Origin of the sequence: Bradyrhizobium sp. (assembly GCF_049798375.1) — a bacterium.
Lineage (GTDB): Bacteria > Pseudomonadota > Alphaproteobacteria > Rhizobiales > Xanthobacteraceae > Bradyrhizobium.
Genome location: NZ_JBARGP010000366.1, coordinates 1 through 43,287 on the forward strand (window position 1 = coordinate 1; position 43,287 = coordinate 43,287).

Annotated in this window: 42 protein-coding genes and 1 tRNA gene; 21 read left to right on the forward strand and 22 right to left on the reverse strand. The window is 64.4% G+C overall.

The features are described from left to right. From WA702_RS15560 to WA702_RS15570, 3 genes are all read right to left on the reverse strand, one after another. Positions 1–700, reverse strand: a 700-nt coding sequence (locus WA702_RS15560; RefSeq protein ID WP_425111424.1) for a biotin carboxylase N-terminal domain-containing protein, incomplete at its 3' end; no start/stop codon positions are given. A 175-nt stretch (positions 701–875) separates the two neighbouring features. Beyond that, positions 876–1,082 carry a hypothetical protein gene (locus WA702_RS15565; protein WP_425111425.1) on the reverse strand — a complete coding sequence of 69 codons (207 nt, stop codon included), beginning with the start codon at positions 1,080–1,082 and terminating at the stop codon, positions 876–878. Between the two features lie 59 nt (positions 1,083–1,141). Beyond that, entirely contained in the window at positions 1,142–2,206 is a 1,065-nt protein-coding gene (locus tag WA702_RS15570) for a zinc-binding metallopeptidase family protein (protein ID WP_425111426.1), read from the reverse strand. Positions 2,207–2,475: 269 nt separating this feature from the next. Between WA702_RS15570 and WA702_RS15575 the strand changes: the two genes are divergently transcribed. Next, the gene (locus WA702_RS15575; protein WP_425111427.1) at positions 2,476–4,941 is read left to right on the forward strand and encodes a PAS domain S-box protein; all 2,466 of its coding nucleotides are present in this window, start codon (positions 2,476–2,478) and stop codon (positions 4,939–4,941) included. Between the two features lie 126 nt (positions 4,942–5,067). Beyond that, positions 5,068–6,321: an arsenic transporter gene (locus WA702_RS15580; protein WP_425111461.1), complete on the forward strand. Its 1,254-nt coding sequence runs from the start codon at positions 5,068–5,070 to the stop codon at positions 6,319–6,321. Positions 6,322–6,333: 12 nt separating this feature from the next. Here WA702_RS15580 and WA702_RS15585 read toward each other — a convergent pair whose 3' ends face one another. Beyond that, on the reverse strand, positions 6,334–6,825 hold the full coding sequence (locus WA702_RS15585) for a ferritin-like domain-containing protein (RefSeq protein ID WP_425111428.1): 492 nt from the start codon (positions 6,823–6,825) through the stop codon (positions 6,334–6,336). 204 nt (positions 6,826–7,029) lie between these two features. Here WA702_RS15585 and WA702_RS15590 point away from each other — a divergent pair, with 204 nt between their 5' ends. Then, on the forward strand, positions 7,030–8,883 hold the full coding sequence (locus WA702_RS15590; RefSeq protein WP_425111429.1) for an alkaline phosphatase family protein: 1,854 nt from the start codon (positions 7,030–7,032) through the stop codon (positions 8,881–8,883). Positions 8,884–8,926: 43 nt separating this feature from the next. Here the strand turns inward: WA702_RS15590 and WA702_RS15595 are convergent, their stop codons facing one another. Beyond that, positions 8,927–9,499: a hypothetical protein gene (locus WA702_RS15595; RefSeq protein ID WP_425111430.1), complete on the reverse strand. Its 573-nt coding sequence runs from the start codon at positions 9,497–9,499 to the stop codon at positions 8,927–8,929. A 366-nt stretch (positions 9,500–9,865) separates the two neighbouring features. Between WA702_RS15595 and WA702_RS15600 the strand changes: the two genes are divergently transcribed. Next, positions 9,866–10,525 carry a peroxiredoxin gene (locus WA702_RS15600; protein ID WP_425111431.1) on the forward strand — a complete coding sequence of 220 codons (660 nt, stop codon included), beginning with the start codon at positions 9,866–9,868 and terminating at the stop codon, positions 10,523–10,525. Between the two features lie 266 nt (positions 10,526–10,791). Here the strand turns inward: WA702_RS15600 and WA702_RS15605 are convergent, their stop codons facing one another. After that, on the reverse strand, positions 10,792–12,771 hold the full coding sequence (locus WA702_RS15605; protein ID WP_425111432.1) for a DEAD/DEAH box helicase: 1,980 nt from the start codon (positions 12,769–12,771) through the stop codon (positions 10,792–10,794). Between the two features lie 178 nt (positions 12,772–12,949). Here WA702_RS15605 and WA702_RS15610 point away from each other — a divergent pair, with 178 nt between their 5' ends. Continuing rightward, positions 12,950–13,123: a hypothetical protein gene (locus WA702_RS15610; RefSeq protein WP_425111433.1), complete on the forward strand. Its 174-nt coding sequence runs from the start codon at positions 12,950–12,952 to the stop codon at positions 13,121–13,123. 54 nt (positions 13,124–13,177) lie between these two features. Here WA702_RS15610 and WA702_RS15615 read toward each other — a convergent pair whose 3' ends face one another. Further along, complete coding sequence (locus WA702_RS15615) at positions 13,178–13,357, reverse strand: hypothetical protein (RefSeq protein WP_425111434.1); 180 nt, start codon at positions 13,355–13,357, stop codon at positions 13,178–13,180. Positions 13,358–13,490: 133 nt separating this feature from the next. Between WA702_RS15615 and WA702_RS15620 the strand changes: the two genes are divergently transcribed. The 3 genes from WA702_RS15620 (at position 13,491) to WA702_RS15630 (ending at position 14,649) form a co-directional block, all read left to right on the forward strand. Beyond that, a complete protein-coding gene (locus WA702_RS15620) occupies positions 13,491–13,634 on the forward strand; it encodes a hypothetical protein (RefSeq protein ID WP_425111435.1) in 144 nt (47 codons plus the stop codon). A gap of 121 nt (positions 13,635–13,755) precedes the next feature. Next, positions 13,756–14,013 carry a hypothetical protein gene (locus tag WA702_RS15625; RefSeq protein ID WP_425111436.1) on the forward strand — a complete coding sequence of 86 codons (258 nt, stop codon included), beginning with the start codon at positions 13,756–13,758 and terminating at the stop codon, positions 14,011–14,013. Positions 14,014–14,232: 219 nt separating this feature from the next. Then, positions 14,233–14,649, forward strand: a complete 417-nt coding sequence (locus WA702_RS15630) for a hypothetical protein (RefSeq protein WP_425111437.1) — start codon at positions 14,233–14,235, stop codon at positions 14,647–14,649. A gap of 164 nt (positions 14,650–14,813) precedes the next feature. Here WA702_RS15630 and WA702_RS15635 read toward each other — a convergent pair whose 3' ends face one another. Further along, complete coding sequence (locus tag WA702_RS15635) at positions 14,814–15,458, reverse strand: response regulator transcription factor (protein ID WP_425111438.1); 645 nt, start codon at positions 15,456–15,458, stop codon at positions 14,814–14,816. A 126-nt stretch (positions 15,459–15,584) separates the two neighbouring features. Between WA702_RS15635 and WA702_RS15640 the strand changes: the two genes are divergently transcribed. Next, positions 15,585–16,874, forward strand: coding sequence for a histidine kinase (locus WA702_RS15640; RefSeq protein WP_425111462.1), 1,290 nt, complete (start codon positions 15,585–15,587; stop codon positions 16,872–16,874). Here WA702_RS15640 and WA702_RS15645 read toward each other — a convergent pair. Together WA702_RS15645 and WA702_RS15650 are read right to left on the reverse strand one after the other, a co-directional pair. Beyond that, positions 16,866–17,225, reverse strand: coding sequence for a nuclear transport factor 2 family protein (locus tag WA702_RS15645; RefSeq protein WP_425111439.1), 360 nt, complete (start codon positions 17,223–17,225; stop codon positions 16,866–16,868). The genes WA702_RS15640 and WA702_RS15645 overlap by 9 nt on opposite strands. 151 nt (positions 17,226–17,376) lie before the next feature. Beyond that, positions 17,377–18,081, reverse strand: a complete 705-nt coding sequence (locus WA702_RS15650) for an HAD hydrolase-like protein (RefSeq protein ID WP_425111440.1) — start codon at positions 18,079–18,081, stop codon at positions 17,377–17,379. A 162-nt stretch (positions 18,082–18,243) separates the two neighbouring features. On the opposite strand from WA702_RS15650, the gene WA702_RS15655 reads away from it, so the two are divergent. Then, complete coding sequence (locus WA702_RS15655; RefSeq protein ID WP_425111441.1) at positions 18,244–18,618, forward strand: YciI family protein; 375 nt, start codon at positions 18,244–18,246, stop codon at positions 18,616–18,618. A gap of 111 nt (positions 18,619–18,729) precedes the next feature. Next, entirely contained in the window at positions 18,730–18,939 is a 210-nt protein-coding gene (locus tag WA702_RS15660; RefSeq protein ID WP_425111442.1) for a hypothetical protein, read from the forward strand. A gap of 56 nt (positions 18,940–18,995) precedes the next feature. Here the strand turns inward: WA702_RS15660 and fabA are convergent, their stop codons facing one another. Next, the gene (fabA, locus tag WA702_RS15665) at positions 18,996–19,526 is read right to left on the reverse strand and encodes a bifunctional 3-hydroxydecanoyl-ACP dehydratase/trans-2-decenoyl-ACP isomerase (RefSeq protein ID WP_425111443.1); all 531 of its coding nucleotides are present in this window, start codon (positions 19,524–19,526) and stop codon (positions 18,996–18,998) included. A 1,151-nt stretch (positions 19,527–20,677) separates the two neighbouring features. On the opposite strand from fabA, the gene WA702_RS15670 reads away from it, so the two are divergent. Beyond that, a complete protein-coding gene (locus tag WA702_RS15670) occupies positions 20,678–22,762 on the forward strand; it encodes a hydantoinase/oxoprolinase family protein (RefSeq protein WP_425111444.1) in 2,085 nt (694 codons plus the stop codon). A 2-nt stretch (positions 22,763–22,764) separates the two neighbouring features. Further along, the gene (locus WA702_RS15675; RefSeq protein ID WP_425111463.1) at positions 22,765–24,423 is read left to right on the forward strand and encodes a hydantoinase B/oxoprolinase family protein; all 1,659 of its coding nucleotides are present in this window, start codon (positions 22,765–22,767) and stop codon (positions 24,421–24,423) included. A 35-nt stretch (positions 24,424–24,458) separates the two neighbouring features. Here the strand turns inward: WA702_RS15675 and WA702_RS15680 are convergent, their stop codons facing one another. Then, positions 24,459–26,195, reverse strand: coding sequence for a Cache 3/Cache 2 fusion domain-containing protein (locus WA702_RS15680; protein ID WP_425111445.1), 1,737 nt, complete (start codon positions 26,193–26,195; stop codon positions 24,459–24,461). A 95-nt stretch (positions 26,196–26,290) separates the two neighbouring features. Here WA702_RS15680 and WA702_RS15685 point away from each other — a divergent pair, with 95 nt between their 5' ends. The 3 genes from WA702_RS15685 to WA702_RS15695 all read left to right on the forward strand — a co-directional run bounded on the left by WA702_RS15685 (position 26,291) and on the right by WA702_RS15695 (position 30,620). Beyond that, positions 26,291–27,733 carry a cryptochrome/photolyase family protein gene (locus WA702_RS15685; RefSeq protein ID WP_425111446.1) on the forward strand — a complete coding sequence of 481 codons (1,443 nt, stop codon included), beginning with the start codon at positions 26,291–26,293 and terminating at the stop codon, positions 27,731–27,733. 76 nt (positions 27,734–27,809) lie between these two features. Then, positions 27,810–28,118: a histone gene (locus tag WA702_RS15690; protein ID WP_425111447.1), complete on the forward strand. Its 309-nt coding sequence runs from the start codon at positions 27,810–27,812 to the stop codon at positions 28,116–28,118. A gap of 249 nt (positions 28,119–28,367) precedes the next feature. Next, the gene (locus WA702_RS15695; protein ID WP_425111464.1) at positions 28,368–30,620 is read left to right on the forward strand and encodes a cation:proton antiporter; all 2,253 of its coding nucleotides are present in this window, start codon (positions 28,368–28,370) and stop codon (positions 30,618–30,620) included. 12 nt (positions 30,621–30,632) lie between these two features. On the opposite strand, the gene WA702_RS15700 is transcribed toward WA702_RS15695, so the two are convergent. Next, positions 30,633–31,076 (reverse strand): hypothetical protein, encoded by a 444-nt coding sequence (locus WA702_RS15700; protein ID WP_425111465.1) that lies wholly within the window; start codon positions 31,074–31,076, stop codon positions 30,633–30,635. 227 nt (positions 31,077–31,303) lie between these two features. On the opposite strand from WA702_RS15700, the gene WA702_RS15705 reads away from it, so the two are divergent. The 4 genes from WA702_RS15705 (at position 31,304) to WA702_RS15720 (ending at position 33,231) form a co-directional block, all read left to right on the forward strand. Next, a complete protein-coding gene (locus tag WA702_RS15705) occupies positions 31,304–31,573 on the forward strand; it encodes a hypothetical protein (protein ID WP_425111448.1) in 270 nt (89 codons plus the stop codon). 140 nt (positions 31,574–31,713) lie between these two features. After that, positions 31,714–31,790 (forward strand) — tRNA-Arg (locus WA702_RS15710). A gap of 796 nt (positions 31,791–32,586) precedes the next feature. After that, positions 32,587–32,781 (forward strand): hypothetical protein, encoded by a 195-nt coding sequence (locus tag WA702_RS15715; RefSeq protein ID WP_425111449.1) that lies wholly within the window; start codon positions 32,587–32,589, stop codon positions 32,779–32,781. A 246-nt stretch (positions 32,782–33,027) separates the two neighbouring features. Further along, positions 33,028–33,231: a hypothetical protein gene (locus WA702_RS15720; RefSeq protein WP_425111450.1), complete on the forward strand. Its 204-nt coding sequence runs from the start codon at positions 33,028–33,030 to the stop codon at positions 33,229–33,231. A gap of 418 nt (positions 33,232–33,649) precedes the next feature. Here WA702_RS15720 and WA702_RS15725 read toward each other — a convergent pair whose 3' ends face one another. Next, positions 33,650–34,192: a hypothetical protein gene (locus WA702_RS15725; RefSeq protein WP_425111451.1), complete on the reverse strand. Its 543-nt coding sequence runs from the start codon at positions 34,190–34,192 to the stop codon at positions 33,650–33,652. Between the two features lie 162 nt (positions 34,193–34,354). Further along, complete coding sequence (locus WA702_RS15730; protein ID WP_425111452.1) at positions 34,355–34,990, reverse strand: hypothetical protein; 636 nt, start codon at positions 34,988–34,990, stop codon at positions 34,355–34,357. Positions 34,991–35,311: 321 nt separating this feature from the next. Between WA702_RS15730 and WA702_RS15735 the strand changes: the two genes are divergently transcribed. After that, positions 35,312–35,695, forward strand: coding sequence for a VOC family protein (locus tag WA702_RS15735; protein WP_425111453.1), 384 nt, complete (start codon positions 35,312–35,314; stop codon positions 35,693–35,695). A gap of 17 nt (positions 35,696–35,712) precedes the next feature. On the opposite strand, the gene WA702_RS15740 is transcribed toward WA702_RS15735, so the two are convergent. The 7 genes from WA702_RS15740 to WA702_RS15770 all read right to left on the reverse strand — a co-directional run. Beyond that, the gene (locus WA702_RS15740; RefSeq protein ID WP_425111454.1) at positions 35,713–38,394 is read right to left on the reverse strand and encodes a PAS domain S-box protein; all 2,682 of its coding nucleotides are present in this window, start codon (positions 38,392–38,394) and stop codon (positions 35,713–35,715) included. A gap of 115 nt (positions 38,395–38,509) precedes the next feature. Then, positions 38,510–39,310 (reverse strand): NUDIX hydrolase, encoded by an 801-nt coding sequence (locus tag WA702_RS15745; RefSeq protein WP_425111455.1) that lies wholly within the window; start codon positions 39,308–39,310, stop codon positions 38,510–38,512. Between the two features lie 3 nt (positions 39,311–39,313). Further along, positions 39,314–40,270 carry a dihydrodipicolinate synthase family protein gene (locus WA702_RS15750; protein WP_425111456.1) on the reverse strand — a complete coding sequence of 319 codons (957 nt, stop codon included), beginning with the start codon at positions 40,268–40,270 and terminating at the stop codon, positions 39,314–39,316. A 130-nt stretch (positions 40,271–40,400) separates the two neighbouring features. Then, positions 40,401–41,279: an SDR family oxidoreductase gene (locus tag WA702_RS15755; protein ID WP_425111457.1), complete on the reverse strand. Its 879-nt coding sequence runs from the start codon at positions 41,277–41,279 to the stop codon at positions 40,401–40,403. A 192-nt stretch (positions 41,280–41,471) separates the two neighbouring features. Further along, positions 41,472–42,332 carry a MaoC/PaaZ C-terminal domain-containing protein gene (locus WA702_RS15760; RefSeq protein WP_425111458.1) on the reverse strand — a complete coding sequence of 287 codons (861 nt, stop codon included), beginning with the start codon at positions 42,330–42,332 and terminating at the stop codon, positions 41,472–41,474. Between the two features lie 341 nt (positions 42,333–42,673). Then, on the reverse strand, positions 42,674–43,063 hold the full coding sequence (locus tag WA702_RS15765; protein WP_425111459.1) for a Zn-ribbon domain-containing OB-fold protein: 390 nt from the start codon (positions 43,061–43,063) through the stop codon (positions 42,674–42,676). Beyond that, a partial coding sequence (locus tag WA702_RS15770; RefSeq protein WP_425111460.1) for a thiolase C-terminal domain-containing protein occupies positions 43,063–43,287 on the reverse strand: 225 nt, incomplete at its 5' end. The genes WA702_RS15765 and WA702_RS15770, both read right to left, overlap by 1 nt.

Here is a 43,287-nt window from a genome sequence, read left to right on the forward strand (position 1 = left end):
GGCGCTGGATCGAGCATTCGCGCTCGCCGAGATAGACCACGTTGCCATGCTTGTCGCCGAGCACCTGGATCTCGATGTGCCGGGGATCGACGATGAATTTCTCGATGAAGACGCGGTCGTCGCCGAATGAGGATTTCGCCTCGGCCTTGGCGAGCGTGTAGCCTTCGGCGACCTCGTTTTTGGAGTGGGCGATGCGCATGCCCTTGCCGCCGCCGCCCGCGGAGGCCTTGATCATCACGGGATAGCCGATCTCGTCCGCAATGCGCACCGCGTGCGTCTCGTCCTCGATCACGCCGAGGAAGCCGGGTACGGTCGAGACGTTGGCTTTCGCCGCGGCCTTCTTGGATTCGATCTTGTCGCCCATCGCGGCGATGGCGCCGGGATTGGGACCGATGAACACAATGCCGGCGGCCTCGAGCGCGCGCGGAAACGCCTCGCGCTCGGACAGGAAGCCGTAGCCGGGATGCACCGCCTCGGCCCCCGTTTGACGGCAGGCCTCGACGATCTTGTCGATCAACAGATAGCTCTCGGCAGCGGCCGGCGGCCCGATCGGCACGGCCTCATCGGCCATTTCGACATGCAGCGCGTCGCGGTCGGCTTCGGAATAGACCGCGACGGTCTCGATGCCCATGCGGCGCGCGGTCTTGATCACCCGGCAGGCGATCTCGCCACGATTTGCGATCAGAATTTTCTTGAACATGTTGTCAGGCGATACCTTTGGGAGGGCTCCCGCTGCGCCGGCCGCTTTAGGCAGGCCGCGCATAACATGCTCGTCCTATAGCAAAATCAGCCGGAGGCAACCTCATCGACATCAGGGGCCGGCATGGCTCAATGCATGCCACGGCGGCGGCGCCCTCGCGAGGACCGGATGCTCGTCAGCCGGAATAAGCGTGGAAGCGCCCGCGGGCATAGGCGTGGGAGACCGCCTTCATCAGCTCGGCGACCTCGTTCTCCAGGTAATCATTGGCGACGATCAGCGCGCGGATCGCTGCTCGCAGGTCGCCGTCACAGGCCGCAATGGCCTCGTCGACCGCCGCGTCCAGTCCATGGTCGTCAACAATCGGCTGAGTATGAGGCGGCATGGGTTCGCTCCGGTCGCATCGTTCTTGTTCTCTTTTTGTTCTAAAGAGTCAAGGCCGCGTCACCCCGCCCTCGCCGCCCCCTGCAGCAGATTGTGGATGAAGCCGAGCTTGCCGATCACCGCCGGGGTCAGGATGAAGGGATAGAGGTCGCGCACGCCCATGGCGCGGGCGACGCTGTTCATGGCGAAGGTGAAGGGCAGCCACGCCTGCATGATCCTGTCGAAGTCGCCGACGATATAGGGATCGAAGCTGAGGCGCGCCGTGAGCCCGCCGATCTGGTCGGCGGGCGGCCGCACCTCCATGCCGAACTCGGACGCCATCTCGAGCGTGTCGACGATGTGCAGGTAATGCGACCAGGTCTCGGCGAAATCCTCCCAGGGATGCATGGTCGCGTAGGCCGAGACGAAATTCTGCTGCCACTCCGCCGGAGGTCCCTGGTCATAGTGACGCTTCAAAGCCTCCGCATAACTTATTGTGTCGTCACCGAACACGGCACGACAGGCCTCAAGCCGGCCGGCGTCGCGCACCAGCACGTCCCAGAAATAATGTCCGACCTCATGGCGGAAATGCCCCAACAGGGTGCGGTAGGGTTCACCCATTTCCAGCCGCCGCCGCTCGCGCTCGATGTCGTCGGCCTCGGCGAGCGCGATCGTGATCAGCCCGTTATCATGGCCGGTCATGACCTTGGTCTGGCCGTTCGGATCGTCGGCGAGGAAATTGAAGGTCAGCCCATGATCAGGGTCTTCACTCCTCGTCTTCAGCGGCAGCTTCCAGCGGATCAGGGAATAGAACAGCCGGTGCTTGGCGATCTCGAGATCACGCCAGCCGGCGAGTTGAGCTGGATCGGACAGGTTCGGCACGGTGCCGTTATGGCGGCAAGCGCGGCAATAGCCGCTGGTCTGGCCGAGATCGAGCAGCCAGTTGCAGGCATCGTGCCCGGCATTGGCGCAGAAGAAGCGCCCTTCGCCGATATCGGCGAGCGCACGGACGCCATTGTCGGCCGGCTCCAGTGCCGAGAGCGTCTGGCGCTCGGGCAGGAACGCGAGCTGATGACCGCACCGGCCGCAAACGCGGTTCTCGAAATACAGGATGTTGTTGCAGGCCTGACAGACGAACAGCTTCAAGACCTTACCCCGCTACATTCGGATCATCGTTCAGGGCCTGATGACGCCGCGGGACCCGCGTCGTTCCGAGGGCAGCGGAACTTTTACTCAAATGCTATGTTCTCCTTTGCCACGGTTCTGCTTGAAGTGTGGCGAAATCTGCCGGTTATCTTGCATCACGCCCTGCTCCACGCTGTCAGATCCGGTCCATCGTTCGAGGCTTTCGCCTTGCGCGAGGCTATGCGTTTGTCCTGGCTTGAACTGTTTTGGCTTAAACGCCACAGGTGCCCATGAGTCGTTCGGACCTTCCCGATCGCCCGACCGCCGAGACGGCGGCTGCGGCCGAGTTGCGCCTGCATCTCGAAGAGGTGGCGCGCGACCGCGACCAGGCCTATCGCGCGCTGCAGGAGCGCGAGGCTGAGCTGGCGCGCATTCAGCGGATCGGCCGGGTCGGCGGCATGGAGGTCGATCTCCGCGAGGGCTTCCACAACCGCCGCTCGCCCGAATACCTCATGATCCACGGCCTGCCGCCGGAAGCCGTCCATGAGACGCACCAGGAATGGCTGCAGCGCATTCATCCCGAGGACCGCGCGCAGGCCGAGCGGCATTTCGTCGACGCGATCAAAAGCAGGGACGACGACTACACCGCGGAATACCGCATCATTCGTCCGAGCGACGGAGAAATGCGCTGGATCCGTGTGGTCGCCCGGATCGATCGCGACACCGATGGCCGCGCGCTGCGACTGGTCGGCGCCCATATCGATGTCACCGCGCAGATGCTGGCGCAGGAGACGCTACGCGAAAGCGAGCAGCGTTTCCGCCTGATCGCCGATAGCGCGCCGGTGCCGATCTGGGTGACCAGGCTCGACCGCACCCGTTCCTTCGCCAACCAGGCCTATCTCGACTTCCTCGGCCTGCCGTTCGAGGAGGCGGTCGTGTTCGATTGGCGTAGCGTGCTGCATCCTGATGACATGCAGCGCATCGCGGCGGAATCGATTGCCGGCGAAGCCTCGCTGAAGCCGTTCGTGCTGGAGGCTCGCTACCGTCGCGCCGATGGGGACTGGCGCTGGCTGCGATCGGAATCGCAGCCGCGCTGGGATGCGACCGGCCGCCATGTCGGCTTCATCGGCGTGGCGCACGACGTCACGGCTGCCAAACAGGCCGAGATCGAGCTTCGGCGGGTTAACGAGACGCTGGAGCAGCGGATTCGGGAACGCACCGCGCAGCTCCAGTTCAACGAAGCGCGGATGCGCGCGATCTTCGAGACCAGCAACCAGTATCAGTGCATTCTCGATCTCGAAGGACGGGTGCTCCACGCCAACAAGATCGCACTCGCCGGCATCCGCGGCGGCGCCGCGAAGGTGATCGGCAAGCCGTTCTGGGACACCGCCTGGTTCCGGGGCACCGAGGGCATGCCGGATCAGATCCGGACGGCCTTCACCTCCGTGTTGCTGGGCGCGACATTCCGGGCCGAAATGCGCCTGCAGCTGCCGATCGGAGAACGCCATTTCGAGTTTGCAATGCGTCCGCTGCGCGACCAGCATGGCGCGACCACCGGCGCCATCACCGAAGCCGTCGACATCACCGAGCGCATCCAGGGCGAGGAGGTGTTGCGCCAGGCGCAGAAGATGGAGGCGGTCGGCCAGCTGACCGGCGGCGTCGCCCATGACTTCAACAACCTGCTCACCATCATCCGCTCCGCCACCGATTTCCTGCGCCGCCGCGACCTCCCCGAGGAACGCCGCCGCCGCTATGTCGATGCGATTTCCGAGACGGTCGAGCGCGCCTCCAAGCTGACGGCGCAACTATTGGCCTTCGCCCGCCGCCAGCCGCTGACTCCGCAAGTGTTCGATGTCGGCGAGCAGGTCGAGAACGTCGCGCAGCTGATCGGTCCGCTGGTCGGCGGCCGCATCCAGATCGATGTGGCGGTGGAAAATCCCGGCGTGTTCACCTTGGCCGACATCGCCCAGTTCCAGACCGCGGTCATCAATCTCGCCGTCAACGCCCGTGACGCCATGAATGGCGAAGGACGCCTGATCATTGGCGTGCGCAAGGTCGAGACCATCCCGGCCGTGCGCGGCCAGCTGGCGCGGCCCGGTGCTTTCATCGCGGTCTCGGTCACCGATACCGGGACCGGCATCGCGCCCGAGCATCTCACCGCGATCTTCGAGCCGTTCTTCACCACCAAGGAGGTCGGCAAGGGCACCGGCCTCGGCCTCAGCCAGGCCTTCGGCTTCGCCAAGCAATCCGAAGGCGATATCGCGGTGTCCAGCCAGATCGGCCAGGGCGCCACCTTCACGATCTATCTGCCGGAGGCGGACAGCCCCACGCCGGAAGCCGATGCCGCCATTGTGCGCCATGAGCCGGCGACGATCGGCCGCGGCTATCGCGTGCTGGTGGTCGAGGACAATGACGAGGTCGGCCGTTTCTCCACCGAGTTGTTGGAGGATCTCGGCTATGTCGTGCGGCGCGTCGCCAACGCCGCCGATGCACTGACCATTCTCGCCGAGGACGAATTCGCCGTCGATCTCGTGTTTTCCGACGTGATCATGCCCGGCATCAACGGCCTCGAGCTCGCCGGCCTGATCCGCGACCGCTATCCCGGGCTGCCGGTGGTGCTGACCTCAGGCTACAGCCACGTGCTGGCGGAGAACGCCCATCACGGCTTCGAGCTGATCAAAAAACCCTATTCAGTGGAATCGCTCTCGCGCATCCTGCGCAAAGCGATGGCGGAGAAGGTGCCGCTGCCGCGGTGAAGGATTGCTTCGCTTTGCCCACCCTACAAACTGCCGCTACAGAAGCAGTTGTTACCCGGCAGACAACGCCGTCACCTTCGGCTATGCCGGCGCCATGATCCCGCAAATCCCATCTCTCTTGTGACTATGCCCCCACACGATACGCTGCTCGCTCTCGCCATCATCATCGTGGCCACCGCCGGCGTGATCGTCAGGCCGTTTCGGCTATCCGAGGCGATCTGGGCGATCGCTGGCGCCATCGCGCTGGTCGCCCTCGGCCTGCTGCCGCCGGGCGATGCGCTCGTCGGCATCCGCAAGGGCGTCGACGTCTATCTGTTCCTGATCGGCATGATGCTGATCGCCGAACTCGCCCGTCGTGGCGGCTTGTTCGACTACCTCGCGGCTTACGCCGTCGATCACGCCAAGGGCTCGCCGCAGCGGCTATTCCTGCTGGTCTATGCGGTCGGCACCTTGGTCACGGTGCTGCTGTCCAACGACGCCACCGCGATCGTGCTGACGCCGGCGGTCTATGCCGCCACCCGTGCCGCCGGCGCCACGCCGCTGCCTTATCTCTTCATTTGCGCCTTCATTGCCAATGCCGCGAGCTTCGTGCTGCCGATCTCCAATCCGGCCAACCTCGTGGTGTTCGGCGAGCGGATGCCGCAGCTCACCGACTGGCTGCGCCAGTTCACCCTGCCCTCGATCGCTGCGATCGTGCTGACCTGTGCCGTATTGTGGCTGACGCAGCGCCGCGCATTGAACGAGGAGCGGCTGCGCAACGACGCGGAAACGCCGCATCTCACCCGCGAAGGCCGCTTCGCCGCGTTCGGCATCGTCGCGATCGCGCTGGTGCTGTTGACGGCATCCGCACTCGACATCCAACTCGGTCTACCGACCTTCATCTGCGGCACGGTCACCGCCGCGGCCATCCTGTTGATCGGCCGCCAGTCGCCATGGCCGATCCTGAATGGCATTTCGTGGGGTGTGTTGCCGCTGGTGGCCGGCCTGTTCGTGATGGTCGAGGCGCTGTCGCATATCGGCACCATCGCCGAACTCAGCGCGCTGCTGCACCAAGCGGTCGCGCAATCACCGACCTTCGCGGCCTGGGCGGCCGGCCTCTCCACGGCGATTACCGACAACATCGCCAACAATCTGCCGGTTGGCCTGTTGGCTGGATCGGTCGCGGCCAGCGATCATTTGCCGCAGCCGGTGGTGCGCGCGATCCTGATCGGCGTCGACCTCGGCCCCAACATCTCGGTCACCGGCTCGCTCGCGACCATCCTGTGGCTGACGGCACTGCGGCGCGAGAAAATCGAAGTCACCGCCTGGCAATTCCTGAAGCTGGGACTCATCGTGACGCCGCCAGCGCTGGTTGCAGCGCTGGCGGCGGCGATCTGGTAAAGGCGGAGCCGCTTAAGCCGCGGCCTCGTAATTGACTTCGCTCTCGGCGACCTTGCTCAGGAGTTCGTCGGTCTTCTTCTCTTCATTCAAGGTCTGGTCGAGCAGCTTGATCGCCTGCTTCAAACCCAGCTTGGTGGCCCAGGATTTCAGCGTGCCGTAACGCGAGATCTCGTAGTGCTCGACGGCCTGCGCGGCGGCCAAGAGACCGGCGTCCAGCGCCTGAGTGCCCTTGTATTCGGACATGATCTCCTTGCCTTCGTCGAGGATGCCCTCGATCGCGTCGCACTTCTTGCCGCGCGCGGGCTTACCGATCAGCTCGAACACCTGCTCCAGCCGCTCGATCTGGCCTTCGGTCTCGTCCTGATGCTTCTCGAACGCGGCGGACAGCTTCTGCGACTGCGCAGCCTTGGCCATCTTGGGCAGCGCCTTCAGGATCTGCTTCTCGGCATAATAGATGTCCTTGAGCGTATCGAGGAATAGTTCGTTGAGATCTTTTTCAGCCATGTCCTGCTCCGTGTTGTGATGAGGCGACAACAAGGAAATGTAAGGCTGGTTCCTTTCAACTGGGCAGTCGGGAAGAGATCGTCAGCCCTCCCGGTTGACCCGGCGGAGCAAGGTCTTGCACCCCTTGTAACATTTCTGTCATGCAGCAAAACTAAAGGGATCGAAGGCTGCCCGCCGATCGATTTTTTCTTCAGGAGCTTTTCCATGCACCGCTCGCTGCTCGTGCTGTGCGCCGGACTGACCGTGTGGTCGGCCGGCCCGGCGTTCGCTGATAATGCGACCCCGCACAACCTCATCCTGTTCGTGCCGGACGGCCTGCGCGGCCTCAAGGTCACGCCGGAGACCGCGCCCGCCATGGCCGCGATCCGCGACAAGGGCACCAATTTCAAGAACTCGCATTCGCTGTTTCCGACCTTCACCATGGCCAATGGCTCGGCGTTGTCGACCGGCCATTATCTCGGCGATAGCGGCACCTTCTCCAACACGATCTGGACCGCTTACACATCGGTGCCGGCCGGTGACACCGTGGTGCCGTTCCTCGAGAACGACGCCGTGCTCGGCGATGTCGACGAGCATTTCGGCGGCAATTATCTCGACGAGGACACCATCCTGAAGCTGGCCCGCGCCAAGGGCTATTCGACTGCGGCGATCGGCAAGCTCGGTCCGACCTATCTGTTCGACCACACCGACTGCCCCTGCAAGCCGGGCGGCACCCATTCGGTCGTAATCGACGATGCCACAGGCTCGAAGGTCGGCATTCCCCTGTCCGACGAGGTCAAGGACGCGCTCACCAAGGTCGATTTGCCGCTGGCGACGCCCGCGCGCGGCGACAACGGCAAGGCCGGCGACGCCAAGACGCCTGGCACCACTTCGGCCAACACCGTCCAGCAGGGTTATTTCGCCGACGTCGCCACTAAGGTGGTGCTGCCGATGTTCAAGGCCCGCAACAAGCCGTTCGTGCTGGTGTTCTGGTCGCGCGATCCCGACGGCAGCCAGCATAACCAGGGCGACAGCCTCAACGCCGTGACGCCCGGCATCAACGGCCCGACCTCGATGGCCGGCATCAAGAATGCCGACGACAATCTGGCCGCGCTGCGCAAGGCGCTCGACGATCTCGGCCTCGCCGCCTCCACCAACATCATCGTCTCGTCCGACCACGGCTTCTCGACGATTTCCAAGGAAAGCAAGACCAGCCCCTCGGCCAAGGTCTCCTACGCCGACACGCCGAAGGACTTCCTGCCGATGGGCTTCCTGGCGCTCGACCTCGCCAAGGCGCTCGACCTGCCGCTATCAGACCCGAACGACAAGAACGCGGCGGTGAAGGACGGCGCCCATCCCAAGGCCGGCAACGGCGTGCTCGGCAAGGACCCGGCCAAGCCCGACCTCGTCGTCGCCTCCAACGGCGGCTCGGACCTGATCTACCTGCCGAACAAGGACAAGAAGCTTGCCGCGCGCACCGTCAAGGCGCTGCTCGCGCAGGACTACGTCTCCGGCCTGTTCGTCGACGATGCGCTGGGCGACATTCCCGGCAGCTTGCCGCTGTCGCAGATCAACCTGAAGGGCAAGGCGGCGACGCCGACGCCGTCGATCGTCGTGAACTTCCGCTCTTACGTGGAAGGTTGCGACATCCCGACCAACTGCTCGGTCGAAATCGCCGACACCGTGTTGCGCCAGGGCCAGGGCATGCACGGCTCGTTCGGCCGCGGCGACACCATGAACTTCACCGCCGCCATCGGTCCGGACTTCAAGGCCGGTTACGCCGACGCCCTGCCCGTCAGCAATGCCGATGTCGGCGCCACCGCGGCCAAGCTGCTGGACCTCAAGGCCAAACCGAACGGCAAGCTGCTCGGCCGCGTCATGACCGAGGCAATGCCGAACGGCGAAACGCCCAAGGCGATGTCGGAGACGATCAGATCTGATGCCGCGGAAGGCGGCCTACGCACCGTGCTGAAACTGCAGCGCGTCGGCTCGCAGCGCTATTTCGACGCCGCCGGCTTCCCGGGCCGCACCGTCGGTCTCGAGCAGGACAGCGAGAAAAAGAAAACGGCGGGGAGGTAATCCCCGCCGTTCGACCTCACGGCACGCGATATCGGGGGTGTGCCTACATCCCGATATCGATCATATAAGGCAGCTGCGACAGCGGCAGCGCGGTGACGCCGACCAGGGTCGCGACCATCGCCATCAGCGCGCGGTTGGACGGACGCTTGCCGCGCATCTGGCTCACCACCCATTCCAGGACATCGGTCTTGACGCCATTTGCATTGGCCGGCGCCCAACTCTCGATCGTGGTCTCCGCGGCGAGCGCAACGCTGCGCGGCGGCACCGGCAGGCCGGAAGCGGAAGCGGCATGATGGGCCACGGCCTTGGCCAGGAGATCGTCGAAGCGGCCGGCGTCGCTGCGCTCGGTTGCGGCTTCGTTGATCTCGAACAGGGTTTCGGCCTCGGCACGGCTGATCGGCTGATGGTTGACCGCGGCGGCGGTCAGGATGCGCGCACACCACGCCGCGTCGTCGGCATCGAGCACGCGGGAGAAATGGACGCGCCCGCCGGTGGTCGGGCCCTCGCCGGTGATCACGCCATCGCGGACGATCGCGAGGATCGAGGCCGCGGTTTCACAACAGGACGGTTCCAGGACGTCGGTGGATCCGACGGCCTTCTGTACAGAGGCAGACATTGTTCGCTTCTCAGTTGCTGGGTTGTCCCACCATGTCGGCTGGGACGTGAACGAGCGGTTAACGCTTCAAAACCGTGACTGCTCGCATGTGAGACGGTTGCGGATATGTCGCAGTGACGTCCGTCACGGTTCGCAAGCATCGCCCTGCGAGAGCAGCGTGGTGGGATGCAGACGTGGCGAAATCGGGGCGGGCCGCAGTCTTACGGATATTTCGCCGCAGGCCGGCGTATCAAAAGAACTTGCCGGTAAATTTGATTTGCGGGAAATCTTGTTCTCTTTTACGAGCGCCCGTTCCTTTTTTGGAGGCCAGTTCCTATAGTGGCAGGGAAGAATTTATCCATAACCAGAAAGATATGAGGTGATCAGATGGCACTGCAGATTGGCGCCGTGGCCCCGGACTTCGAGGCGGATACCACCGAAGGCAAGATCAAGTTCCACGACTGGCTCGGCGACAGCTGGGGTCTGCTGTTCTCGCATCCGAAGGACTTTACGCCGGTCTGCACCACCGAGCTCGGCGCGCTGGCCCGGTTGAAACCGGAGTTCGACAAGCGGGGCGTCAAGCTGATGGGCCTCTCCGTCGACCCTGTGGACAAGCATGCCAAGTGGTCGGAGGACATCCGGGAAACCCAGGGCGCCGCGCCGAACTACCCGATGATCGGCGACACCGACTACAACGTCTCCAAGCTCTACGACATGCTGCCGGCTGCGGTCTCAGGCGACCCGTCCAAACGCACCGCGGCTGACAACCAGACCGTCCGCAACGTCTTCGTCATTGGACCGGACAAGAAGATCAAGCTGGTGCTGGTCTACCCGATGTCCACGGGCCGCAACTTCCAGGAGATACTGCGCGCGATCGACTCGCTGCAGCTCACTTCCAAGCACAATGTCTCGACCCCCTCCGACTGGAAGCCGGGCGAGGACGTGATCATTTCCGGCTCGGTGTCCGACGAGCAGGCCAAGAGCATCTATCCGCAGGGCTGGAAGTCGCCGAAGCCGTACATCCGGATCGTCGCGCAGCCGAAATAATCGGAGGTCGAGTGGCATTTCGAATTGCGTTCGAAATGCCGTTCCGGGCGCCTGCCTTCCCATATCATTCCGGGGCGCTCGCAACAGCGAGCGAACCCGGAAATCCAGAGATTGCCACGCGAGGTTCCGGCTTCAGCCCCCGGCCCAAAACAGCTCCGCTGTTTTGTCGCGCTGGCTGCCTTAAGGGTGACGCTCAACGGACTACGTCCGAGGCGACGCACCACCCTTCGGTCCGCCGCCAATCGCTCGCAATTGTCTGACGAAGTTCACCCGCGAGGTTTTTTCCGCAGCGTCCGTCCGTTTTCGGCTTTTCCGCCCTTCCCGCGCGGTGCGTCGAACGCCTGTTTGTGTCCGGCGGGAGCGGCTTTGTCCCGATGCTTCTTCTTGCCGAACGCCGGCTCGCCGCCGAACTTCGGCTTGTCTTCGCGGAACGGCTTGCTGCGTTGCCTGGGTGCGGCCTCGTCACGCGGCTTGCCGCGCGGATGTGCGCGATGGCGCGCCCCGTGATCGGCCTCTCCGGTGTCGCGCCTCGGTGCGTGCGATCGCTTGTCGGAAGCCACCTGCCCCGACTGCGCGTCCCCCAGCGGTTCGATCCGGATATTGTCTTCCTTGTCGGGACGCCGGATGTTGGCGGCGAAGGACGCGACGACCCGTTCGGCGATTTCGAACTCGGTCGTCGTCTCGGAAATCTTGATGGCGCCGATGTCATGCTTGTCGATGCCACCGCGACGGCAGATCATCGGCAGCAGCCAGCGCGCTTCCGCATTCTTCTTGCGGCCGATCGCGGCCCGGAACCAGACGCTGGGCTCCCCCATGCCGTGACGGGGCGATGGTTTTCCCGTCTTCAATCGGGGACCGGGCGGTGATCGATCGTCATCCCGCGATGCCCTTGGAATCTCGCGACCACGATCGTTGCGAGAGCGGCCGCGATCCTCGTTGGCGTCGAGGATGTCCTCGGGCGCGGGAAGCCGCGCGCGATAAAGCCGCGCCAGCGCCGCCGCGATCTCTTCCGGCGACCGCTCGGCAAGCAACGCCTGCGCCAGCGCCGTATCCTCCGCCGTTGTCTCCTCGGTGAAGACGGCATCGTGCAGCATGCGCTCGTGATCGAGCCTGCGGATCTCGTCCGCCTGTGGCGCCGTGCCCCAGACCGCGTCGATGCCGGCGAGGTTCAACAGCGTTTCCGCGCGCCGGCGGCGTGCGGGTGGCACCAGGAGGACGCTGACGCCCTTGCGGCCCGCGCGACCGGTGCGGCCCGAGCGATGCTGCATCACCTCCGGATCATTCGGCAGGTCCGCATGGACGACGAGATCGAGATTGGCGAGGTCGATGCCGCGCGCCGCCACGTCTGTCGCCACACAGACGCGAGAGCGGCCGTCGCGCAGCGCCTGCAGCGCGTTGGTCCGCTCGTTCTGCGTCAATTCGCCCGACAGCGCCACCACCGAAAACCCGCGCTCCAGCAGCGCCGCCTGCAAATGCCTGACAGCCTCGCGCGTATTGCAGAACACGATCGCGCTCGGCGACTCGTAGAACCGCAAGGTGTTGACGACCGCGTGTTCGACATCAGCGGGGGCAATCCGGATGGCACGGTACTCGATATCGGCATGCCCGCCTTCATCGCCGGCGACCTCGATCCGGAACGCCCGTTGCTGGTACTGCTTGGCCAGTGCCACGATGCCGCGCGGGAATGTCGCCGAGAACAACAAGGTGCGACGCGTCTCCGGCGTGGTCTTGAGGATGAATTCCATATCCTCCCGGAAACCGAGATTGAGCATTTCGTCGGCTTCATCGAGCACGACGGCCTTCAGCTCCGAGATGTCGAGACGGCCGCGCCGCAGATGGTCGCAGAGCCGGCCGGGCGTCCCGACGACGATGTGGGCGCCGGCCTCGAGCTCGCGCTGTTCGCGGCGCGGATCCATGCCGCCGACGCAGGAGACGACACGCCCGCCGGCATACCCATAAAGCCATGCGAGTTCGCGATGAACCTGCAACGCAAGCTCGCGCGTCGGTGCGACGATCAAGGCCAGCGGTGCGGCGGCCGGCTCAAATCGCTCGGCTTCGCCCAAGAGGTCTTTTGCAATCGCCAGCCCGTAAGCAACGGTCTTGCCCGAGCCGGTCTGGGCCGAGACCAGAATGTCGCGGTCGACGGCGTCCTCGGCAAGGACGGCGTTCTGAACCGGGGTCGGCTGCTCGTAGCCGCGCTCTGCCAAAGCTCGGGCGAGCGGCGAACTTGTGATCGGAAATGGCACGAAATGGAACCTTTGATGATGGGGGCTCGGCGGCCCGCATACGGGGCGGCGGCCTGTTGCGGTCGCTTTACGCTACGTCAGTCCAAATCACCATGCCCGGGGACCGAACTGTCCATCTGCGTTAACGCCGCGCCGTCTTGACCGACCCCCGGCACCGGCCCTAGCCTGAAGCTCGCGGTTGCAAGCCGTGCCGGGACGAGAGCGTCGCCTGCGTCCGTACGCTGCACTGCTGGAGCACGGCCTGCCGCGCGCCATTCCCGATGGCGATGATCCCGCCTGGGTTGTTGTCGACGGGCGCAGAAAGCTGTTTTCGGACGAGGTCCGCGAGGTCCTGCTCGCCGGCGCGGCTTGATGTCGTCGGACATCGATCAGCATCGCAGCAGATGTCCCGCCAGCCGGGCCTCCCCTAGCTCTTGCCGGCCGTTTGTTCGATGGCCTTGCGGACCTCGGCAGCGAGCACGCTGTAATGCTCCGACAGCTTCGCGAACAGCTCGCGCTTGTCCTTATCGGTGGTCAGATCGGCAATCAATGCGCATTCGGAAGCCTCCGTCAGGAGCTTCTCCAGTTGCTGCACCATGTCCTGCATTGGCATTCCGCATTGAGGCAGCATCGCACCGCCGCGACCATTGAAGCCGATCTGTTACCACTTTTTCCCAAAATATGAAACCCGGCGGCGTCACCCACGTTCTATGGTCGTGATTGCCAAAGCGGTGGGCCCGATGCGTGCGCTGGATCAGGTGCTGAACTTGTTGCTGACGGCCGTGTTCTCGCTCAGCATGCTCCTGGCGGCGCATCTGTTCATGCAGCACCGCACTGCACGCGAACTGCCGACCGTGATCTGGTATCGATCCGGTCCGACCTGATCGACGCAAGGGCGCGGCGGGGAGCGCCTCCAGCGCTTTCCGATTTTTCCCGCCATTGCAGGAACCAGCATCGCGCGTTTCTGTTGGCAGGGCGGGCAATGATCGTTGAAGGAGAAACCGAATGGCAATTCTGGGCAAAGCCAGCCTCGCCGCCGCACTCGGAGCCGCAGCGTTGGCCATGTCGCCGACCGGTGCATCGGCCGCGATCGTCTGTTCCGGCGACGTGTGCTGGCACACGCATGAAACCTATACCTACCCGCCCGAGGCCAAGGTGATCGTGCACGAGGACAATTGGAAGTGGGGTCCATCCGAGCACTTCACCTTCCGCGAACATGAAGGCCGCGGCTATTGGCATGGCGACAAGTGGTCGACGTGGTAAGCAGCTGACGACCAGTCCCCGAACAACGCCGTGGGCGGCCATGCGGCCAGACCCACGGCGTTTTCGATTTCAGGACTTCAGCGCTTGTAGCAAAGAACCGCTGGGAACGATTGCCACTTTTTCCCGTTATAGACTGCGCGCATGTCTCGTCTGTCGGCGTGCGTTCGGGGACGGAATGGAATGCCAATATTTCGATATTTCCTGCTGGTAGGTGGCACGTTGCTTGGATTGCTTGTTCTGGCGGATTGGTATTTCCCGAATGCGCCGCGCGAAGCGTCCGCCGGTGATATCGACCGCTCCGTCATCCGCATTCACAGCAGCCAGCGGTGGCCCGCGCCGGTCAACATCGACACCAACGTCGTCATGCAGCAGGCCGCGCCTCCCGCCCGCATCGAACAGAGCGCCCAGGTGACCCCAGCGGGCAAGCCGGCCAGCGCCGCCTATGCCTATCTTCCACCGCCCGAGTCCAAGCCAACTGAGTCAAAGCCAACTGAGTCCATGCCAACCGAAGCGAAGCCGCTCGACAAGCCACAACGCCGCGCAAGCCGCATCGCCCGACTGTCGAAGCGAACCACGCACCGGCGGATCGTCGCATGGCAGCCGCTGTGGCAGCCGGATTGGCAATCCACCTGGTAGCTCGCGGGGCCGTAATTCGTAGTGCCGCCCGCGCAACAGGCCGGCACCAATGGTCACCGGAGACGTCTCGTTCGCAGAACTCATTGCCCCCGCGAAGGAGACATGTCCGGAGAGAGGAACTGGCCGCGTCAGCCAGCGCGGCCAGTTCCGGTTCTCTCACAGTATCAGCCGAGCTCCATCTCGACCGCGATGCGGACCAGGTCGGAATGGTTCTTGGCGCCGAGCTTCTGCTTCAGCAGCGAGGTGGTGTTGGCGACGGTCTTGTAGGAAATGCCGAGCGCGTCCGCGACCTCCACGATCTTGTCGCCGCGACCGAGCAGGCGCAGGATTTCCAGCTCCCGGGCGCTCATCTGCGTCGACGGATTGGCCTTGATCGCGGCCGCCGAGAACGTCACGGCCTGGGCAAGCTCGGGCGAAATGAATTTTTCGCCTGATGCCACCTTGCGGACCGCCTTCACGAACAGCTTCGGATCGTCGCCTTTCGAGATATAGCCCTGAGCACCCATCTCGGTGGCGCGCACCACAAAAGCCGGATCGTCGTTCATGCTGAACATGATGATCTTCGCTGTGGGATCATCCTTGCGGATCCGCCGCATCAATTCGAAGCCTGAGACGTCGGGAAGCTTGATATCGATGACGGTCACATCGGGCCGCTTCTGCAGGTAGGCCCGCTGGCCGGACTTGGCGTCGGAGGCCTCCTCGATCTTCACGGTGGGATCCGAGGCGAACAGCGACCGGCAACCCGAGACGACGACGGGATGGTCGTCGACGATCAGTACCCGGATGGTAGATTTCGGCGTATCCTGCACGGCTTCCCTCAATTTAAACGACCATAAGGCCTGCGGGAAAACTTGGAAGAGCAAATGATGTTTCCGCGAATTGGAATCGTCCCAATATGGGCGCGGCTCTCGCTACAGGCGAGGCTGTCCTTGCCGATGGTCGCGATGGTGCTCGCCTCGCTCGTCCTTGGCGGCATTGCCCTGGAGATCGTCTCCCCGGACCAGTTCGAATATGAGAACGCGCCGGGGGCCCGTTCCGCAAAAACGGTGGCTGCGGCCCTCAATGCAGCGCTTGCGGCGTCAGCCAACCCGCAGGCCACGCTCGACGCGTTCTCCGACGGGCTCGGCAAGACCGAGAGCATCGCCTTTCGTCAGCCCGCGTCCGACCGGCCCCTGGTTCGCATCGCCGATAGCCGCGTGCCGCACTGGTTCATCGCCTTGCTCAACATCCCCGACATCGGGACCGCCTACCCGGTGGCCATCGCCGGCCATCACGTCGGCGATGTCATCTTCACGCCCGACCTGTCGGCGGATATCTTCGAGAAGTGGATCGGCTTCCTGGCGATCACCTTGTCCGGCTCGGGACTGATGCTGATGGCGGCGCTGAGCGCGCATTTCACCACGGGCTCGGCGATTCGTCCGCTCGAGCAGCTTCAGCACGGCCTTGCACGGCTGCGCGCCGGCGAGTACGACAGCGCCATCCCCTGCAAAGGCCCGCCGGAGATCAGGAAAAGCTGCGAGGCGGCCAACCAGCTCTCACTGACGCTCAAGCAGCTCAGCCGGGACAACCGGACCCTGCTCCGCCGGCTCGTCTCGGTGCAGGATGACGAACGCCGGGAGCTCGCGCGTGAGCTGCACGACGAACTCGGTCCGCTGCTATTTGCGATTCGCGCCAATGCGACCGTCCTGTCCGAAGCGACGCCTGATGACGCCGAGCTACGCGCGCCGGCCCACGGTATCCTGCAGGCGGCCGAACGGCTGCAGCAGGCTCACCGCCGGATCCTGGAAGGGCTCACCCCGCTTTATGTCCAGGACCTGGGGCTGGCCCAGAGCATCGACACGCTGCTGCAAAATGTCCGCGCGCAGGCGCCGCAGCTCACACTTGTGGCCGGGATCGATCCGCGGCTGAACGACATCGACGGGGTGCTGTCGCAGACCATCTACCGGGTGATCCAGGAAAGCGTGACCAACGTGCTGCGGCACGCGCGGGCCACCAGGATCGATGTGGATGCGACCGTGAGGGAGGACGAGGTCGTGCTCGAGATATCGGACAACGGCGTCGGATTTCTGCCCCAGACACCCTTCGGACGAGGGCTGACCGGGATGCGTGAGCGGGTTCGCGCGCTCGACGGCATCCTCGCATTGTCACGAGAGAATGGCCGGACCTTGGTCCGCTGCCGCCTGCCGCCGGCGCATGCCGGTGCGGAAGAGGTTCAATCAACGTGAAGCTGGTTCGCAACGTGACGCTGGTTCGCAGCGCATCCGGGCAATTTTGCCGACCGTGTTGAACGCGAACACCACCTTGACCGGCTTGCCATCGTGGTTGAGGTACTCCAGCATCACGCCGTCAGTGACCGGCGTGATCTCCTCGAGCGCAAAGGCCGCGGGCGAAAACCCTTTGAGCCGTGACCGCCAGTAGGTCATGAGTTCCGAGCGGCCGGCGATATCGATCGCTTCACAGCCGCAGGTGATCCCGGCATCATCGGCAAAGCAATCCAGCACCAATTCCAAATTTTGATCCCGGCAGGCGTCGAGCCAATCCACGACGACCGCCATGTTGTCGAAATCCTCGGGCACTTGCGACCTCGTTCGGTTCCCTCATCGTGCCCTCCCTCCAGGACGAGGCGCTGGTAAGCCCGCGGTCCTTAACGACCCATGAATACGAGGTTGCACAGGCTTCACCGAGATGTCGGTTTGGTACTGGTGCTGCGACCGCAGGGAACCCGAGCTATTCCGGCACTGCTCCAAAGCGGCCGCCCTTCGGACAGCCTCCTGTCAACATCGACAAAACCGTTCGCGCGAGATCCGCGCTCGATGTCACCAGTCCATCTGCGCCGGCTGTTTCAAGTTCGTCCCGGCTGCCATAGCCCCAGAGCACACCGAGCCCGCGCATTTCGACCGCATGGGCACCGGCGATGTCATGGCGGCGATCTCCCACCATGAGACTGTGCGCGACATCGATCGTTTGCACAGAGACGATATGCGCGAGCAGCTCGGGCTTGTGGTCCAGTTCGCCGCCCGGCACCGAACCATGGATGTCGTCGAAATACGCAGCTAATTCCAGATGCTCCAGGATGCGGCGCGCGAAGACTTCACGCTTGGACGTCGCCAGATAGATCCGCAATCCCGCTTGCCGCATCGCGTGAAGCGCGTCGCCAATACCGGGATAAGGCTCGCTGCCGAACAGGCCGCTTTCGCCGTAATGCTGCCGATAGGCCAGCACGGCTTTATCGACGCGGTCGTCTCCGTGTGCCTGCAGCAAGGCACGCAGCATGTCTCCGAGCGGCGGCCCGATGAAGCGCGCGATGTCGAGCGTTTCGCTGGGCTCGTGGCCCAGAGCACGCAATGTCGCGAACGCGCTCGCGGCGATGCCGGGCTGCGAATCGATCAACGTTCCGTCGAGGTCGAGAAGTACGGAGCGAACGGGAGACATGTTCGAAACCTAGCGGTCGGCCGGCAGATCCGTCAACGCTGACCGATGACACTCAGCATCCGATGTCATGGGCGGCGAAAAATCTTCAGGCAATGTCGGGCCGACCAATTGCCGTTCGTCGTTCCCATGTGATGAGGCCGGTCGAGGCAGGGAGATCGAACCATGCGTGTGATGGTGCTGGTGAAGGCAACAGACGATAGCGAAAAAGGTGATTTCCCTGAGCCCTGGACCACCGAGATGATGGTGGCGATGGGCCGCTTCAACGATGAGCTGCGGCGTGCCGGCATCCTGGTCATGGCCGACGGCCTCAAGCCCTCCTCGCACGGCAAACGCGTCGCGTTCGAGGGGGCCGCCCGCACGGTCGTCGACGGGCCTTTCGCCGCGACGAGCGAGCTGGCCGCCGGCTTCTGGCTCTGGGACGTCAAGGACATGGACGAGGCGGTCGCCTGGGTGAAGCGATGTCCCAATCCGATGCCGGGGCCGAGCGAGATCGAAATCCGCCCGCTGTATGAGATGGCCGATTTGCAGCGCGGCTAAGAGGATCCCCGGCGATACAATGATGTCGGCAGCCGATCCGAATTCGGGAAAAAACGGAAACTTCCGTCGCACCGATGCGTTGGCGTCCGGCAAGTGTTCGGGAGCTGGACAATGGTCGACGACGGGTCGGTACGAACAGCGGTGGATGCGGCCTGGTCCGTCTATCGCGCGCGGCATCGCGACGTCGATGCCGCGGACGCGCGCCGCTGCCTCCTCGAACGTCATCTACAAAGGCGACGGGAAGCGCGCGAACACGGCGCCGAGGAGCTCACGGGTTTCGGCATCGGCTATCTCGAGCTGCTGCCCCATGACGAATGGTGAAAGTCATGAGCGAGCGCGCTTGCCGCGCAGCCCTTTTCAATTGATCGAGCCAGAGCTCAAGCCGCCGGTGCGATCAGACTGACCTTCATGTCCCTCGCAACATAGACACAGGTGTCGTCGGCAAACACGCGGCCGTCGGCGATTCCGAGTACGAGCTTGCCCCGCCTCACCTGGCGCATATCGACCTCATAGCGCACGCGCGTCACCTCGGGCGTGATATGGCCTCTGAACTTCACGTCTCCGACGCCGGTCGCGCGGCCCTTGCCCGGTGAGCCGGACCAGCCGAGCCAATAGCCGACCATCTGCCATAAGGCGTCCAAGCCCAGGCATCCCGGCATCACCGGATCGCCAATGAAGCGACACTTGAAAAACCAGAGGTTCGGATCGATGTCCAATTCGGCAATCACATGGCCCTTGCCGTATTCGCCGCCCACCATGCTGATCTCTGTGATGCGGTCCATCATCAGCATCGGCGGCGCCGGCAATTGCGCATTGCCCGGGCCGAAATAACCGCCTTCGCTCGACCTGAGCAGCTCTTCCTTTGTGTATGACGATTGCGGCGTGTGAAAATCGTGCGGGCTGGACAAGACAGAGACCTCCGGTGATGACGATCGGCAGGGTCGGCGTCAGGTGACAGGGCCATCGGATATTCCATGCCTGCGATACGGATGTAATTTGGTCATCCCTCCATTCAATGCGATTGGCGATTATCCCGCACGACGGGGTATGTGCTTGACGACAGATCGCGTTTCGTCCACGGCGCCTACCCGACACGGCGGCAAAATGGCCCGCGCCGAAAAATTCATTTCGCAAGCGAGATCAACGCGATTGCAGCCACCGGGCGGTTTTGTCGGAAAAATTCACTTTCGTTTTTGCAGAAATCATGTTTTACTCGCGCCGTCCTGCCCCATGCAGAGGGACGTACGCGCGTCGTCACGAACGTCGGGTGCGGGATGCGGTGGGCGTGTCGGGTTGCAGCGCAGTTTCTTCGCGCCGACGAACATCCCGACGCGCACGGTGAAATCGTGTGGTCCTGGTCTCCCGGTGCTGAGATCAAGTCGGCGACAACGCTTACGCGTTGCGCACGCGATGATGTTTCGCATCACGCGGACGACGGGGGCAATCAAGCCGGTCCCCGAGGAGAGCGCGTATAAGCCGTCAAACATCGCGCAGGGAATGCCGGATGATCCGGCACCACCTGTGGTACCTGCCGCCAGCTTTCTTTCTTGCTGGCGGGCCATGGGTGAGGCCTTCACCCGGCATTCCCTGCGCCCTCTTGTTTTGGAGGGTGATCACGATCAATCGCTCGGACGCGACACGCGCCGCGAGGATGCTGAGACATGTTCTGTGAGGAGACATGCTCTGTGAGATGCGCGCGGTGCTTCTGCACTTTCCGCCGTCATCGCCCGCCACCCGGTCCGGCCTCCGGCCGGCCGGATGACAGGCTCCGGCGGGCGATCCAGTACGCCGCAGCCCCTCGATTCAATTATTGCCGTCTCTGGGATACTCGATCGCCCGGTCGAGCCGGGCGATGACAGCGGAGTATGTAGCTGCTGGGTCATTCCGGAATAGCGCGGCGAAAGAGCCGCGGCAAAGCATCGCGAAGCGCTCTTGGTCGCAATCTCAGGTGCAAGCCACGCCTCTGGCACATGGACTGTCATCGCCAGCGCGGCTGGCGCGGCGGCACGGGAGTTGCTCAAACTGGCTCCGCTTGCGGAAGCTTTCTGGAGACGTTGGAATGCTTGATAAGGCCGAAGTACGGCTTGCCGTCGACATCGGAGGCACGTTCACCGATATCGTGCTGGACGTGGGCGAGCGGCGCAGGACACGCAAGGTGCTGACGACACCGACGCGGCCCGAGCAGGCGGTGCTCGACGGTGTCAGGCTGATTCTATCAGATGCGCAGGCGCATATCTGCGATATCGACGTTTTCATCCACGGCACCACGCTTGCGACCAACGCCATCATCGAGCGTCGGGGCGCGAAGACCGCGCTGATCGCCACCGCGGGCTTCCGCGATGTCCTCGATATCGGAACCGAGAGCCGCTACGATCAGTACGATCTATCGATCGATAAGCCGAAGCCGCTGGTGCCGCGCAGCTTACGCTTCACCGTGCCGGAGCGCATCGACTCGCATGGCGCTGTGAGGCTGCCGCTGGATGAGGCCGCGGTGCGGGCGCTGGCGCCGCGACTGCGCGCGGCCGATGTGCAGGCCGTCGCCTTCGCCTTCCTGCATTCCTACGCCAATCCCGAGCATGAGCGGCGCGCCGGCGCAATCCTGCAAGCGGAAATGCCGGAGCTGTCGATCACGCTGTCCTCGGCGGTATGCCCTGAGATCCGCGAATATGAGCGCACCTCGACCGCGGTCGCCAATGCCTATGTGCAGCCGCTGATGGACAGCTATCTCGCCCGCATGGAGCAGGCGCTGCAGGCCGAGCAATTCCGCGGCGCCATCTATCTCGTGACTTCGGGCGGCGGCGTCACCTCGATCGCGACGGCGCGGCATTTCCCGGTGCGCCTGGTCGAATCCGGCCCCGCCGGCGGCGCCATCTTTGCGGCGCAGATCGCCGCGCGGCTCGGCGAGGCGAAGGTGCTCTCCTTCGACATGGGCGGCACCACCGCAAAAATCTGCCTGATCGAAAATTATGAGCCCGAGACTTCGCGCGTATTCGAGGTCGACCGCGCCGCGCGCTTCCTGAAAGGAAGCGGCCTGCCGGTGCGCATTCCCGTGATCGAGATGGTCGAGATCGGCGCCGGCGGCGGCTCGATCGCGCATATCGATGCGCTCAAGCGCGTCACCGTCGGCCCGGAGAGCGCCTCCTCCGAGCCCGGCCCAGCCTGCTATGGCCGCGGCGGCCAGCGTCCCGCCGTGACCGATGCCGACGTCGCGCTCGGCTTGATCGATCCCACCGCCTTTGCCGGCGGGACCATCACGCTCGATCCTGAGCTGTCGAAACAGGCCCTGCTCCGCGACATCGGCGCGCCGCTGGGCCTGTCGGCCGAGACCGCGGCCTATGCCGTACATGAGGTCGTCTGCGAGAACATGGCGAGCGCCGCCCGCGTCCATGCGGTCGAGCGCGGCGCCGTGGTCGGCCAGCACACCTTGATCGCCTTCGGGGGTGCAGCGCCGTTGCACGCTGCCCGTGTTGCCGAGAAGATCGGCGTTAACAAGGTGATCGTGCCCTCAAATGCCGGCGTCGGCTCGGCGGTCGGCTTCCTCGCCGCGCCCATCGCCTATGAGCTGGTGCGCAGCCGTCACGTCCGGCTCGACGATTTCGACACGGCTGCCGTCTCTGACCTCTTGCAGGAGATGGCCACGGAGGCCCGTGCGCTGGTCGAACCTGGTGCTGCCGGCGCGCCAGTGCGCGAGCGCCGCGCCGCGTTCATGCGCTATGTTGGCCAGGGCCACGAAATCAATGTCCAGCTGCCCAGTCGCCCGCTGACAGAGGCAGATCTGCCGGCGCTGCGCCAGTCGTTCGAGACCGACTATTCCGCTTTGTTCGAGCGACCGATTCCGGGCGCTTCGATCGAGGTGCTGAGCTGGTCGGTGCTGGTGACCACCGACGCCCGCAAGCCTCCTCAGGTCGTACAGGTCGCGCGGCAGCCGGCCACAAAGGCCGCAGGCAGCAGAAAGTTCTTTGACGGGCGCGCCGGCAAAGTGATCGAGATTCCCCTGTTCCGCCGCGAGGAGATGGCGCCGGGCGCGGTCATCACCGGCCCCGCCGTGATCGCGGAGGACGAGACCTCGACCTTCGTCTCCAACAGCTTCGATGCCTATATCGACGGTGCCGGCAGCATCGTCATGGAACGGAAGGCGGCATGACCATGTCCGACAACAACGGCGCGAGCCTGATCGACCTGCAGATCATGTGGCACCGGCTGATCGCCGTGGTCGAGGAGCAGGCACAGGTGCTGCTGCGCACCGCGTTCAGCCCGATCGTGCGCGAATGCGGCGACCTCTCCGCCGGCGTGTTCGACCTCAAGGGACGGATGCTGGCGCAGGCGGTGACCGGCACGCCTGGCCATGTCAACTCGATGGCGGAATCGGTGAAGCACTTCATCACCCATTTCCCGCTTCAGACCATGAAGCCGGGCGACGCCTACATCACCAACGATCCCTGGATGGGCACCGGCCATCTCAACGACTTCGTCGTCACCACGCCCTGCTTCAAGGACGGCAAGATCGTCGCGCTGTTCTCCTGCACCAGCCATCTGATGGACATCGGCGGCATCGGCTTCGGACCCGACGGCACCGACGTTTTCATGGAAGGCCTGTACATTCCGATGCTCAAGCTGATCGACCAGGGCGTCGTCAACGAGACCTTGATGGCTGTCATCCGCGCCAACACGCGGCTGCCTGTTGACACCGAGGGCGACACCTATTCGCTGGCCGGTTGCAATGATGTCGGCTGTCAGCGGCTGGTCGAGATGATGGCCGAATTCGGCATCGACACGCTGGACACGCTCGGCGACTACGTCTGCGACCGCTCTCGCGAGGCGGTGCTGGCGGAGATCGCTGAACTCCCCAAGGGCACCTGGTACAACGAGATGACCGTCGACGGCTATGACGCCCCAGTGACCTTGCGCGCGGCGCTGACGATTTCGCACACCGGCATCCATGTCGATTTCGACGGCACCTCGCCCGCCTCGAAATTCGGCATCAACGTGCCCCTGTCCTACACCACCGCCTACACTGTGTTCGGGCTCGGCTGCGTGGTCGCTTCGCAGATCCCCAACAATGCCGGCTCGCTGGCGCCGCTCACGGTGTCGGCGCCATCGGGCGCGATCCTCAATGCGCCGAAGCCGGCACCGGTGGCGTCGCGCCATATCGTCGGTCAGATGCTGCCGGACGTCGTGTTCGGCTGTCTGCGTCAGATCATCCCCGATCGGGTGCCGGCCGAAGGCACCTCGTGTCTGTGGAATCTCATCGTCCGCGGCCAGACCCGCTCGGGCACCGGCGGCAATTACGGGTTCTCGATGGCGGTGACCTCAAATGGCGGTACCGGCGCCCGCTTCGCCAAGGACGGCCTGTCCGCCACCGCCTATCCCTCCGGCGTCCGCGGCACGCCGGTCGAGATCGCCGAGACGCAGACGCCGCTGATCTTCTGGCGCAAGGAGCTGCGTCCCGATTCCGGCGGCGCCGGCCGCACCCGCGGCGGCCTCGGCCAGATCATCGAGGTGGCGAGTGGCGTCGATGCGCCGTTCGATATTCTGGCAGCGTTCGACCGCATCGACCATCCGCCGCGTGGCCGCGACGGCGGCCATAATGGCGAGGCCGGCTATGTCGGCCTGAAGTCGGGCAAGAAGCTGCGTGGCAAGGGCTTTCAGATCATCCCGCCAGATGATCGCCTTGTGGTGATGACACCCGGCGGCGCCGGCATCGGAGATCCAAGAGAACGCGCGCCGGAGGCTCTGCGCGACGATCTCGAGAGCGGCCTCGTGTCGGCGGACAATGCCGTCGCGATCTACGGCTCCGCGCGCTGACCGCCCCGGCCGGCCATTCGAGAACGACAGGCGGCTTACGCCGCCCGCATGCCGTCGAGGAATTTGTCGACCTCGGCCTTGAGTCGCAGGCTTTCTCCCGACAGCGACTGTGCCGAGGCAAACATCTTGTTCGAGCTCTCGCCGGTCTCGTCGGCCCCGCGGGCAGCGCTGCGGACAGTGTTGACGACCTCGGCCGTGCCGCTTGCCGCCGAGCGGACGCTCTGGGTGATATTCTGCGTTGCCGCGCGCTGCTGCTCGACCGCGGCCGAGATCGAGGTCGCAATGCCGTTGATGCGCTCGATGGTGTGGCCGATCGCCTTGATGGCGTCGACCGATTCCTGGGTCACGGTCTGCATGTTGGCGATCTGACTGGAGATCTCCTCGGTCGCCTTGGCCGTCTGGCCGGCCAAGGTCTTGACCTCCTGGGCGACCACGGCGAAGCCGCGGCCGGCATCGCCAGCGCGAGCCGCCTCGATGGTCGCATTCAGCGCCAGCAAATTGGTCTGCTCGGCAATCGAGGTAATCAGCTTGACGACGTCGCCAATCCGGGCGCCGGCTTCCGACAGTTCCTTGATGCGCTGGTCGGTGGCGCTGGCCTGCTTGACCGCCTCGGCCGCGATCTCGTTGGACTCGCGCACCCTGCGGCCGATCTCGGCGATCGACCCGGACAGTTCGTCCGAGGCCGCGGCCGCGGTGCGGACATGTTCGGAGGCAGCTTCCGACGCGCCGGCCGACTGGCCGGACAAGTCCGCCGTGGCGCGCGCGGTTTGCGTCAGTTGGCGCGCCTCGCGCTCGAACTCACCCGACGAGCTCAGCACGTGATCGATGATGCCGCCAACGGAATCCTGGAAGCCGTCGACGAAGCGCCGCAGTTCTGCCTTGCGCTGCTCGGCGGCGGCCTCGATCGATGCCACCTGCTCCTCGCGCATGCGCCGGCGCTCGCTGGAGGCGCTGCGGAACACGGCCAACGAGCGGGCGATCTCGCCTATCTCGTCGCCGCGATCATCACAATCGATCGCGACATCGCTACGCCCTTCCGCAATGGCGGTCAGCGCATGCGTCACTGCCGCCAGCGGCTTGGTGACACGCCGTACCACCACGAGCGTGAGGCAGAGAACCAGCAACGCTGCGAAGCCTGCAGCCATGATCATGGTCCGCATCGCCTGCGTCAGCATCGCATCGAGCTGCGCCATCGGGATGCCGACATAAAGGATACCGATCACCTTGCCCGCGGGATTGGTGACCGGGAAATAGGTGGTCATGAACGACTTGCCGAACAGGTTCACCGGTCCCGTATAAGCCTGGCCATGGCGCAGGAGCGCCTGCCCGGGATGATCGGCGGCGAGATGCGTGCCGACCGCGCGCTCGCCATTCTCCTTCTTGACGTTGGTCGAGCGGCGCACGAACTGGTCGCCCGCGTCGTCATAGGCGAACAGGGTCGCGTTGCCGCCGACATAGCCGACGGCGCGATCGACGATGCCGTGATCCTTGAGCTCGGGGAATTTTGCAATCTCGACCTGGCGGACGATATTGTCCTGCAGGGTCACCTTGGCGTCCGGAAACACCTCCGTGAAGGTCAGCGCCAAAGTGCGCAGATTGTCCTCGATGTCGCGCTTGGCGCGTGCGTTGAAGTCCGAGGACAGCGACCAATAGGCCGCGCCGACCACGAGCGCCGTGTTGAGAGCGATGACGAAGGCGGCGCCAAGCAGCGCCTTGGTCCCGAGCTTGAGCTTGACGGACAAGAGTTTCGACCTATCAAAATGCCAATCCATCCCAAATTCCGTGATCCGGTTTTCATCCCGATTAATTTGCGTCACCGTGAAACTACGGTGAAAACCACCGGACCGGCAGAACGGTACCTGCAAGCATGACCGCTTTGCCCATTATCGTCTGGTTCCGCGAGAGCCTGCGACTGTCAGATCACCCGGCGCTGGCCGCCGCCGCGGAGCGCGGCGCCCCCGTGATCTGCCTCTACGTATTCGACGAGCACAGTCCGGGCCTGCGTCCGCTCGGCGGCGCCACGCGCTGGTGGTTGGCGCAATCGCTTCGGTCCTTGCAAACGAGGCTGCGCGAAATCGGAAACGACCTGGTGCTCCGGTGCGGCGCGGCCGCGACCGTCGTGCCGGCGGTGGCGCGCGAGAGCAATGCGAGCGCCGTGTTCTGGAACGACGTCGCCCAGGCGCCGCAACGCGATGTGGCAAAGGACGTCGACGAGGCGCTCGCGATGCTCGGGATCGAATCTAACAGCTTTGCCGACGATTTGCTGGTCGATCCATTGCGCCTGCGCGGCAAGGATGGCCGCGGCCCGCGGGTGTTCACGCCGTTCTGGAAACGCCTGGTCGCTTTGGGCGATCCGCCACAAACGCTGCCGGCGCCAAAGTCGCTCACGCCCGTCGCCGGCATCTCCGGTCTCAGCGTGGAGCAGCTCGAACTCGAGCCGACGGCGCCGGACTGGGCCGGCGGCCTGCGCGAGACCTGGCAGGTCGGCGAGCGCGCGGCGCAAGCGCGCCTGGCCTCCTTCCTCGAAACCACCGTGCAGACCTATGTCGCCGACCGCGACCGTCCCGACCAGGACGGCACGTCGCGCCTCTCGCCGCACTTGCGCTTCGGCGAGATCAGCCCGCGGCAGGTCTGGCACGCCGCCCGCTTTGCCGCCGCGGCGCGGCCGGTGACGGCTGGCGGCATCGACAAATTCATGAGCGAACTCGGCTGGCGCGAGTTCAGCCGGCATCTGCTCCACGACCGGCCTGATCTCGCGACCCGCAACCTGCAGGCCACCTTCGACGCCTTCCCCTGGCGGCACGACGATGCGGGCTTACGGGCCTGGCAGCGCGGCCGAACCGGCTATCCGATCGTCGATGCCGGCATGCGCGAGCTCTGGCACACCGGCACCATGCACAACCGGGTCCGGATGGTGGTGGCGTCCTTCTTGGTGAAGCATCTCCTGATCGACTGGCGCCATGGCGAGCGTTGGTTCTGGGACACGCTGGTCGATGCCGATGCTGCCAGCAATCCGGCGAGCTGGCAGTGGGTCGCGGGCTCCGGCGCCGATGCAGCGCCCTATTTCCGCGTCTTCAACCCTGTGTTGCAAGGCGAGAAATTCGATCCGGACGGCGCCTATGTCCGGCGTTGGGTGGGCGAGCTTGCGGCGCTGCCGGCGCCCCTGATCCAGCGTCCCTGGAGCGCCACGCCGGTTGAGTTGGCGAGCGCCGGCGTCACGCTCGACGGCAACTATCCGGCCCCGATCGTCGACCACAAGATGGCCCGCGAACGCGCGCTGGCCGCCTACGCACGCGCACGCAAGGGATGAGTAGTTTGTTGTTCGCTTTGACAGCTCGAAGAATCCAGCTATCGTTACCGTTGTTATCAACAGATCGGGGGATCCGATGGACGACACGCCACTCATCGACCAGGCGACGGATGCGATCAACTCCGCCGCCGACGCTGCCAAGGAAGCCGTCGCGACCGTGATCAAGAAGGTCCGCCGCGCCGCCAAGCCCGCTTCCAAACCTGCCAAGAAGGCTGCTCCGAAGCGCGCCGCAGCCAAGGCCAAGAAGGCCGCAACCAAGACCTCGGGCAAGAAGAGCGCCAAGAAGGCGGCGAAGAAGACCACCAAGAAGACTGCAAAGAAGGCGACCAAGAAAGCCGTCACCAAGAAAGCAAAGAAGGCCAAGAAGGGCTACAAGAAGGGCTGAGACGGTCGCGGCCCGAAGGAAGCATGGCCGGAATGGGCCGCCTGCTTCCGCGATGCAATCCAGCGCCCGAGTGGGGACTGTCCGGTGCTGGATTGCCTCGTTTCAAGGGTGTGAATGCGGACGGCCACGCGCCCTTGCGGCGCGTGGAACTTAATCCGGCGGACCGGCTTAGCCCGGCGCATGGATAGGCAGGACGCAATGCGGTCCACGAGGGCGGTCGCTGGCCGGTGGCTCCGTCTCAATGCCGCTATGGTCACCTGGGGCGGCGTCGTTTCCGTTTTGACCGTGACTGTTTTGACCGTGTCGCTCGCTTATGCCGACGAGGGCGGCGGCGGCAAAGCCGGCTCCGAATTCCTGCTGCTGGTCCAGATCGCGCTGCTGATCGGCGTCGGCCGCGGGCTCGGCGAAGTGATGCAGCGGATGGGCCAGCCCTCGGTGATCGGCGAGTTGCTGGCCGGCCTGGTGCTTGGGCCCTCGCTGTTCGGTTGGATCTGGCCGTCGGCGCAGGTCGCGATCTTTCCGCATGATCCGGCGCAGAAGGCGATGCTCGACGGCATCGCGCAGTTCGGCATCCTGCTGCTGCTGTTACTGACCGGGATGGAGATCGATCTCAAATTGGTCCGTAAGGTCGGCCGCCCCGCGGTGACGATCTCGCTGTTCGGCATCGTGCTGCCGTTCACCTGCGGCTTCGCGCTCGGCGAGTTCATGCCGGAAGGCCTGTTGCCGCGTCCGGAAGCGCGGCTGGTCGCGGCGCTGTTTCTCGGCACCGCGCTGTCGATCTCCTCGATCAAGATCGTCGCTGTGGTGGTGCGGGAGATGAACTTCATGCGCCGCAATGTCGGCCAGATCATCGTGGCCTCCGCGATCATCGACGACACGCTCGGCTGGATCATCATCGCTGTGATCTTCAGCCTGGCCTCGCAGGGCAGCATCGATCTCGCCTCGATCAGCAAGGCGCTGCTGGGCACGATCGCCTTCCTGGTCTTCAGCTTCACCTTGGGACGGCGGCTGGTGTTCCAGCTGATCCGCCTCGCCAACGACCATCTCGTCAGCGCCTCGCCTGTGGTCACCGTGATCCTGCTCCTGATGAGCACAATGGCGCTGATCACGCATTTGATCGGCGTCCATACGGTGCTCGGCGCCTTCATCACGGGCGTCCTGGTCGGTGAGTCCCCGATCCTGACCAAGCAGATCGACGAACGGCTGCGCGGCCTGATCGCGAGCCTGTTCATGCCGGTGTTCTTCGGCCTCGCCGGCCTCGGCACCGACCTGACCAAGCTGGGCAGCCCCGAACTCCTGCTGTTCACGGCCGCGCTGATCGTGATCGCCAGCGTCGGCAAGTTCACCGGCGCCCTGGCCGGCGGTGCGGCGGGCGGCCTGACGCGGCGGGAATCCCTGGCGCTCGCCAGCGGGATGAACGCGCGCGGCTCGACCGAGGTGATCATCGCCTCGATCGGCCTGTCGATGGGAGTGCTGACGCAAAACTTGTTCTCGATGATCGTCACCATGGCGATCCTGACCACGCTCGCGATGCCGCCGATGCTGCGCGGCGCGCTAGCCCGGCTGCCGCCGCGCCGCGAGGAGCAGGACCGGCTCGATCGCGAGGAATTCGAGGACAAGGGCTTTGTCGGCAACCTCGAACGGCTGTTGCTGGCGGTTGATGACGGCGGCAATGCCGAGCTCGCCGCCAAGGTTGCGGGCTGGCTCGCCGCGCCCCGAGCGCTGCCGACCACCGTGTTTCAGGTCGATCCTCATCTGCACGCTGCGGAAAGCTCGGAGACGATCGTCAAGGAGGCGGCGCGGCAAGGCGGCGTGCATGGCGAGATCGACGTGACCACGCGTGTCCCGGAGCCAAAACTCAGAACGACGTTGCGCGAGGTGGTTGCCGACGAGGCGCGCAAGGGGTTCGACCTGCTGCTGATCGGCCTCTCTCCGGTGCTGACGGCGGATGGCCGCTTCAGCGGCCCGCTGCAGGAACTCGCAGCCGGCTTCGAGGGGCCGTTGGCGCTGGTGCAAGCCGCCGACAGCGGCCACGGTACGCTGCTAACGGGCGATCTTCGCATCCTGGTGCCGGTGTCCGGCAGCGGCGTGTCGCGGCGCGGCGCGGAGGTCGCGATCGCCATTGCCCGCGTCCGCGCAGCCCGGCTCCACCTCATCTACGTCTCGACCACGCGCGATCAAGGCACGCGCCGCGGGACGACGGATGGAGCGCAGGAGCGTGCGTCTCAGGTTCTGAGGGAGACGGCGGCGATCGCTGCACGCTACGAGCTTGCGGTCACGACACGCGTTCACGCCAGCGCCGCGCCCGAGCGGGCGATCCTGCAGGAGATCGATACGGCGGGTGCCGATCTGGTCGTGCTGGGCGTCGACCGGCTGCAGGGCGAGACGTTGGATTTCGGATCCGTTGCGGCCGCGGTGCTGGCCCGATCGCGGGTACCCGTGCTGCTGGTCTCCACCGAAGCCAACCAGGCGGCATCACGGCCTTCGACGACCAAGCCCTGATGGGCCCCTCGCCTACCAGGCGTCCGGACAGGGATCGACGATCTTCCAGAGTTCGGCCCCGTTCTTGATCTTCTTCATCTCGGTGGTGAGCCCGCCGTTGCGGCGAATCCAGTCTTTCAAGGGGTCGGGATAATAGGACATCAATTCCGAAGTGCCCTCGAGGCTCGTCACCTTGATCCCGAACGTGAACGACTTGTCGTAATAGGCTTCATGGACGCCGATGCTGGCACGCGGCGTGACGCAGATCTTGTTCAGCGGCACGATGCCGAACACCAGCGTGCAGGCCGAGTTGCAGATGCCGTCGATGATGACGCGCTGATGGGTATCGCGGACGTGCTGATACCTGGCTTTGTATTCCTCAATATAGCCGCCGTGGTCGCGCGTGATGTGCATATCGGCGCGCGCCGGCGAGGCGAGGCTCAACGTAAGCAGCAGCAGCGGAAGCAGGCGGCGCATCAGCGGACGGGACCCCAATCGATCTTCAGCAGGCGCTAACCCCAGATCCTTCGTCGCAAAGACTTTTGCCAGACTCTGTTATGAATCGGTTAAGCATTGAGAAACGGTCGAAAATTTGGCAATGCGGCCACCGTTTCGCTGTTTTTCCGCAGCTTTTGCGGCGTGTTCGGGTTAGATTGTCCTCGGCAAAGTGGGGCGTTGGCCCGAGTTCCGGAGAAAAAAGCAAGATGAGCACATCGAAATTGGTCCTCGCCGCCCTGATTGTGTCAGCGAGTCTTGTTCCCACTCTCTCGGAAGCGCACGCCCGGCACCGTCATCATCATCATTGGCACCACGGCTATCTCGGCCTGCCCTATCCGATCAGCTATCTGCACAATTATGGCCCGGGCCCGCTGCCGGGCACCTTCGCCTATTATGATGGTCCTTCGACCAACCACTGCTATCAGAGCGCGGCCGCCTATCTTGGCCAAGACGGCCGCCGCCATCCCTGCTTCTGACGGTCATGCCGCGTGAGACGCGCGGCGGACATCCCGCAGACGGGATTATCTTCTCCGGGAGCGGACAGCACCGCTGGCCCTCCCCGCTCAAGTCTGGTATCCGAAAAGCCGCTGGCCGGACGTTCGCGGCCGGAGCAGATGCGCTCGTAGCTCAGCTGGATAGAGCATCGGATTTCGATTCCGAGGGCCGGAGGTTCGAATCCTTCCGAGCGCGCCATTTCCGTACAACGTAGCGGGCACCGACCCCAGCTGATCCTCTGCCAATCCCCAAGCGCAATAAGCTTCTCGGGCGAGCGAACGCCATCGGAAGCGCTTTGTCCTCCAGCTCGCCAATCGGGACTGCCGGATCGAAGCCGTTATCCAACGCGGTCAGCGGAACGATCGCGCTATCGTCGTCGTGATGGCGGCGTGATGGCGGCCTCCAGCAGCGTCGGGCTCGCCGCTATCCAGATCGCCAATCATGTGGGGGCGATACCGCGCCATGACGCGGGAGTGCCGCCAACGCCAATCTCTCATCCAGGCCGGCGCTGCTGATACCGTCGCGCTCGAAGATCGCAATCTCGCTGCACGGGCTGAGAGATCGCTGGCACGGAAGACGTGCGGATAGCTTCCGATCTCGTCGCAAGAACAACGCGCGGCAGTAAGAACGCACGACCGCAATGCTTGAGCGCCGCAGCAAGATGAAGCAATCGCGCGAGCTGCAATCTCGACTAACTATCGTAGTAGTATCAGGTGCGCGCTATATCCGATGGCCGCTGTATGACGTCGGCGTATCGAAATGTCGAACGCGCAGCGCGACGCGGAGCCGCATGCACTCACATTGCGAAGCGCCGTAACAAAAAAAGCCGATTTTCATCTAAAAAAAGCGGAACTTGCTGATTAGAGAAGAGCTAAAGCAGCTAAAAAAGAGCTGCCCGCAAGTCCATCAAGGCCTTTCCGCACAACTGGTGGATCGTGATCTTGCCCGGGGTTTCTCGGGCGGGCAGGCGGAGGAAACAGGTAGGTATTTAGTCATGTCTCGTAAGCTTACGCCGCGCCAAGTGATCGCCCGCTCCTACCCAACCTGGGACTACGCCATGGCCGATCGACTGATCGCGTGGCTCCAGGATTGCGGCTACCAAATCGTGCAGAAGTCGGAGACCAACACCGACGTCGTCGCCCCTCTGCTGGATCAGCCGACGTTGCCCGAACTCATGCACGCCTGCTGAGCTGACGTCTCTCTCACCTTCCGCCGGATCGGCGTCCTCGCGACATCACGAGCACGTCATACGAGCGCCTGCGAAAAGCCCGAACCTTACGACCTCGTGATGCAACCAATCGCTAACGACGGTGGCAGAACGCTCGCTGCGCATCCATATGTGCAGCTGTCGCCCCGCCACGACAAATGGTATCCGGAACCACCGCTCGGTCTCCAGGTTGACGGGCGGGAGCCGAGAAGGTCGAAGGGTACAAGCATGTCTCGCAAGCTTACACCACGCCAAGTCATCGCCCGATCCTACCCCAGCTGGGACTACGCCATGGCCGACCGTTTGATCGCCTGGCTCGATGATTGTGGGTACGAGATTGTCGAAAAAGACTCCACACGCCACCTTGACGCGAGTCTGGTCCCAGAGGCGTCGGACGCCCAGGAGCAGCTCAGGCGCGCGCGCGCACACTGACCTAATCGGATCGAAGCCGTGGCGCCGTCGCAGCTAGCGGCCAATATGGAAGTTCGTGCAGCTTCTCTGCCGCCAAGCCATCCGAGAAGGGCTCGCACCATTTCCTGCATCTGCAGGGTAAGCGGCGCCCGATGGCGCTGATTGTGTGACTTCTTCAATGACGTCGCGATGTGCCGGCGCAGGCAGAATTCTCCTCGACGCAGCGGCAGCGCTGCAGAAGACGCCAGTCAATTCCATTCGACGGGCCGCACACCGGACTTCGAAAGCCTGCCCTTAAAGATCGCGCCAGAGATCGTCCCCCCAAGCATCACATCGCTGGCGCGCCGGAGCGGCTTGAGAGGCCACGAAAGCTAGTCAAGCAAAGCAACGGCATATGCCGCGCTGAGAGGGATCATCGATGGCCGAGCGGACCCGGCCTTCACCAGATCGAGTCGAAGAAGCCGAAATGCGGTTGCGGCTGCTGGGCGACCAGCATCATTGGGCGTGATGCATGGGCCTTCGCAATTCTGCGCTTCGGTTTCGCTTCGGTCCGGCTAGGCTCGGGCTTGGTCTTGGTTTCCGTCACCTTCGGCACAGCGGCGTCGGCAACTTTGAGTGTGGCCGGCTCGGCCGCTTTGATAGCGCCATTGTCGACCAGCTTTGCGGGAGATATGCCCTTTGGCGCTACCGTTCCCATTTGCGCGAATGCGTCGCGCACCTTCGTCTTCTGCGTGTCAGCCATAGTGCTAGCCTGCAACGCAGGGGCAGCCTTGGCAAGGTCGGCCTTGGCTATGTCAGCCTTGATCGCATCCGCTTGGGCGGTCTCGACCAGCGCCCTCGATACGGTGGTGTCGATTACGACCCGCTCGGGCCATTTGCGCTCGGATCGGATCCGTATCGTCGGCAGATCGGAGCCGGACTTTAGTGTTGCCGGGAGCGGGACTGGCGCGACCACTGCATTACAGACAAACAGCAGCGCCAACAGCGCCCCACCGACAAACACGAAATAGCGCAAAACGGGCATAACCGTACCACTCCGTCCGCGCGGGGCTCGCCGGACCATCCCCCAACGGGGGACCACGAGAATATGTTCCCTACATGGTCACGCCGGTTCAAACACGGAAGGAAACTTTGCGTGACTTAATTAGGTTTTGCTCGCGGCCACCAGGGTGCATTTTGCCTTGCTGGCGTTAACGTTGACGAAGCCAACGTGAAAGGCGGTGAAGGTCTTGCGGCTCTTCATGTTCACAGTACCTGGCACGATCCGCGCACGATCCGTGAGGTGACTGCCGTCGCGACGGCTGAAGGCGCAAGCGAGCTCGAGATCCTTGACCGCGTAGGGATTGTCGTTCCGTAACGTGAAGGTCACCAGCGCCTTCGAGCCGAGCCCGCCCCTGCGCCAGGACTGCGAGGAGATCCGCAGGCCGTTAACAGCCGGTGGCTCGAGCGACGCTGTTGGCTTGTCCTCCGGTGCGGTCGGCTGGGGCGCGGCATAGGCCTGGCTTTGGCCGGCGGCCGCTGCAGGCGCCGTCGTGGCCGGAGTTGCTCCGCCCTGAACTGCCATTCCCACAGTCGACGGATCAGCGCTTCCAGTGGTTTGATTTGCGTTGGCCTGATTGCCGTTGGCCTGACCGGAAGCGTTCGGCTTTACCGATTGGCTGGCTGAGGTCGTGTCGGTCACGTCGCCCGCGACGTGGATCAGGCCACCGTCAGCGCTCTCGCTATCGTCGACCCATATGACGAGCCAAGCTCCCGCCCCGACCAGCAGCACCAGCGCCACTGCGAGTGCGGTTAATATTTTCAGGCGCCCTGCTCCGGCCTCGCGCGGCCTGCCAAGGGAAGAACCGATCCGGTTGAATCGGCGCCACAACGAACGACAGAGCCCAGTGCTCATCTCAGCACCATCGATCAGCGCATGGGCGCGCTTGGAGCGTCAACCCGCGAACGCTGCGATGGTTGCATGCGAAATCGACAATTAGAAGGCGAATCCGCAAGCCGGCTTCGAATGCCGTGACCGGGGGATGGCCTTGAAGGACATCGGCAGCTAACGTGCGACCCCCACCCGTTTTCTCAGCCTGCCACTTCGAGAGAGATCGCACCTATGCTGAACGTCACCTGGGATCATATCCACCTGCGCACCTCCGACCCGGAGGCGACCGCGACCTGGCTCCAGGACATGCTCGGCGGCGAGATCATCCGCAACCCCGGCCGCATCGACGTCAAGCTCGGCGGTGCCAGCATCTTCATCGCGCCGGTCAAACCGGGCGACGGCGTCAACGAGTCGCCGGTGACGCCCCATCAAGGGCTCGATCATTTCGGCCTCGCGGTGAAGGACATCGACACGGCGGCAGCCCAGCTCAAGGCCAAGGGCGTCATCTTCACCACCGAGCCGACCACGATCCGGCCCGGCGTGCGCATCTGCTTCATCCGCGGGCCGCAGGGCATCTCGATCGAGCTTTTAGAGCGCGACAAGAAGTATACCTGATCGTGCCTGATTGATCCCTACTCCGCGGCCTGCTCCAATGGCGCGGTGCGCGGCAGGATGATCTGGATCCGCGTGCCTTCACCCGGTTCGGACGCGAGATCCAGCCGGCCGCCGAGCCGGTTGGTGACGATGTTGTAGACGATGTGCAGCCCGAGCCCGGTGCCGCCCTGGTCGCGGCGAGTGGTGAAGAATGGATCGAAGGCGCGACGGCGGACGTCGAGACTCATGCCGCAACCATTGTCCGAGAACACGATCTCGACATTGTCGCGGCCGGATTCGCGCGCGTGGATCGTGATCATGCCCTGACGACCATCAGGAAAGGCGTGCGAAACCGCGTTGAGGAACAAATTGGTCAGCACCTGGCCATAGGGACCGGGATAGCTGTTCATCACGAGATTGGGCTGACAGTCGACATTGAGCGTGAGGTTGTGCTTGCGCAGGCCCGGCCGCAGGCTCATCACCACTTGCTCGGTGAGATCGGCAAGATCGAAGCTGCGCTGGTCGGAATAGTTGCGGTCGGCCGCGACCTGCTTGAATGACTGGATCAGTTCGGCGGCACGGTTGAGGTTGGCGACGAGCTGCCCCGCCGCGTTGCGGCTGGTGTCGAGGAAATCGTTCAGGCTGGAGCGCCGGAGCTCGCCGCGCGCGACCTCTTCGCCGAACCGCTCGGTCTTGCGTTCGAGCGCGGAGGCCACCGTCAGGCTGATGCCGACGGGATTGTTGACCTCGTGGGCGACGCCCGCAACCATCCGTCCCAGGGCCGCCAGCTTTTCCGCCTCGATCAGCGAAGCCTGGGTCTCGCGCAGATTGCGCAGCGCGGTCTCGGCGGCGTCCTTGGCCTTGAGCATCTCGCGCTCGCTCTTCTTGCGTGCGCCGATGTCGAGCGCCACCGTGACGATCCGGTCGATCTCACCGCCGGCATCGAGCAACGGCATCTTGTTGACCAGCCATTGCCGCATATGGCCGGCGGAATCCATGTACTCCTCTTCATAGAAGCCGAGCCCGCCTTTGGTCGCCAGCACCCGCTTGTCGTTGGCATCGGTCTTGTCGGCGCCGTAGCGCGCCATCAATTCGCCGGTGGTGCGGCCGAGCGCATCCTTCGGATCGACGCTGAAAATGCCCGCCATATAGCGGTTCATCAGCACATAGCGCAGGTTGCGGTCCTTCACGTTGATGACCGCCGGCACGGTGTCGATCACCTCCTGCAGCAACTTGCGGCCTTCGGCGATCGCCTCTTCGGCGCGCTTCTGGTCGGTGATGTCGCGCACGCTGCCCTCATAGCGCACCACCTCGCCGTCATCGTCGCGCACCGCGGCCGAGCTGTCGGACAGCCAGCGGATCTCGCCATCGCGCCGGCGCACCTGGTACTCGAAATCGCGCACCATGCCGTCACGCGCCATCAAGGCCTGGAATTCCTCACGCGCCTCCGGATGGACGTAGATCGTCTCGGCGACATCGCCGACCGAGCGGATCAGCTGCTCGGCCGAGTCGTAGCCCATGATCCGCGCCAGCGCCGGGTTGGCGTTGACAATCAGGCCGCCGGGGGTCGTGACATAGATGCCGTCGATCGAGGCCTCGAACAGCTTGCGATAGCTCTCCTCCGCCAGCCGCTGCTCGGCCAGCGCGCGCACCGCGGCCTCGCGGGCGGCATCGGCCTCGACCAGGGTGCGGCGGAACACCTCGGCTGCGCGGGCGATATCGCCGATTTCGTTCTCGACATCGGTCCCTGGGATCGAGGCCTCCTTCTCTCCGGCCGCAAGCGCACGGATCGAGCCGGCGATCGAGACCAGGGGCCGCACGGTGCGCCGGACCACGAACAAAGCGGCGAAGATGCCGATCAACACGCCGGAGGTGCCGAGAATGATGCTCTGCCATTTGGTCTCGGCCAGGGTCCGGGCGAAATCGCGCGACAGCACCTTGCCCTGCTGCGCGCTGAGCGCCCGCAGCAGCTCGGTGACACGGCCGATCAGCCGGCCCTCGGTGCCCAGCACCTCCTTGTCGAGGCGTGCAATCTGGTCCTCGGTGCCTGCGATCGCGATAATGCCGTCGGCATAGCTGTCGGCGGCGGTGCGCAGATTGGCGTCGTCGACCTGTAACGCCTTCATGCTCCGCGCCGCCTGCTCGGCGGCGGCCGGGTCATGCGCGAGCAGCGCGCCATTGATCTGGTTCTGCAGCCGGAACAGCGCCCGCGCCGTGTTGCGGTCCGGGACCTCGGCGATCGCCCCCTCGAACCGGACCCGCGTCGCCGGCAGCGTATTGAGCAGCTCGGCGCGGTGGGCGATCAGCGCGCCGACGCGATCGATCCCCTCGCGATAATTGGCCAGCCGCTGCGACACGCCGTCGATCATCGCCTGCTGTTCCGGCGCGAGCCCGAGCCGGGTCTTCTTCAAAAGCGCGCTCAGCTCGCTGGCTGCCGGTGACACGCGGTCGGAGCGCGCGCCGGGATCGGTGACGAAATCACGCGCGGCGAGCCGCAGCTCGTTCATGCGGCGGTCGATCTCCTCGGCGAGGTCGCCGACGTCCTGCAGCCGCTGCAGCTCGGCAAAGGTGGCGTCGATATGCCGGATCGCGACCACGCTCGCCATGCTGGTCGCAGCGATCACCGCGAGCAGCAGCAGAAAGCTGCCAAAGGTCAGTTGCCCGATTGACAGGGACATCGACCTGATACGATTGAAAACCGCCGCGAACGCTGCTGGCATACTCTTCGGGATCCGGTTCGGAACCGCACTATATATCAGCCGCGCCGCGGCCTGGAGAACGAATTACGAACAAAATGATGCGGGGGATGCAACATTACGCTACATCCCTAATGCCTTAGCCCACCGCGCCGACCTCGAAAACCTCGCCATCATAGCCGGCTTCGCGGGGAATGCGCAGCTGGCGCCCGCCATCGGGGGTTTTCGTCATCACCGGCAGTACGGTGACGATGTCCATGCCTCTGGCATCGGTCAGCGCCGCAGCGACATTGGCCTGCTTGCCGAGCCGGATCAGGTTCCTTGTGGTCGGGAATGGCAGCTTGAAACGACCGCTCTCGCCGCCGGCCAGCGCCTCGCGTGGCGACAGCCAGATCGAATCGGTGGATTCCTTGCCGTCATGGACGCCGAGCTGGTCCGGCGGCGCGGCCGCCAGGAAGAACCAGGTGTCGAACCGCTTCGGCATGCCTTCCGGCGTGATCCAATGCGCGTAAGGCACCAGCGCGTCCAGCGCCAGCACCAGGTCGTTGCCGGCCACGACGTCGAGGAACGAGGTCTTGCCCTCGCACAGCGCGACGCGATGCGCGGCCTCGATCTGACGTGCCCTGGCGGCATCGATCAGCACGCCGGAGCCCTTCGCCCGTGCCAGTAGGATGCCGCTCTCCTCAAAGGTCTCGCGAACGCCGGCGATGCGGAAGCCGAGCACATCCGCATCCAGCCCCCCGCCGCCGGAATACAGTTCCGGCCGAGCCGCGATCTCCTTGTCATTCGCATCGACGCTGCCGCCAGGAAACACCAGGGCGCCCGAATTGAACTCGATCTGGTGGTGGCGCACCATCATGAACAATTCGATCTCGGCCGCCGCATTGTCGCGTAGCAGCAGCACGGTCGAGGCCTGACGGACGGCTCGAGGCTCGGTCATCGCCTACTCCGCGGCGCTCGATTGCGGTTGCAGATTGGCGCGGCGGTCAGTACGGGCCACGCGCGACAGCAGATAGTCGACCTCGGCCTTGGCGGCGGCGGTGATGGCGGAGGCCGGCTTGCGCTGGGCGCTGGAGGCGATCGCACTGCGCTTCTGCAGCACGTATTTGCGCACCGCGAGGCCGGCGCCCGGCTGCTGCTCATAGCGAACCAGCGGCAGATGCGCGTCGAACAAATCATGCGCGGCATCGCGCTTGCCTTCGCGCGACAGCTTGACGACATCGACCAGCATCTCAGGGAAGGCGTAGCCGGTCATCGCGCCGTCGGCGCCGCGCTCCATCTCGAAATCGAGGAACAGGCCGCCGTTGCCGCAAAGGATCGACAGTGGACGCAGCGAGCCGTCCTTCTGGAACCCTCGCAAGGCCGAGATCTTCTCCAGGCCCGGCCAGTCCTCGTGCTTGAGCATCACGCAGGATGGGCTGTCCATCACGATCCTGCGGATCACGGATGGTGTGAACACCACGCTCAGCGTCAGCGGATAATCCTGCAGCACCCAGGGAATGTCGGTGCCGATCGCGTCCTGCGCCTGCTTGAAATAGCCTGATATCTGGTCGTCAGTGCGCAAGGATGGCGGCGGCGCGATCATCACGCCGGCGGCGCCGGCATCCATCGATTTCTGCGCCAGCGCACGCATGGTGGCAAAGCCCGGCGCGGAGACGCCGACGATGATCTGCATGTTCTTGGCGCGCTTGGCGAAGCGCACCGCGACCTGCTCGGACTCGGCGGCGTCGAGCTTCGGCGCCTCGCCCATGATGCCGAGCACGGTGATGCCGTCACAGCCCGCCTCGCCGTAGAAATCGACCAGGCGGTCGATCGAGGCCTCGTCGATGCGGCCGTCATCATGGAACGGGGTCGGCGCAATCGCGAAAGTGCCCTTGGCGTCGGCGGTGAGTTTGGTCATGTGTGTCTCTGCTTTCTCATCTGTCATTCCGGGGCGCGCAAAGCGCGAACCCTCAGGTGCGCAATCGCGCACCGAGAATCTCGAGGTTCCGGGTTCGATGCTGCGCATCGCCCCGGAACGACGCGTTACCTTAGAAACGCCGCGCGCCCATCTTGATCTGCTCCTCCGAGAAGAAGATCTCCTTGGCGTGGCTGACGATATCCTCCGCCTTCCAGCCCGTAAACGGCGGCTTCCAGCCGTCCATCTCCATCATCCGCATCTCCCGCACGCCGCGCGGGCCGGAGACACCGAGCACCTTGCCGGTCTGGTCGCCGGAGAGGTCGGAGACCATGTAGAGCACCGCCGGCGCGATGCCATCAGGCCCGAGCGCCGCGCCCGGGTTCTCCTTATAGCGCGGCAGGTCCGCGGTCATGCGCGTGAGCGCGCCCGGCGCCAGGGTCCAGACCCGGATGTTGTACTTGCGGCCTTCGATCGCCAGCACGTTGGAAAGGCCCCAGATGCCACCCTTGGCGGCGCCGTAATTGTGCTGGCCGAAATTGCCGATCAGGCCCGAGGTCGAGGAGGTGTTGACGATGACGCCGCCGCCATTCTCGCGCTGCCAACGGAACACCGGCAGGGTACAGCAGAAGGTGCCTTTGAGATGCACCTTGATGACCTTGTCGAAATCGGCCTCGCTGGCCTTGGGAAAGGTCTGGTCGCGCAGGATGCCGGCATTATTGACCAGGATGTCGGCACGGCCGAAATGTTTGATCGCGTCGTTGAACACCGACTGGCCGCCTTCCATCGTCGAGATGTCGGCGCCGTTGGCGGCCGCCCGGCCGCCCTCGGCTTTGATCGCGGCGACCACCTGCTCGGCCATCGTGAGGTCCGCACCGGAACCGTCGCGCGGTCCGCCGAGATCGTTGACCACCACCGCCGCACCCTCGCGCGCGAACAGCTTTGCGTAAGCCTCCCCTAAGCCGCCGCCCGCGCCGGTAACGATCGCCACCTTGCCGTCGAGCAATCCCATTGGTGTCCTCCCTGTTATTGTTGTCGTTCCGGGCGCCCTCTCGCCGTCATTGCGAGCGACGCGAAGCAATCCAGGAGCCCAGTCGAAGACTCTGGATTGCTTCCGCCGTCGCCCTTCGGGCTATGGCGGACAAGTCGTCGCTTCGCTCCTCGCAATGACGCCTGAGCAAGCATCCGCGTTCTGACGTGAGCGTCAACCCAACACCGTCCGGCCGTTCTTGATCACGGTGACGCCCCGCGCCTTCACCTTGGCCTCGAACGAGATCACCTCGCCGTCCTTCCACAGATCGATGGTCACGATCTCGCCGGGATAGACTGGCGAGGAGAACCGCGCCGCGTGCTGCCTGAACGCCGCGGGGTCGTAATCCGCATAGGTCTGCAGCACGCCGCGGCAGGTGATGCCGTAGGTGCACATGCCGTGCAGGATCGGCCGCGGGAAGCCGGCGCGCTTGGCGAAGCCGGGATCGGAATGCAGCGGGTTGCGGTCGCCACAGAGGCGATAGACCAGCGCTTGGTCCGGCCGGGTCGCAATGTCGATGCTGCGGTCCGGTGCGCGGGTCGGCACCGGATGCGGATCGGGGATGCCGCCGGAGGGGCCGCCAAAGCCGCCATCGCCGCGGGCGAAGCGCGAGGCCATCAAGGTCGCCAGCGGCTCACCCTGCTCGTCGCGCAGGATGGTCTGGTGCCGGATCACCGCGCCCTTGTCCTTCCCCTTGTCTGACACGGCCAGCACCGAGGAATCCGCCGTGATGTTTGCGGCGGTCGCGAGCGGCTTGTGGAAGGTGATGTCGCGTTCGCCGTCGACCACCATCACCCGGTTCAGCTTCATGTCGCCGGGCCCTGCGCCCCACGCCGCGACGGAGGCAAAGGTCGGCACCACCTTCAACGGCCGCGGCTCGGCCGTGGCCTCGTTGACGAAGGCGAGCTCTTTCTCATCCATGGGGTCGGCGCCCATGCCGATGCCACAGGCATAGAGCATCACCTCGCGATCGCCGTAGCTGTACTTCTGGCCGAGGCTCGTCATGGCCATCAGCTCATCGTAATTGATCGGCATGTTGTGAGTTTCCTCCCGCCTCTTGTTTTCTCATCCGCGGTGCCGGTTGATGCGCCCTCTCCCCTTGCGGGAGAGGGCTACAGCGGCACCAGCGTCAAACTCGCTTGGGTGAGGGGTTCGCGCCGCGATCCTCACTTTCAGTTCGAGGATGAGAGAGACCCCTCACCCGCCGCGCTTCGCGCGCCACCCTCTCCCACAAGGGGAGAGGCGCACCGTCCGATTGGCGACAGCCGCGCGAACAGTCGTCAAATCCGTAGGATGGGTTGAGCGAAGCGATACCCATCATCGGTTGCGCAAGCCTTGGTGGGTATCGCTTCGCTCAACCCACCCTACGATCTCCATCAAGCCAACGTAAAGAACGGCAGCGGAGCGCCTTCGGTCGGCTTGAACACCAGCTTCACCTTCTGGCCGATCTTGAGCTTGTCGAAGTCGCAATCGACGATGTTGGTCTGGATCGACGGACCCTCCTTCAACGTCACATAGGCGATCGCATAGGGTCCGGTCGGCGACTTCCGCATCAGACTGTAGGTGTAGATGGTCGCCTCGCCCGACGCCTCCTCCCACACTGTCTTATCCGAGAAGCAGAACGGGCAGATCGTGCGCGGAAAATAATGCGGCTCGCCGCACGCGGTGCAGCGCTTGATCATGAACTTGCCCTGCTTGGCCGCGTCCCAGAACGGCGCGCTTTCCGGATTGGTCACCGGCGCCGGATATTTCTTTGCTTCAGTCATCACACGCGCTCCAGAATGCAGGTCGAGGCGGCGTGGCGGACGCCCAGCAGTCCGCCGGTGCCGTGCGCTATCGCGAGATCGCAGTTCGGCACCTGCACCTTCGGATGCGCTTGCCCGCGCAGCTGGCGCACGGCTTCGATGATCTTGGTCATGCCGCCGCGGTTGACCGGATGGTTGCTACAGAGCCCGCCGCCATCGGTGTTGAACGGCAGCTTGCCGACGCC

What these genes read in the sequence shown, in the direction of transcription:
- WA702_RS15675 (WP_425111463.1), top strand. Translation starts at nt 22,765, where the DNA reads ATGTCCGACAACAACGGCGCGAGCCTGATCGACCTGCAGATCATGTGG.
- WA702_RS15620 (WP_425111435.1), top strand. Translation starts at nt 13,491, where the DNA reads ATGCGTGCGCTGGATCAGGTGCTGAACTTGTTGCTGACGGCCGTGTTC.
- WA702_RS15625 (WP_425111436.1), top strand. Translation starts at nt 13,756, where the DNA reads ATGGCAATTCTGGGCAAAGCCAGCCTCGCCGCCGCACTCGGAGCCGCA.
- WA702_RS15700 (WP_425111465.1), bottom strand. Translation starts at nt 31,076, where the DNA reads ATGCGCCGCCTGCTTCCGCTGCTGCTGCTTACGTTGAGCCTCGCCTCG.
- WA702_RS15660 (WP_425111442.1), top strand. Translation starts at nt 18,730, where the DNA reads ATGGTCGACGACGGGTCGGTACGAACAGCGGTGGATGCGGCCTGGTCC.
- WA702_RS15585 (WP_425111428.1), bottom strand. Translation starts at nt 6,825, where the DNA reads ATGGCTGAAAAAGATCTCAACGAACTATTCCTCGATACGCTCAAGGAC.
- WA702_RS15685 (WP_425111446.1), top strand. Translation starts at nt 26,291, where the DNA reads ATGACCGCTTTGCCCATTATCGTCTGGTTCCGCGAGAGCCTGCGACTG.
- WA702_RS15735 (WP_425111453.1), top strand. Translation starts at nt 35,312, where the DNA reads ATGCTGAACGTCACCTGGGATCATATCCACCTGCGCACCTCCGACCCG.
- WA702_RS15615 (WP_425111434.1), bottom strand. Translation starts at nt 13,357, where the DNA reads ATGCAGGACATGGTGCAGCAACTGGAGAAGCTCCTGACGGAGGCTTCC.
- WA702_RS15650 (WP_425111440.1), bottom strand. Translation starts at nt 18,081, where the DNA reads ATGTCTCCCGTTCGCTCCGTACTTCTCGACCTCGACGGAACGTTGATC.
- WA702_RS15745 (WP_425111455.1), bottom strand. Translation starts at nt 39,310, where the DNA reads ATGACCGAGCCTCGAGCCGTCCGTCAGGCCTCGACCGTGCTGCTGCTA.
- WA702_RS15755 (WP_425111457.1), bottom strand. Translation starts at nt 41,279, where the DNA reads ATGGGATTGCTCGACGGCAAGGTGGCGATCGTTACCGGCGCGGGCGGC.
- WA702_RS15720 (WP_425111450.1), top strand. Translation starts at nt 33,028, where the DNA reads ATGTCTCGCAAGCTTACACCACGCCAAGTCATCGCCCGATCCTACCCC.
- WA702_RS15680 (WP_425111445.1), bottom strand. Translation starts at nt 26,195, where the DNA reads ATGGATTGGCATTTTGATAGGTCGAAACTCTTGTCCGTCAAGCTCAAG.
- WA702_RS15705 (WP_425111448.1), top strand. Translation starts at nt 31,304, where the DNA reads ATGAGCACATCGAAATTGGTCCTCGCCGCCCTGATTGTGTCAGCGAGT.
- WA702_RS15575 (WP_425111427.1), top strand. Translation starts at nt 2,476, where the DNA reads ATGAGTCGTTCGGACCTTCCCGATCGCCCGACCGCCGAGACGGCGGCT.
- WA702_RS15600 (WP_425111431.1), top strand. Translation starts at nt 9,866, where the DNA reads ATGGCACTGCAGATTGGCGCCGTGGCCCCGGACTTCGAGGCGGATACC.
- WA702_RS15715 (WP_425111449.1), top strand. Translation starts at nt 32,587, where the DNA reads ATGTCTCGTAAGCTTACGCCGCGCCAAGTGATCGCCCGCTCCTACCCA.
- WA702_RS15655 (WP_425111441.1), top strand. Translation starts at nt 18,244, where the DNA reads ATGCGTGTGATGGTGCTGGTGAAGGCAACAGACGATAGCGAAAAAGGT.
- WA702_RS15765 (WP_425111459.1), bottom strand. Translation starts at nt 43,063, where the DNA reads ATGACTGAAGCAAAGAAATATCCGGCGCCGGTGACCAATCCGGAAAGC.
- WA702_RS15670 (WP_425111444.1), top strand. Translation starts at nt 20,678, where the DNA reads ATGCTTGATAAGGCCGAAGTACGGCTTGCCGTCGACATCGGAGGCACG.
- WA702_RS15590 (WP_425111429.1), top strand. Translation starts at nt 7,030, where the DNA reads ATGCACCGCTCGCTGCTCGTGCTGTGCGCCGGACTGACCGTGTGGTCG.
- WA702_RS15595 (WP_425111430.1), bottom strand. Translation starts at nt 9,499, where the DNA reads ATGTCTGCCTCTGTACAGAAGGCCGTCGGATCCACCGACGTCCTGGAA.
- WA702_RS15565 (WP_425111425.1), bottom strand. Translation starts at nt 1,082, where the DNA reads ATGCCGCCTCATACTCAGCCGATTGTTGACGACCATGGACTGGACGCG.
- WA702_RS15760 (WP_425111458.1), bottom strand. Translation starts at nt 42,332, where the DNA reads ATGCCGATCAATTACGATGAGCTGATGGCCATGACGAGCCTCGGCCAG.
- WA702_RS15740 (WP_425111454.1), bottom strand. Translation starts at nt 38,394, where the DNA reads ATGCCAGCAGCGTTCGCGGCGGTTTTCAATCGTATCAGGTCGATGTCC.
- WA702_RS15690 (WP_425111447.1), top strand. Translation starts at nt 27,810, where the DNA reads ATGGACGACACGCCACTCATCGACCAGGCGACGGATGCGATCAACTCC.
- WA702_RS15750 (WP_425111456.1), bottom strand. Translation starts at nt 40,270, where the DNA reads ATGACCAAACTCACCGCCGACGCCAAGGGCACTTTCGCGATTGCGCCG.
- WA702_RS15580 (WP_425111461.1), top strand. Translation starts at nt 5,068, where the DNA reads ATGCCCCCACACGATACGCTGCTCGCTCTCGCCATCATCATCGTGGCC.
- WA702_RS15640 (WP_425111462.1), top strand. Translation starts at nt 15,585, where the DNA reads ATGGTCGCGATGGTGCTCGCCTCGCTCGTCCTTGGCGGCATTGCCCTG.
- WA702_RS15695 (WP_425111464.1), top strand. Translation starts at nt 28,368, where the DNA reads ATGGTCACCTGGGGCGGCGTCGTTTCCGTTTTGACCGTGACTGTTTTG.